This is a genomic window from Streptomyces sp. NPDC002055 (assembly GCF_040296705.1).
In the GTDB taxonomy this organism is placed as follows: Bacteria; Actinomycetota; Actinomycetes; order Streptomycetales; family Streptomycetaceae; genus Streptomyces.
Genome location: NZ_JBEOXS010000060.1, coordinates 1 through 42288 on the forward strand (window position 1 = coordinate 1; position 42288 = coordinate 42288).

Below are 42288 nucleotides of genomic sequence, written 5' to 3' on the forward strand. Positions count from 1 at the left end.
GGTCCGGCCCCGTGGCCGGACCGGTCGCCCGCCGGGCACCCGGTTCACCCGTGGTTTCCGCCCACGGTGTCGCGCGCGGCGCGCAGCGACTCCTTGAGGGAGCCCATGGTGGCGAGCACGGCCGTGGGCTCGTAGCCGCAGTGCGCCATGCAGTTCGCGCAGCGCGGGTCCCGGCCCCGGCCGTAGGCCTCCCAGTCGGTGTCCTCGATCAGCTCCCGGTAGGTGGGCACATAGCCGTCGGCCATCAGGTAGCAGGGGCGCTGCCAGCCGAAGAGCGAGTAGTTGGGGATCGCCCACGCGGTGCAGGGGAAGTCGGCCTTGCCCTCGAGGAAGTCCAGGAAGAGCGGGCTGTGGTTGAGCCGCCAGCGGCGCCGGTTGCCGCCGGCGAAGGACTTCTTGAACAGCTCGCGGGTCTGTTCCACCCCGAGGAAGTGCTCCTGGTCGGGGGCCTTCTCGTAGGCGTAGGCGGGCGAGATCATCATCTGGTCGACGCGCAGGTCGTCATTGAGGTAGTTGAGCACCTCCACCACGGTCTGCGGGGTGTCGGTGTTGAAGAAGGTCGAGTTGGTGGTGACCCGGAAGCCGCGGCGCTTGGCCTCCTTGATCGCGGCCACCGCCTCGTCGAACACACCCTCCTTGGCCACGGACTCGTCGTGCCGCTCGCGCAGGCCGTCGATGTGCACGGCGAAGGCGAAGTAGGAGGAGGGGGTGAACTTGTCGATCTTCTTGCGGAGCAGCATCGCGTTGGTGCAGAGGAAGACGTACTTCCGCTTGACCACCAGCTGGTCGACGATCTCGTCGATCTGCGGGTGCATCAGCGGTTCGCCGCCCGCGATGGAGACCATCGGGGCGCCGGACTCCAGCACGGCGCCGACCGCCTGCGCGACCGGCATGCGCTGGCGCAGCACCCCGGCCGGGTGCTGGATCTTCCCGCAGCCCTCGCACTTGAGATTGCAGGCGTACAGCGGTTCGAGCTCGACGATCAGGGGGAACTTCGCCCGCCGCCGTAGCTTCTGTTCCAGCAGGTACGTCCCGACCCGGATGGACTGGCGGAGCGGCATGGCCATCTAGCTCACCTCCAGGGGAGCAGCAGAGATCGGTGCCATTCGAAGAAAGCCGGAAGGACAGCGCGCAGTACGCGGAAGGCTGATATTCCACCGCGGAGCGTCCCCACACGGACGAGCTCATGCTCTGGAGCGTCCACGACCACCCGGACGGCCGCAACCGGACGCGGCCCGGCCTGCCCGTCCGCGGCGTCGCGGGGCACCCGGGTGGCGCTGCGCAGGGTCGCGGCCGACTCCATGTCCACCGCGATGGCCCCGGTGGCGCGCAGCGTGGCCCGCTCGGCGCCGCGCACCACGTGGTCCGAGCCGGTCAGCGGGCCGCGGTGGAGGCCGACGCCGGGCCGGTCCCGGAGCAGCCGGGTGAGCGCCCCGGCCAGCACCTCCGTGCCGGAGCAGGGGATGCTCCCCTCGGCGTCCCGGGTCTCGTCGGCGAGGACCAGGTCCCCCGGGTGCATGCCGGGGGCGAGGCCGGCGCAGAAGCCGGTGGCGATGACCGCCGCGCCCCGGTGCGCCGGGTCGTCACGCAGCGTACGCAGCACGGTGCGCTCCGCCGCGGCCGGGCCCATCCCGGTGCGCAGGACGGTCAGTGGTCCCGCCGCGCCGCTGCGGTCGCCGCTGCGCAGGGCGAAGCGCTCGATGCCCAGCGCGCAGGCGATGACCAGCGGTCCGGTGGCGGGGGCGGCCATCAGGGGGCCCGGTGGAGGTCGGCGCGCCGCGGGCCACCGGGTTCCGGCCCCGTTCCGCGGACGTCGCCGGTGCCGTGCAGGTAGCGGCCGAGGGCGGTCAGCGGGAAGACCTGCCGGTAGAGGTGGTAGTTGATCGAGAAGTCCCCGGGGAAGCCGGTGCCGGTGAAGTACGGCTCGTCCCAGGTGCCGTCCTCGCGCTGGGTCCGGGCCAGCCACTCCACTCCGCGGGTGACGGCCGTGCCGTCGCGCTCCCCGGCGGCGAGCAGGGCGAGCAGGGCCCAGCCGGTCTGCGAGGCCGTGGAGGCGCCGCGGCCGGCCCACTCGGGGTCGGTGTAGGAGCGCTGGTCCTCGCCCCAGCCGCCGTCCTCGTTCTGGACGCGCTCCAGCCAGCCGACGGCGCGGCGGAGGGCGGGGTGCGAGGCGGGGACGCCGGCGGCGATCAGTGCCGGGACGACGGATCCGGTGCCGTAGACGTAGTTGGTGCCCCAGCGGCCGAACCAGGCGCCGCCGGCCTCCTGTTCGGCGAGCAGCCAGTGGACGCCGCGCCGGGTGCGGGGGTCGGCCGCCCGGCCCTCCCCCACCAGCATCTCCACCATGTGCGCGGTGACGTCGGCGGACGGCGGGTCGGTGACCTCGCCGAAGTCGCAGAACGGCAGCCGGCCGGGCAGGGAGCCGGTGTTGTCGGCGTCGAAGGCGGCCCACGCGCCGTTCCGGGACTGCATCCCGGCGCTCCAGCGCACCCCGCGCCGGACCGCGTCCTCGACCCGGGCCGGGTCGGGGTGCCGGACCCGGCGGAGCGCGAGGACGACCTCGGCGGTGTCGTCGATGTCCGGGTAGACGTCGTTGTGGAACTCGAACGCCCAGCCACCGGGCGGGAGTCCGGGCCGCCGCACGGCCCAGTCGCCGGGCCGGAGCACCTGTTCGGCGAGCATCCAGTCGGCGGCCTTCACCAGCGCCGGGTCGTCGGCGGGCACCCCGGCGTCGGCCAGCGCGATGACGGCGAGGCAGGTGTCCCAGACCGGGGACTGGCAGGCCTCGATCATGCGGCTGCCGTCCTCCCGCCACACGGCGAAGCGGTCCAGCGACTCCAGTCCCGCGCGCAGCACCGGGTGGTCCAGGTCGTAGCCGAGGAGGTGCAGGGCGATGACGGAGTAGACGGCGGGCGGCTGGATGCCGCCCCAGCAGCCGTCGTTCTCCTGGCGCTCGACGATCCACCGGGCGCAGCTGCCCAGGGCGGCCCGGCGGAGCGGGCGGACGGCGACCCTGCGGTAGGCGTGCAGGGCCCGGTCCAGCCCCTGGAAGAGGGCGTCCCAGCCGGTGGCGGGGGCCCGGCGGCCGGACGCGGCGGTGCCGGCCGGGGCGTGCAGCTCGTCCAGGGGGAACGGGGCGGGGCGCACCGGCCGCTTCGCGGAGACCACGGTGAGCGGCACGATGGTCTGCCGCGCCCAGCAGCCGAAGGCGTAGATGTTGAGCGGGAACCAGCGGGGCAGAGCGATGAGCTCGGGCGGCAGTTCGGGCAGGTCCTCCCAGCGCCACCAGCCGAAGAGGGCGAGCCAGATGCGGGTGAAGACGCGGGTGGCGGCGATGCCGCCGCGGTCGCGGACCCAGGCGGACGCCGCGGCCATGTGCGGGGCGTCGGGCGCATCGCCCGCGAGCCGCAGCGCCACATAGGCCTCGACGGTGGCGGAGAGTTCGCCGGGGCCGCCGTGGAAGGTGGGCCAGGGGCCGTCGGCGCGCTGCTCGGAGCGGATGAAGCGGGCGGCGGCCTCGGTGGTGCGCGCGTCCCGGATCCCCAGGAACTGCCGGAGCATCAGATCCTCAGCGTCCATGGTGACGTTGGTCTGGAGGTCGCCCTTCCACCAGCCCTGCGGGTCCTGCCGGCCGAGCAGGTCCCGTACGGCCCGGCCGGCGGCCCGCTCGGCCGCCTCCCGGACCGCGGGGGCCCCGGGAACGGCCGCCGGGGCGGGGCCGGCGGGCACCGGCGCGGCGGCGGGCGCGGGCGCGGCCCCGAGGGTCGGGGATGCGGGTGCGGGCGCGGCCCCGGGGGCCGGGGCGGCGGGTACGGGCGGCCGGGTGGCCGAGGGCGCGCCGGGCGGTACGGTCCCGCTGCCGCCGTCGGTCGTCGCAGTCATGGCTTCCCCTTCGTGCAGTGAGTCCGGTGGGTTCTCTGCTGTGCTGGGGCCTGCCGTCGGCCGGCGCCCCGGCCCGCCTGTGAACAGGGCGGGGGGGGGCCGCCGGCCGGCGACTGCGCGCTATATGTGGTTGTGGTGGATCTCCGTCGGGCGGCGGCTCATCGCTGCCGGACGACCACGAAGTCCGCGAGGGCCACGAGCTGCTCGCGGACCCGCGGGGGCATGTCCACGCCGTCGAGCGCCCCGACGGCGGTGGCGTGCTGGCGGCGGGCCTCCTGCGAGGTCCACTCCCGGCCGCCGGCCTCCTCGATGAGGGCGGCGCGGTTGGCGAACGCCTGCTCGTCGAAGTTGTCGAGGTCGGTGCTCTTGGCGTCGGCGGCGAGGAGCTCGGCGAGCCGGTCGGACGCGTGACCGCCGGCCGCGAGCGCCGCCACCACCGGCAGGGACTTCTTCCGCTGCCGCAGGTCGCTCCAGGTCTGCTTGCCGGTGGCCTCCGGGTCGCCCCAGATGCCGAGCAGGTCGTCGATGGCCTGGAAGGCGAGCCCGAGGTGGTAGCCGTAGGCCTCCAGCGAGTCGGCCATCCGGTCGTCCGCACCGCCGAGGACCGCGCCGATGGAGACCGCGCAGGCCAGCAGGGCGCCCGTCTTGTTGCCCTCCATCTCCAGGCACTCCTCGACGGTGACCCGTTCGCGGTGCTCGTAGGAGATGTCCTGGGCCTGGCCGTCGATCAGCTTGCGGGTGGCGGTGGTGAGCCGCCGGGTGGCCCGCCCCGCGTCGACCGTGCCGAGCTCCAGCAGGATCTCGTTGGCCAGCGCGAACAGCGCGTCACCGACCAGGATCGCCTGGGCGGGTCCGTGGACCTTCCAGACGGTGTCCCGGTGCCGGCGCTGCTCGTCGCCGTCCATCAGGTCGTCGTGCAGCAGCGAGAAGTTGTGCACCAGTTCCACGGCGACGGCGCCGGGGATGCCCGTCTCGGGCGGGGCGCCGGCCGCCTCGGCGGACAGCAGGGCGAGGGCGGGGCGTACGGCCTTGCCGCCGTCCCCCGCCGCGGCCTGGCCCGCGGCGTCGATCCAGCCGAAGTGATAGGCGGCGACCGTGTCCATGGGCGGCGCCAGCCGGTCCACGGCGGCACGCAGCACCGGGGTGGCGAGCGTCCGTCCGCGCTCCAGCAGCGCGGTGACGCCCGCGGTGTCGATCGCCGGGTTGTCCGAAGACACGGTCTCTCCTCTGTGTCCTGTGGTCCCGGGGGTGTGTCCCGTGGTCCCGGGGGTTCGGGGCTCCGCCCCCGTTACGAACGCGGTCATGCCGCCTCCTGCTGCGGGTTCCCCCGCCGGAAGGCGGGGGGAGGGTCGAGATGCGGGCGGCCCTGTTCGGAGAGTGCTGCCCGCGCCGCGGTGATCCCGCTGCGGACGGCGCCCTCCATGGTCGCGGGCCAGCCTGTGTCGGTCCACGCACCGGCCAGGTAGAGGCCGGGTGCCCGGGTCCGGGCCGCGGGGCGGAGCCGTCCGACGCCCGGAGCGGGGGCGAACGTCGCTGTTCGCTCCCGGGTCACGAAGAAGTCTCTCACCTGCGCACTCCGGGCCGCGGGCAGGAGCCGCGCCAGCTCCGGCAGATAGCGCTCGCGCAAGGTCCCGGCCGGGGTGTCGATCTCGTCGTGCGCCGCGGACTGGGACAGCGCCAGGTACTGGCCGCCGCCGGTGAGCCCGGAGGCGTCCGTCCGGTCGAAGACCCACTGGACCGGGGTGCCGAGCGCGGCGAAGAACGGACGGCGCAGCACCGGACGGTCGTAGACGACATGCACGTTGAGGATCGGCGAGGTGCCGATCGCGCGGAGCCGGCCGGGGTCGTCGAGGGCGCCCTCGGGGAGCAGCGCGGCGGTCTCGTCCTGCGGGACGGCGAGCACCACCGCGTCGGCGCCCAGCCGCCGCTCCGGTTCGCCGCCGCGGCGCAGACCGAGCTGCCAGCCGCCGTCCGGGGCCGGGGTGACGGACCGGACGCGGCCCTGCAGCACGGTCCGCACGCCGGCCGCGTCGAGCGCGGCGCGGGCGAGGGTGTCGTGCAGCGTGCCGAGCGGCACCCGGGCCCAGCCGATGTCCGCGGCGCCCGGCCGGGAGAGCAGCCCGGTCCGGAAGACCATGGCGGCGAGCCCGAGGGAGACGTCCGCGGCGCGGGCGTTGAGCGTGGCGACCCCGACGAGGTCCCAGAGCGCCTCGACGGCGCGCTCCGACTGGCCGTGGCGGCGCAGCCAGCTCGCGAAGTCGGTGCCGTCCAGGGCCGGATCGGCCGGATCGAGCCCCTTGAGGGCGAGCGCGGCCCGGGCCACGCCGACCCGCTCGGCCGGCGAGAGGTGCGGGTAGCGGGCGAGGCCGCCGGCCAGGTGCAGCGGGACCGGCAGCGCGGTGCGGCGCAGCCGTCCCAGCCGGGGGGCGCCCCCGGTCCCGGCGTCCAGGACGGGCACGTCGAGGCGGTCCTGGAGCGGCGCGAGCCGGCTGCCCTCGACGCGGTCGAGGAACCAGCGGTAGGCGGCGCAGCAGCGCAGGTAGACGTGCTGGCCGTTGTCGACGGTGAGCTCCCCGGCCGCGCCCTCGCGGCGGAAGGAGAAGGCGAGTCCGCCGAGCCGCGGCCGGCCCTCGACCAGGGTCACCCGCAGGCCGGCGTCGGCGAGCCGGAGCGCCGCGGTGATGCCGGCGAGTCCGCCCCCGACGACGACGGCGGTGCGCGCGGCGGCGTCCGGCGTGCCCTGGCGGGGCAGCCCGGACGGCGTGCTGTCCGGTGTCATCTGCCCTCCTGTGCCGGTGCGGTGCCGTGGTGGTTTTCGGCCACCGCCCTCCACGACGCAGTACGCGGCCCGAGGGTTGCCCGGGGACGGAGGACGGCTGTCCGGGGTGCCGTCGGCGGGGTGCGGTCCGGAGCCATCAGGCGCGCCCCCGGACCGACTGCCGGGTGATGTGCCGCGCGTCCAGACCGGACAGGCCGCGGACCGCGACGTACGCCTTCTCGCGCCCCGGCAGCGACACCCGGCCGCGCAGCACGGCCTGCGGGTCGCGGGCGATGCGGTCCAGCAGCCGCCGGTAGATGCCCGCCATCGCCGCGACGCAGGCCCCGCTGCGCCGGTCGAGCAGCGGCAGCAGCCGGAACCCCTCGGCGAAGAGGGCGCGGGCCCGCTGCACCTCGAACTCGACGAGGCCGGTGAAGTCGGCGCCGGCCGGGGGCCGCTCCTGGTGGAACCCCGCGGAGCAGCCGAACTTGGCGAGGTCCTCGGCCGGGAGGTACGTCCGGCCGTTCCCGGCGTCCTCCCGGACGTCCCGCAGGATGTTGGTGAGCTGCAGGGCGAGGCCGAGCGTGTCCGCGTACTCGGCGGCGCGGTCCGCCTCGGGCGCGCCGCGGCCCGCCGTGCCGAACACCCCCAGGGACAGCCGGCCGATCGCCCCGGCCACGCACCGGCAGTAGACCCGCAGCTCCTCCCAGGTCTCGTACCGCTCGCCGCGCACGTCCATCAGGACGCCGTCGATGAGTTCGTCGAGCCCGCCGAGGGGGATGGGGAAGCGGGCGGCGGCATCGGCGAGGGCCACGGCGACGGGGTCGGTGTCGTCGGGCTCGATCCGGCCGTCCCGGACGCGGCCGAGCAGCGCGCGGGTGTCCTCCAGCCGCGCCTGCTTGACCTCGGGGGCCAGGCTGCCGTCGCCGATGTCGTCGACCCGGCGGGAGAAGGCGTAGAGCGCCGACATGGCCTGCCGCTTGTCGGCCGGCAGCAGCCTGATGCCGTAGGCGAAGTTACGGGCCTGCTGTCCGGTGACGGTCTCGCAGTAGCTGTACGCGGCGAGCACCGGGGCGGACGCGGGTACGGATCCGTTCACGGTTCCGGCTCACCCCTCTCTTCGCAGTGTCGCCCCCAGCTCGCGCACGAGGTCGAGCTTGGTGGGCCTGGGCGGGCCGGGGAGAACGTCGTACCGGGCCGCGGCAAGGGCCCGCAGCGCGGCGCGGCCACCGGCCAGGAATCCGGCGAGCAGCAGCCTGAGCCGGCCGCGGACGCTGCCGACGAGCGCGGTGCCCTCGTCCAGCAGCTCCCGGGCGCGCGCCGCCTCGAAGGCGATCAGTTCGCGCACCGCGGTGCTCGCGTGGGCGGCGCCGAGGTCGGCCTCGGTGACGCCGAAGCGCTTCATGGCGTCGGCGGGCAGGTAGATACGGTCGCGGCCGAGGTCCTCGGCGACGTCCTGGAGGTGTTCGACGATCTGCAGTCCGGTGCAGACGGCGTCCGAGCGGCGCACCCGCTCGGGGGTGGTGGAGCCGGTGACGGCGAGGACGAGCCGGCCGACGGGGTTCGCGGACAGCTCGCAGTAGCGGAGGAGGTCGTCGTGGGTGGCGTAGCGGCGGACCCGCTGGTCCTGCCGGTTCGCCTCCAGGAGGCCGCGGAACGGGTCGGGGGTGAGGCCGCAGCGGTCCACGGCCGGCCGGAGCGCGGCCAGCAGCGGGTGGCGCGGTGCGCCGCCGGGGGCGAAGACGCGGTTCAGGTCGGCTTCGAGGGCGTCGAGCAGGGCGATCCGGTCGTCGGCGCGGGCGCGGTCGAGGCCGAGCAGGACCGCGTCGGTGCCGCCGGGGGCGAGGTCGCCGTCGCCGATGTCGTCGACGAGCCGGGCGTAGCCGTAGACGGCCATCAGGTCGCTGCGCCAGGCGCGGGGCAGGAACCGGGGCGCCACGGGGAAGTTCTCCCGGCGCGCCTTGTCGAGGACCGCGCGGGTGTGCTCGGCCGTGCCCGCCGTCATCGCCGCCCGCCGGGCGCCGTGCCGTCGGGGAAGGAGGTGCCGTCGGGGAAGGACATGCCGTCGGTGAAGGACGTGCCGTCGGGCGAGGCCGAGCCGTCCGGGTGGGACGCCGGGAAACGGTGTGTGCCGGAGACCGGGGCGGTGGTGCCGCCCGTGCCGGCGGCGGTGGTGCCGCCGGTGCCGGATGCCAGGGGTGAACCCGGGCGGGGGACGGCGCACGTACCCCGGAGCCGGAGAGTACCCGTAGCCATAGCCGTCACATCTCCCGTTCTACACTGCTGACCCAGAACATCCTATTTCGGACACGCCGCCCGCTCGCCTGCGGCGATGCGCACCGCTCGACGACGACACCCCGGGCATTACGCCCGACTTGCCGCAATTGCGCACCGGCACAGCTTACGCCGTACAGCAGTCCGTCGAACGGAGGGGGTCACTCCGGTGCCGCCGCCGGACCGGTCCCGGCGGCGCGGGGCACGGTCCCGGACGGGGGCGGCCGGCCCCCGGACACGCGAAGGCCCCCACCGGTCGGTGCGCTCCGGCGGGGGCCTTCACCACGGGCAGAGCGTCGGACGGGCTACTTCCCCGTCTCCTTCTCGTAGGCCTTGATGACCTCGTCGGTCGGGCCGTCCATGACCAGCTCGCCCTTCTCCAGCCACAGGACGCGGTCGCAGGTGTCCCGGATCGACTTGTTGTTGTGGCTGACCAGGAAGACCGTGCCGGCCTCCTTGCGGAGCTCCCGGATGCGGGCCTCGGAGCGCTTCTGGAACTTCCGGTCGCCGGTGGCCAGCGCCTCGTCGATCATCAGCACGTCGTGGTCCTTGGCCGCGGCGATCGAGAACCGCAGCCGGGCCGCCATGCCGGAGGAGTACGTGCGCATCGGCAGGGTGATGAAGTCGCCCTTCTCGTTGATCCCGGAGAAGTCGACGATGCCCTGGTAGCGCTCGCGGATCTGTTCCCGGGTCATGCCCATGGCCAGGCCGCCGAGGATGACGTTCCGCTCACCGGTCAGGTCGTTCATCAGCGCCGCGTTCACGCCCAGCAGCGACGGCTGGCCGTCGGTGTAGACCTTGCCGCTCTCCGGCGGCAGCAGGCCCGCGACGGCCCGCAGCAGGGTCGACTTCCCGGAGCCGTTCGACCCGATCAGCCCGATCGCCTCACCCCGGTACGCGGTGAACGTCACCCCGCGCACCGCGTGCACCTTGCGGACACCCGGCGACTCGCCGCCCCGCTTCACGATGCGGCTCAGGGCAGCGGTGGCGCTGCCCTTGCCCGTCCGGGCGCCGTTGACGCGGTAGACGATGTGCAGCTCGTCCGCGATGACGGTGGGGATCCGTGCCCCCGTGTCCTGCTCAGCCACGGCCGTACCGCTCCTCCGCCTTCCAGAAGTACACAAAGCCGCCGACGGCGACGAGCACGGCCCAGCCGAGCGCGAGCGCCCAGACGTGCGGCGGCAGGTTCTCCCTGCCGTATCCGTCGATCATCGCGAAGCGGATGAGGTCCATGTAGACGGCCGCCGGGTTCCACTGCAGGACGTCGGCGATCCACGCCGGCTTGCCCTCCAGCACCAGCGGGATCGAGAACATGACGCCCGACGCGTACATCCAGGTCCGCATGACGAACGGCATCAGCTGGGCCAGGTCGGGGGTCTTGGCCCCCATCCGGGCCATGATCAGCGCGAGCCCCATGTTGAAGAGGAACTGCAGCGCCAGGGCCGGGACGATCAGCAGCCACGACAGGGCGGGGTAGCTGCCGAAGGAGACCGCCACGATGACGAGGACGATCATCGAGAACAGCAGCTGCTGGAGCTGCTGCAGGGCGAACGAGATCGGCAGCGAGGCGCGCGGGAAGTGCAGCGCGCGGACCAGTCCGAGGTTGCCCGAGATCGCGCGGACACCCGCCATCACGGAGCTCTGGGTGAAGGTGAAGACGAAGACACCGGTGACCAGGAACGGGATGTAGACCTTGATCTCCATGCCCCGGCCGGCCTCGAGGATCAGCCCGAAGATCAGGAAGTAGACGAGGGCGTTCAGCAGCGGGGTCGCCACCTGCCACAGCTGGCCGAGCTTCGCCTGGCTGTACTGAGCCGTGAGCTTCGCCTGCGAGAAGGCCAGGATGAAGTGCCGGCGCCCCCAGAGCTGGCCCACGTAGGCGCCGAGGCCCGGACGGGCACCGCTGACGGACAGCCCGTACTTGTCCGCCAGCTCCGCCGGGGACAGTCCCTCGTCAGGTGATGGCGGGGCGCTCACCGCGACCGCACCGTCATGCGTTGTCTCACTCACTAATGGAAACTTTCGTCTTCGAGATGCGCAGCCGGATCGGGCGTGGCACCGACGCCGGCGGCTGCCGGTCCCGGGGCACGCCCGATGCTCTCAGACCCGAGCTTGTCAGATCACGGGAGGTCGGCCCAGTCGGGTCAGACGCCACACCGTACGCCACCCCATGGGGCGGCGAGGTCCGCACGGAGTGGTCCAGCCCTCCTTGAAGCCGCCGAACCAGGCCCGCAGCGCGGGGCGGGAGGGCCGTCGCGCCAGGGTGAGCAGCAGCCAGACCCCGAGGTAGACGGGGACGAGCGGCGCGGGGAGGTTCCGGCGGGCCAGCCAGACCCGGTTGCGGGCGACCATCCGGTGGTAGACCGCGTGCCGGCTGGGGGCGGTGGTCGGGTGGAACAGCACCAGGTCGGAGCGGTAGTCGATCATCCAGCCCGCGTCGAGCGCCCGCCAGGCGAGGTCGGTCTCCTCATGGGCGTAGAAGAACTCGTCCGGCAGGCCGCCGACCTGCTGGAAGACGGTGGTGCGCACGGCGTTCGCGCCGCCCAGGAAGGTGGTGACCCGGGAGGAGCGCATCGGGTCCGAGGCGCGCAGCCGCGGGACGTGCCGGCGCTGGGTCTCGCCGGTGTCCGGGTCCGCGATCCGGAAGCTGATGATGCCCAGCTCCGGGTCGGCGGCGAACGCCTCGCGGCAGAGCTGAGCGGTGTCCACGCCCGGCAGCAGACCGTCGTCGTCCAGGAACAGCAGGATGTCGACGTCGCCGCCGCCGGGCCCGAACGCCTCGATGCCGACATTCCGGCCGGCCGGGATGCCCACGTTCTCCGGCAGCTCCACCGTCCGGACGCCGTCGGGGAGTTCGGGCAGCGGGGAGCCGTTGCCGACGACGACCACCTCGACCCGGTCGCCGTTCTGCTTGGCGACCGAGTCGAGCAGGGCGCGCAGCTCCTCGGGGCGGTTGCCCATGGTGAGGACGACCGCTCCGACCTTCGCGGTCTGCGGGGAGCTCTCCCCCGGGTTCCGGTGCATCGGGGCCGCCTTCACTTGAGCCTGCTCGAGGCCAGGATCGACACGAGGTGCAGCACGGTCTGCAGCACCGCGATCGCGGCGAGCAGCACCACGGCGATCCGGGTGTACAGCAGGTCGCCGTGGACGAAGTCCGCGATCCCCGCGACCAGGATCACCAGCGACGCCTCGACGCCGCCGACGAGCCGGTGGAACTTCAGCGCGGCCGCGGCCTTGCGGGCCAGGGCCAGGCCGGAGGAGCGCGGCACCGACGCCTCGTCCTTGACGGCCGGGAGGCCGCTGCGCGAACGGGCGACGTCGACCAGGTCCGTCTCCGCCTTGATCAGGATGGCGCCGAGCGCGGCGAGCGTGCCGAGGAACGCCCACAGCCACTCGGTGGACGAGCCGTCCCGGTGGAACAGGTCCGCGGCGCGCAGGCCGAAGCCGACCAGCAGCGCGGCCTCGCTCAGGTAGTGGCCCACCCGGTCGAGGTAGACCCCGGTGATCGAGGTCTGCTTGCGCCAGCGGGCCAGCTCTCCGTCCACGCAGTCGAGGAGCAGGTACACCTGGATCAGCAGTGCGCCGAGCACCGCCCCGGCCAGGCCGGGCACCAGCAGTGCCGCGCCCGCGGCCACACCGGCGACGATCATGAGGCCGGTGTACTGGTTGGGCGTGATCCGGGAGTTCACCAGGTGCCGGGTGCACCGCAGCGAGATCTCCCGCATGTAGATGCGCCCGGCCCAGTGCTCCCCGCTGCGCCGGTCCTTCAGCCCACCGGGGTGAACGACCGGACGGAGTTCAGCTAGTGACGGTTTTGGCATAGTCGGCGTATGCGTCCCTGATCTGGTCGGTGGACAGGTCCAGGTGCTCGAGGATCGTGTAGCGCCCGGGCCGGGTCTGCGGTGCGTACTCCACCACCTGGACGAACTCGTCCACGCTGAAGCCGATCTCCTCCGGCAGGACGGGCAGCCCGTGCCGGCGCAGGGCCTGCGCCATCAGACCGGACTCGTCCTGGGCACCCCGCAGGTGCATGGCGAACGCTGCGGCGAGGCCGCACTGCTCGCCGTGGCTGGCGGCGCGCTTGGGGAAGAGCAGGTCGAAGCCGTGGTTGATCTCGTGGCAGGCACCCGACGCCGGGCGGCTGTCGCCCGCCACGGACATCGAGATGCCGGTGAGCACCAGACCCTCGGCCAGCACCTGGAGGAAGCCGTCGTCGCCGACGCCGCCCGGGTGCCGGAGCACGGCCTCGCCCGCCTGGCGCGCCATGGCGGCGGCCAGCCCGTCGATCTGCTCGCCGGTCTCCCGGTGGGCGAGCTCCCAGTCCGCCACGGCGGAGATGTTCGAGAGCGCGTCACCGATGCCGGAGCGCACGAAGCGGACCGGGGCCTCGCGGATCACATCGAGGTCGATGACGACCGCGATCGGGTTGGGCACGCCGTACGAGCCGCGGCCCGCGTCGTTGTCCAGCGTCGCGACGGGCGAGCACAGGCCGTCGTGCGACAGGTTCGTCGCCACGGCGACCAGCGGCAGGCCGATGCGCGCGGCGGCGAACTTCGCACAGTCGATGATCTTGCCGCCGCCCAGGCCCACGACCGCGTCGTAGTGCCCGGACTTCATCTCATCGGCGAGCTTGATCGCGTCGTCGAGGGTGCCGCCGCCGACCTCGTACCAGGTCGCGCCGGGCAGCGCCGGGGTGAGCCGCTCGCGCAGCACCGCCCCGGAGCCGCCGCTGATGGCGATGGCCAGCTTCCCCGAGGAGGAGATGCGCTGGTCGGCGAGGACGCCCGCCAGATCGTCCAGTGCCCCGGCCCGAATGTCGACGACGAGCGGCGACGGGATGAGTCGGGTCAGTACTGGCACGCGATCTCACGGCCCTTCGCCAGGTCGTCATGGTTGTCGATCTCGACCCACTTGAGGTCGCCGATCGGCGCGATGTCGATCTTGAAGCCGCGGTTGACGAGCTCCTGGTAGCCGTCCTCGTAGTAGAGGTCGGGGTCCCGCTCGAAGGTGGTCTTCAGGGCGTCGCCGAGCTCCTCGGCGGCCTCGCCCTCGATGAGGGTGACACCGATGTACTCGCCGGTGGCCTCGGCGGGGTCCATCAGCTTGGTGATGCGCTGGACGCCCTTCTCCGGGTCCACGATGACCTTCATCTCCTCGTCGGCGAGCTGCTTCACCGTGTCGAGGGCGAGGATGATCTTCTGGCCCTTGCCGCGCTCGGCGAGCAGGGTCTTCTCGACGGAGACCGGGTGCACGGTGTCGCCGTTGGCGAGGATCACGCTGTGCTTGATCGCGTCACGGGCGCACCACAGGGAGTAGGCGTTGTTCCACTCCTCGGCCTTGTCGTTGTCGATCAGCGTGAGCTTGAGGCCGTACTTCTGCTCCAGGGCCTCCTTGCGCTCGTACACGGCCTCCTTGCGGTAGCCGACGACGATGGCGACCTCGGTCAGGCCCACCTCGGCGAAGTTGCCGAGAGTGAGGTCGAGGACGGTGGTGTCGCCGTCGACCGGCACCAGTGCCTTGGGCAGGGTGTCGGTGTAGGGGCGCAGACGCCGTCCGGCGCCGGCTGCCAGCACGAGGCCGATCATGCGGGTTCTCCTGATTCGTCGTGTACAGCGGGTGCCCCGGAGGACACCCAGAAACGGATGCTCTCGATGAGCACCGCCAGCGCCAGGGCCACAGCGAGGGCCGTCAGCGCGATGGTGAAACCTGAGTGGTGCAGCAGGACGGCGGCGATCGTAACCACCAGGACCCGCCCCTCGTGCCCGCCGATCGCCCGCACCAGCCAGTGCGGGGGCGCGCCGGTGCCGCCGCGGATGCGGTACACCGTGTCGTAGTGATGGTAGGCGACGGCGGCCACCAGCCCGAAAGCCGCAGGCAAGGCGCCCTGCTCCTCCGAACGGGCGGCAAGCAACAGAATGGCGGTGTATTCGGCGACCCGGAAGAGGGGCGGCACCAGCCAGTCGAGGGCGCCCTTGAGCGGCCGGGCCACGGCCCGGCCCGCGCAGAGCGCGTAGACCAGCGCGGCGAGCACGGTCGTCCAGTCGCCGAAGGGGCGGAAGGCCAGCGTGGCCAGCAGGGCGGCCGTACCGGCCGCGGCCCAGACGGGCGCGGCGAACGAACCCACGCGTGCCGCGCCGCCCCGCTTTCCGGCGACCGCCTCCGCGATCGGACCGGAGTCGGCGAGTTCGGCCAGTGCCTGCGCGGCGCGGTCGGTCCGCTCGGCCCGGCGGGTCAGGGAGCGCAGCACCCGGCCCGCGGTGGTGTAGCAGGCGGCTATCGAGCAGCCGATGAGCAGCGCGAGGAAGACGATGCGCGGGGTGGTCAGCGCGGTGAGGACGGCGATCATCGCCCAGCGCTCGCCGATCGGGAGGACGATCATCCGGCGGAGCCAGACCGTCCAGCCAACGCTGTCGAGCCGGCTGGAGAGGGCGGCGGTGGGGCTGGTGTTCGCGGAGGCGTCGTGGTTCGCCTCGTTGAAGGAGAAGTCCACGATGTGCCGGCAGGACTGGAGCACCATCGCGCCGAGCGCGAGTGCCCAGACGTCGTCGCCGCCGCGGGCCGCGCCGAGGGCCAGCCCGGCGTAGTACGCGTACTCCTTGGCGCGGTCGAACGTGGCGTCCAGCCAGGCGCCCATCGTGGAGTACTGCAGCGAGTAGCGGGCGAGCTGCCCGTCGGCGCAGTCGAGCACGAAGGAGGCGATGAGCAGCACACCCGCGGCGATGTAGCCGGGGCGGGTGCCGGTCGCCGCGCAGCCGGCCGCGATCAGCGCGGTGAGCAGCGAGGCGGTGGTGACCTGGTTGGGGGTGAGGCCGCGCCGGGCGCACCAGCGGGCCACGTACCGCGAGTACGGGCTGATGCAGTAGGTGGTGAAGAAGCCGTCGCGGGCCTTCACGGCGGTGCGCAGCCGCACCTGCTCGTCGTCGACCGCGTCCAGGGCGGCGCGGGTCTCGGCCAGCTCGGCGTCGTCGGCGGGCACCCGGGCGACGAGGACGCCCAGCTCGGGGCGGTGCACGGCGACGCCCGCGGCGTCCAGGGCGGCGGCGGTGCGCTCGGGCACGGCGCCGGGTCCCGGTCCGGCGGCCGGCTCCGCGGCGCCGGCGGTGTCCGGGCCCACGGTCGCGGGGGCGGCGGCCTCGGCGAGCGCGCGCAGCAGGGCCGCGCGGTCCTCCGGCTGCACGGTGACCGCGCCGGTCACCGCGGCGGCCGGGAAGCGGGGGTCGGTCAGCGCCATCCGCAGGGCGTGCCGGTGGGCGATCAGCCGGGAGTCCACCACGGCGACGCGCTCGGTGGCGGGCAGTGCGGCGGCCAGTGCCGCCAGGTCGTCACCGGCCGGGGCCGCGACCACGTCGAAGCCCAGCGATCGCAGATCGCCCTCGAGCTGCGACCCGGCGACCGGCGGACCGGTGAGGATGGCGGTCGACAGACGAATTCACTCCTTGACTGCTGGCGTGGCCGCCGCGGAGCACCGGGGTGTCCGGACAGGCGGGTCGTGACACGCCCCGGCTCCGGTACGGGCGGGCGGCACGTCGGCAGAGGCTATCGGATCCTCGGAAGCGATCGTTCATCGCCCATTTGCGCCCGGACAAGGTCACAGAAGGGTTGGCGACGACCGATGAAGATCCGTTCGGAGCATCATGGTCGATCACCGCGCCCCACGACAAACGGCACCGGCGTTACGCTGCCGCGCATGACATGGCTGATCACCGGTGGAGCCGGTTACATCGGAGCACACGTGGCGCGCGCCATGACGGAGGCCGGTGAGAACGTCGTCGTCCTGGACGATCTCTCCTCGGGTCTCCCTGAGCGCCTGCCGGAGAGCGTCCCCCTGGTCCGCGGCAGCGTGCTGGACCGCGCGCTGCTGGACCGGACCCTCGCCGGGCACCACGTCACCGGGGTGGTGCATCTCGCAGCCCGGAAGCAGGTCGGCGAGTCCGTCGAGCAGCCGCTGCGCTACTCCACGGAGAACGTGCACGGGCTGACGGTGCTGCTGGAGGCCGTGGTGGCGGCCGGGGTGAAGCGGTTCGCCTTCTCCTCCTCGGCCGCGGTCTACGGGATGCCGGATGTGGACCTCGTCACGGAGGACACCCCGTGCCTGCCGATCAATCCGTACGGCGAGACCAAGCTCACGGGTGAGTGGCTCGTCCGGGCCACCGGCCGGGCCCACGGCCTGGCCACCGTGTGTCTGCGCTACTTCAACGTGGCGGGCACGGCCCGTCCGGAGCTGTCGGACCTCGGCGTGTCCAACGTCATCCCGATGTTCTTCGACGCGCTGACCCGCGGCGATGCCCCGCTGATCTTCGGCGGCGACTACCCGACCCCCGACGGCACCTGCATCCGCGACTACATCCACGTCGCCGACCTCGCCGACGCCCATCTGGTGGCCGCCCGCCGGCTGGCCGCGCAGGAGGGGCCGGGCGATCTGACGGTCAACATCGGCACCGGCCACGGGGTGTCCGTCCGCGAGCTGGCCGACCTGGTGGCGGAGGTCACCGGCCGTACGGAACCGGCCCCGCGGGTGGTGGAGCGCCGCGCGGGCGACCCGGCCCAGGTGGTCGCCGCCGCCGACCTGATCGCCAAGGAGCTCGGCTGGAGCGCCCGGCACGACGTGCGGGACATGGTCGAGTCGGCCTGGGAGGGCTGGTGCCTGCGGCACCCGGAGGTCCGCACGCGCTGACGGTGCCGCGGGGCCGCTGGTGGCGGGGCGGGGGCGCCTGGCTGCTGCTGACGGGGGCGGGCCGCGCCCCACGCGCCGACGGGAGGCGCCCGGGACCCCGGCTGCCCGAGCCGCTCGCGACGGCCGGTGGTCCCGTCCGGCCGCTCCCGTCCACCGTCAGCCGCGCACTCGCTCCCGTCGGCCGGCTTCCCGCGCCGGCGGCGGCACCCCGCTTCCGGACCCCGGCAGAGGGTCCCGGACAGCCCCCGGAAGGACGTTCCCGCAGGTCCTGCGCCGATGACATAACAGCAGGTCAGAGGCAATGACAACGGTGTTCAGTGCCGTGTTGCCGGGCACGGTGCACCAGTAGTTCACTGTGATCACGGCGGGCATACGACCGGGCCACGCCGGCACCGCACACCACAGCGTCAGCGACCCTTGGAGGCAGCGGGTATGGGGGCAGGGCACGATCACGGACACACCCACGGGCCGCCGCCCGGCGCCACCGGCACCGCGGCCGCGGCATACCGCGGGCGGCTGCGCATCGCGCTGGGCCTGACCCTGACCGTGCTCCTGGCGGAGATCGCCGGCGCGGTCGTCACCGGCTCCCTGGCCCTGCTGGCCGACGCCGGGCACATGGCCACGGACGCCGTCGGGATCTCGATGGCGCTGCTCGCCATCCACTTCGCCAACCGCCCGCCGAGCGAACGCCGCACCTTCGGCTACGCCCGTGCCGAGGTGCTGGCGGCGGTGGCCAACTGCCTGCTGCTGTTCGGCGTGGGCGGCTACATCCTGTACGAGGCGGTCCGCCGGCTGATCACGCCCACCGAGGTCGAGGGCGGGCTGACCGTCGTCTTCGGTGTGGTGGGTCTGGTCGCGAACCTCATCTCGATGGCCGTCCTGCTGCACGGCCAGCGGGAGAGCCTCAACGTCCGGGGGGCGTTCCTGGAGGTGGTGGCGGACGCCCTGGGGTCGTTCGCGGTCATCGTCTCGGCGGCGGTCGTCGTGGCGACCGGCTGGCGCCAGGCCGACCCCATCGCCTCGCTGCTCATCGGCCTGATGATCGTCCCCCGCGCCTGGAAGCTGCTCCGCGAGGCGCTGGACGTGCTGCTGGAGGCGGCCCCGAAGGACGTGGACATGGCGGCGGTCCGGCGGCACATCCTGGACCTTCCCGGGGTGGAGGGGCTGCACGACCTGCACGCCTGGACGATCACCTCCGGCCTGCCGGTGCTCTCCGCGCATGTCGTGGTCAGCCAGGAGGCGCTCGACGCCGTCGGCCACGAGAAGCTGCTGCACGATCTCCGGAACTGCCTGGGGGAGCACTTCGACGTGGAGCACTGCACCTTCCAGCTGGAGCCCTCGGGGCACGCCGTGCACGAGGCCCGGCTCTGCCACTGAGCGGGGCCGCACCACTGAGCCGGGCCGCACACCGCTGCCCCGGGGCGCGCCAGTGAGCCGGGCGCGCCCCTGGGCCGACCGCGCCCTTGAGGCCGCCGCTGAGGCCGCCGCTGAGGCCGCCGCTGAGGCCGCCGCTGAGGCCGCCGCTGAGGCCGCCGCTGAGGCCGCCGCGCGCGACGCCCCGGCGGGGCGCGCGGCGGACTCCGGGCGACCGATCGCGCCGCGGATCGGGGAAACGCGAGGGCGGCGCTGGAGCCTTTCCCGGCCGGTGCGGCAGACTTGGAGGTTCGCAGCCCAACCGAAGGATGGCCATGCCGACCACACCAGCCTCCGCGGCCGACGTCTCGCCGAACGGCGCCGCAGAACCGATCATGCTCGAACTGGTCGACGAGAGCGGCACGACGATCGGCACAGCGGAGAAGCTCTCCGCCCATCTGCCGCCCGGCCGGCTGCACCGGGCCTTCTCGGTCTTCCTCTTCGACTCCTCCGGCCGGCTGCTGCTCCAGCAGCGGGCCGAGGGGAAGTACCACTCGCCCGGTGTCTGGTCCAACACCTGCTGCGGCCACCCGTACCCCGGGGAAGCGCCGTTCGCCGCCGCCGCCCGTCGCACAGCGGAGGAGCTGGGCGTCTCCCCGTCGCTGCTGTGCGAGGCCGGCACCGTCCGCTACAACCACCCGGACCCGGCGTCGGGGCTGGTGGAGCAGGAGTTCAACCACCTCTTCGTGGGGCTGGTCCAGGCGCCGCCGCAGCCGGACCCCGACGAGGTCGGCGGAACGGCCTTCGTGAGCGCGGAGGAGCTCGCGCGGCTGCACGCGGAGCGGCCGTTCTCCGCCTGGTTCATGACCGTGCTCGACGCCGCCCGTCCGGCGATCAGGGAGCTGACGGGGGCATCGGCCGGCTGGTGACGTCGTCAGGCCGGGGCGGCTCGTGAGGTCGTAAGGCGGGCGGCGCTGGTGAGGCCGTGAGGCCGGGGCGGCTGGTGAGGTGGGAAGGCGGCCGGTGAGCCCGTCGGTCACGACAGCGCGGGGCCCGGGCCCGCCAGCGGCAGCGCGGCCCACACCACCTTGCCGCCGCCCGCCGTGCGCTCCGCGTCGCAGACGCCGCCCGCCTCCGCGGTGATCACCTGGACGAGCAGCAGCCCCCGGCCGCCCGTTCCGCCCTGGTCGGCGTGGAGGGCCTTGGGGCGGTAGGGGTGGTTGTCCTCCACCGCCACCCGCACCCAGCCGGCGCCGACCGCGACCTCCACACCCACCTCCGGGGAGAGCAGCGCGGCGTGCCGGACGGAGTTGGTGACCAGCTCGGAGACGATCAGCAGCAGGCCCTCGACGATGTCGTCCAGGGCCGGAACGCGCTGGTCGTGCAGCAGATCGCGGACGGCGTGCCGGGCCTGCGGCACCGAGGAGTCCAGGGCGGGAACGGTGAAGCGCCAGATCCCCTCGTAGGGCGGCCGGCTCGGCGGGCCGTCCGTCACGGGGATCGCGGTGGGCTGTCCCGGGTCGTGCGGAACGCTCCCGCGGAACTCCATGTCCGGCACCCACTCTCGACCCAGGCGACGATTCCGCAGCTCCGCCCACCGCTCCGGCGGGACCGGCCCGCCGGGACAGCGGCCGGTTCCGCCTCACGGGTCAAGTGTTGGTAATCCCTTGGTCCGTACCGAAGTGCTGACAGGAAGTCGGCGGGTATCGACGGATATTGCGAGGCTGTGCGTGACGTTGCCGGATCACTGACTGTTCCTGCCCGTCCGCTTCCGTTCCGTCGCCCCTCCGGAATTCCGCTCGTCGGCCGACGGGCGCGACGAGGGGCCGGGCGGAAGCCGCGCCACCGGGCGCGACGGCGTACACCGGCGCCTGATCATCCGCTGAAACGGTCCGGATAGCATCCGGCGCATGGAGCCCGGACTGCAGCTGGACGTCGCCGACGGTGTCGCGACTCTCGTCATAGACCACCCCGCCAAGCGGAACGCCATGACCACGGCCATGTGGCAGGAGCTGCCCCGGCTGCTGGCGCGGCTCGCGGACGACGGGGACGTCCGCGCCCTGGTGCTGACCGGCGCCGGGGAGACCTTCTGCGCGGGCGCGGACATCGGCTCGCTGCGGCAGTCGGCGGGCGAGTCCCAGGGCCTCGCGGTGGCGGCCGAGGAGGCGCTCGCCGCCTTTCCCAAGCCGACCCTGGCGGCGATCCGGGGCTACTGCGTGGGCGGCGGCTGCCAGCTCGCCGCCGCCTGCGATCTGCGGTTCGCGGCCGAGGGCTCGTCCTTCGGCGTCACCCCGGCCAAGCTCGGCATCGTCTACCCGGCCTCCGCCACGCGCCGGCTGACCGCCCTGGTCGGCCCCGCCACCGCCAAGTACCTGCTGTTCTCGGCGGAGTTGATCGACGGCGAGCGGGCGCTGCGGACCGGGCTGGTGGACGAACTGCTGCCGGCGGACGCCCTGGACCGGCGGGTCGCGGAGTTCACCGCGGTCCTCACCTCCCGGTCGCTGCTGACCCAGGCCGCGGCGAAGGAGTTCGCGAACGGGCCCGCGGACGCCGGGCGGGTGGCCCACTGGGCGGAGCAGGCGCGCGGCAGCGGCGACGCCGCGGAGGGCGTCGCCGCCTTCCTGGAACGGCGTGCACCGCACTTCACCTGGGCGGGCTGAGGGCGGTCGGGCGGACCGCGGGCGGCAGGCCGGGCCGGGGCTCATCCGCCCGGGCCCGGGCCGGTCGAACCCCGCCGGGCCCAGGCGTACCCGCACGGCCCCCGGCCGCCGCAGCAGGCCCCTGCGTCGGCTCCCCGCGGTCACTCCCCCTGGAGAACGAAGCGGCTGCGGGCGCGCAGGGCCTCGACGACCTCCGGCGGCGCGGTGTCCGGCGAGCCGGCGGCGTAGGGCGGCTGCGGGTCGTACTCGTGCCCCAGCTGGATCGCCTGGGCCACCGTGTCCCCGGCGATCCGTCCGGCCAGCGCCAGCGCCATGTCGATCCCGGCGGAGACGCCCGCCGCGGTGGCGTACTTGCCGTCGAAGACGTACCGCTCCCGCACCGGTTCGGCGCCCAGCGCGGGCAGTTGGTCCAGCGCGAGCCAGTGCGAGGTGGCGCGGCGGCCGGTGAGCAGGCCCGCGGCGGCCAGGATCAGCGAGCCGGTGCACACCGATGCCGTCCAGGTGCTGCCCCGGTCCGCCGACCGCAGCCAGTCGTGCACCGGCCCGTCCTCCATCTGCGCGGTCTGCCCCGGGCCGCCCGGCACCACGATGACGTCCGGCGCGGGCAACTCGCCCAGCAGGGCGTCGGCGACGAGACCGAGGCTGCCCGATTCGTTGCGTACGGGCCCGGTGCGCTCGCCGACGAAGACGGGTTCGGCGCCGGGGAGGCGGCTCAGCACCTCGTACGGGCCGACGGCGTCGAGTGCGGTGAGCCGGTCGAAGAGCAGGATGGCGATCTGCATGGTCACTGTCCCTGTTCGGTAGGGGAATTGGGGCCGGTAGGGGCCCTGGAGCCGGCCGGAGGCTTGGGGCCGGTAGCGGTCTTGGGCCCGGTAGGGGGCTTGAGGCCGGCGACAGGAGTCCCGGGGCCGGCCGGGTTCATCGGCCGGAAGCGGCGCCGGTATTCGGCCGGTGCGGTGCCGAGGGTGCGGACGAAGGCGCGGCGCATCGCCTCCGGGGTGCCGTAGCCGCAGGCGCGGGAGATCCCTTCGATGCCGTCCACCGAGTCCTCCAGCAGCCGCCGGGCGGTCTCCAGCCGCACCCGGTCCACGTACCGGCCGGGCGTGCAGCCGACTTCGGCCTGGAAGGCGCGGGCGAAGTGCCGGGGCGAGAGCCCGGCCCGCTCCGCCAGCCGCTCCACGGACAGGTCGGCGCCCGGGTTCTCGGCGATCCACTGCTGGACGTCCCGGAGGGGGCGGCGCGAGGCGGTCTGAGCGGCGAGCTGGCTGCTGAACTGGCTCTGGTTGCCGGGGCGGCGCAGGAAGACCACCAGGTGGCGGGCGACGGTCAGCGCCGCGTCGCGCCCCAGGTCCTCCTCGACGAGGGCCAGCGCGAGGTCGATGCCCGAGGTGACGCCCGCCGAGGTGGCCACGTGGCCGTCGCGGACGTAGATCGGCTCCGGCTCGACGTCCACCGCGGGGAAGCGCCCGGCCAGTTGGTCGCACATCGTCCAGTGCGTCGTGGCGCGGTGCCCGTCCAGCAGGCCGGCCTCGGCGAGCAGAAAGGCGCCGGTGCAGACGGAGACCACCCGGCGGGCGTGCGGCGCCGTCCGCCGCAGCCAGGCGATGAGCCCGGGGCCGGGGCTGCGGGTGCCGTCTCCGCCGGGCACCACCAGGGTGTGCGGCGCCGCGGCCCCGGTGAGCGCGGTGTCCGGGGTGATCAGCAGGCCGCTGGAGGTCCGGACCGGGGCGCCGTCGAGGGAGGCGGTGCTCACCCGGTAGAAGTCCGGGTTCCGGGCGGCCTTCGAGGCGCCGGTGAACACCTCCAGCGGGCCCGTGACGTCGAGACTCTGCACGCCTTCGAAGAGAACGAGGAGCACGGTGTGGGGTGCCATGACTCCATCCTGCGACCGCCCGCGGGCGTCGGCAACGACGAATTTCCCACCTTTCCTGCCATGGGAACCGCCTCTTCCGGCGCCGGCTACCTGTGGGTAGCGTGCGGGCATGACGACGACTCTGCCCCCGCGCGCCGGCCGCCACTGTCACAACGCCCTCAACCCGCTGCACTCGGCCGTCTACTTCTCCCCCGAGCACAAGGGGGAGATGGCCGCCATCGGGCTGGACGACCCATCGGCCGTCTATTTCGCGTCCCGCGCCGCGGCGCTGGGGCCGGTGGGCGCGTCCGTGGTGACCGCGACCTTCTACAACTTCCGGCACGAGACCGTCGCCCGCCACCTGCCGCAGGTGTGGGAGACCGCCTCCCCGGAGCAGGTCCTCGCGGCCCGGCTGCGCGCCGTCGACACGATGCTGCGCCGGCTGCTGGGCGAGGACACCATCGCCTCGCCCGAGATGGCGGAGGCCGCGGAGCTGGCGCTGCGCGCCACCGAGGGCTGTGTCCGTCCCGCCCGGCCGCTCTACGCGGCCCACGCCGACCTGCCCGTGCCCGAGGAGCCGCACCTGGCGCTCTGGCACGCGGCCACCCTGCTGCGCGAGCACCGCGGCGACGGGCATGTGGCGCTGCTGGCGGCGGCCGGGCTGGACGCGCTGGAGGCGATCGTCAGCCACGCCGCGAGCGGCCACAGCATGTCGCCCTCCTGGCTGCTGCTCACCCGCGGCTGGTCGAAGGAGGACTGGACCGCCGCCGAGGAGCGGCTGCGGACGCGCGGACTGCTCGACGCCCAGGGCGGGTTGACCGAGACGGGCACCGGACTGCGCAAGCAACTGGAACGGGACACCGACCGGCTGGACCTGGCCCCGTACGAGCACCTCGGCGCGGCCGGCGTCGCCCGGCTCACCGAACTCGCGGGCGGCCTGACCACCGCCGCGCTCGCCGCAGGCGCCTTCCCGAAGGACCTCTTCGGCGAGGGCTGACCGGCCGCGGGGCGCGCCGGGGCCGCGGGGAACCGGAAGCGGAACCGGAAGCGAACCGGAAGCGGAACCGGAAGGGTGGCGGATGTTTGCGGGCGCCGTGCAGGGCAACGCGCCGGAGTAGGACACCGACCGTGACGATCCTTTCTGGAGGACCCCGTGTTCCGTGCCATCGCAGATGTACTCCGCGCCATCGGCAGCACCCTCGCCGCCGTGGTGACCCTGCCCTTCCGCGCCGTCGCCCGGCTCTTCGGCGGAGTGTCCGACTCCGCCCGGTCCCGCCGCGTCTGACGGGAGACTCCGCCGGCCGACGGAATGCAGGCCGGCAGAGAGGGCCGGCGCCGTCCGGCCGGAACGACCGATCCCGTCCGGCGCGGCGGGACCCGGGCGCGCACCCGGGTCCCGCCGCGTCCCGGAGGCCGCACACCGGCGCCACCTGCCACAATGCAGAGACCAGCGCAACGACAAGGCGGAACGGGATCGTGACGACGTCGATCGAGAGCAGGATCGCCGAGGAGCTCGGCGTACGGGAGCGGCAGGTGAAGGCAGCCGTCGAGCTGCTCGACGGCGGGTCGACCGTCCCCTTCATCGCGCGCTACCGCAAGGAAGCGACCGAGATGCTGGACGACGCGCAGTTGCGCTCGCTGGAGGAACGGCTGCGCTATCTGCGGGAGCTGGAGGAGCGCCGCACGGCGATCATCGAGTCGGTCCGCGGCCAGGGCAAGCTCGACGAGGCGCTGGAGGCGCAGATCCGGGGCGCGGACTCCAAGGCCCGCCTGGAGGACATCTACCTCCCCTACAAGCCCAAGCGCCGCACCAAGGCGCAGATCGCCCGGGAGGCGGGCCTCGAACCGCTGGCCGACGGCCTGCTGACGGATCCGTCCGTCGAACCGCAGGCGGCGGCAGCGGCGTTCGTGGACGCCGACAAGGGGGTTGCGGACGCCTCCGCGGCCCTGGACGGTGCCCGCGCCATCCTCACCGAGCGGTTCGGTGAGGACGCCGACCTCATCGGCGAGCTGCGGGAACGGATGTGGACCAAGGGGCGGGTGGCCGCCACGGTCCGCGAGGGCAAGGAGGAGGCGGGCGCCAAGTTCGCCGACTACTTCGACTTCGCCGAGCCGTTCACCCAGCTGCCCTCGCACCGGGTGCTGGCGATGTTCCGCGGTGAGAAGGAGGAGGTCCTCGACCTCGTCCTGGAGCCGGAGGAGCCCACCGAGCACACCGGCCCCACCGCTTACGAGCAGTCCATCGCGCACCGCTTCGGCATCGTGAACCGGGGCCGGCCGGCGGACGGCTGGCTCGCGGACACCGTCCGCTGGGCCTGGCGCACCCGCGTCCTGGTGCACCTCGGCATCGACCTGCGGCTGCGCCTGCGGCAGGCCGCGGAGGACGAGGCCGTCCGGGTGTTCGCGGCGAACCTGCGGGATCTGCTGCTGGCGGCGCCCGCGGGCACCCGCGCGACGATGGGCCTGGACCCGGGTTTCCGCACCGGGGTGAAGGTGGCCGTGGTCGACGCGACCGGCAAGGTCGCCGCCACCGACACCATCTACCCGCACGTGCCGCAGCAGAAGTGGGACGAGTCCCTCGCCAAGCTGGCGCGGCTCGCCCGGGAGCACTCGGTGGAGCTGGTCGCCATCGGCAACGGCACCGCCTCCCGCGAGACCGACAAGCTGGCGGCCGATCTCATCGCGCGGCAGCCGGAGTTGAAGCTCACCAAGGTGATGGTCTCGGAGGCCGGGGCGTCGGTGTACTCGGCGTCCGCGTTCGCCTCGCAGGAGCTGCCGGAGCTCGACGTGTCGCTGCGCGGCGCGGTGTCGATCGCCCGCCGGCTCCAGGACCCGCTGGCCGAACTGGTGAAGATCGACCCCAAGTCGATCGGCGTCGGCCAGTACCAGCACGACCTGTCCGAGGTGAAGCTCTCCCGCTCGCTGGACGCGGTGGTGGAGGACTGCGTGAACGGCGTCGGCGTCGACGTCAACACCGCGTCCGCGCCGCTGCTCGGCCGGGTCTCGGGCATCGGCGCGGGCCTGGCGGAGAACATCGTGGCCCACCGCGACGCCAACGGCCCGTTCCGCACCCGGAAGGCGCTCAAGGACGTGTCGCGGCTGGGCCCCAAGGCGTACGAGCAGTGCGCCGGCTTCCTCCGCATCCCCGGCGGGGACGACCCGCTTGACGCCTCCAGCGTGCACCCCGAGGCGTACCCGGTGGTGCGGCGGATGGTGTCCTCCGCGGGTGCGGACGTCACCACGCTGATCGGCAACACGGCGGTGCTGCGCGGGCTGCGGCCCCAGGAGTTCGTGGACGACTCCTTCGGTCTGCCCACCGTCACCGACATCCTGAAGGAGCTGGAGAAGCCGGGGCGCGACCCGCGGCCCGCCTTCAAGACCGCGTCCTTCAAGGACGGCGTGGAGAAGATCGGGGACCTCGCGGCCGGGATGATCCTGGAGGGCGTGGTCACCAATGTGGCGGCGTTCGGCGCGTTCGTGGACGTCGGCGTCCACCAGGACGGGCTGGTGCACGTCTCGGCGATGTCCACCTCGTTCGTGAACGACCCGCGGGACGTGGTCAAGCCCGGCGACATCGTGCGGGTGAAGGTCATGGACGTGGACATCCCGCGCAAGCGCATCTCGCTGACCCTGCGGCTGGACGACGAGGCCGCGTCCGGCGAGGGCGGCGGCAGCCGCTCGGGCGGTGCCCGGGGCGAACGCGGCCGCGGTGGCGGTGGCCAGGGCCAGGGCCGCGGTGGTCAGGGCCAGGGCGGCCAGGGTCAGGGCGGTCAGGGTCAGGGCCGGGGCGGCGAACGCGGCCGGGGCGGCCAGGGCCGGGGCGGTCAGGGCGGCCGGACTCCGCAGCAGCGTCAGGGGCGCGGCGGGAACGGCGGCCGCGACGCGGCCCCCGCCAACGGCGCCATGGCGGACGCGCTGCGGCGGGCGGGGCTGCTGGACCCGAAGAAGCGCTGAACGGGTGAGTGATGGGGACCGGCGGTGCTGTTCGGCCGCCGGTCCCCTCCAGCAGTCATTGCTGCGTCGGCTCCGACTCCTGACGGAACGCCGGAATCCGCGCTCGGTCCACCCTGCTATCGGGTCTTCCCCGAAGCCGAGTACGGCGGTGGACTCAGCGCCAGTCGTCGATCACGTAGGCGTCCGGGTGGCTGTATCCGGGTTCGTTGGGCCTGTGCATGGTCACGCCCTGCAGCTGGGTACGGAAACCGCGGTCGACCATGCGCCGGTAGGCATCCTGGCGGGCCAGGTTCACTCCGGCGTCCAGTTGCCCCAGTCCCTTCTCGGTGGCGAGCTGCTCGCACGCATTCAGCAGTCGTTCGAACCGGTCCGCAGCGTCCGGACCAGGGCGTACGGCGCCGAATTTGACGAAGCACACGTCCTCACCGGCCTCCGACCCCGCTCCGCAGTGGCAGACAGCCAGACCGTCGAGGCCGGAGTCGGCGCCTTCGAGGAGGATGGTGTCACCGAGCCCCTGCGCCTGTGTGGCCATGATCTCGCGCTCCAAGCTCAGGCCCTCGTACACGGCCCCCGTCAGTGCGCGACTGAGGCTCAGTGCGTCCGGCCGCTCAGCGGCGGCCAGCTCGCCGTACAGCACTCGGCCGGGGACTTCGGCACTGACGGCGACCTGTTTCTTCATGATGGCTGTAAGGAATCGGGGCCAGAAACCGTACCGGTGGTAGAGCTCGAGGTGCTTGGGACTGTGCGAGAAGGTGAACAGGCCGAGGTGGCGGTTCTCCCAGGTGTCGAAGCAGGCCATGACCGGTTCCATGAGATGCCTGCCGATGCCCTGGTCCCACAGATCCGGACGTACGGTCAGCGGGCCGAAGAACCCGACGCTGCCCCAGTCGGCGGCGAAGTTCGATCCGACGACCTCGCCCTCGACGGTCGCTGCGAAGGCCGCGTGTGGATCTGCCGCCCAGCGGGTGCGGACATAGTCGGCGGTCCCGAAGAACGTCTCCGGCTCAGGAGCCCCGAGGAAGGTCCCGAAGGCGACCCTGAAGATCTCGTCGGCCCGGTCCAGGTCCGGCTCGACCAGCGGGCGGACCGACACCGAGGCGGCGGCACTCGTTCGCTTCGCTGCGGGCATGATCGCTCTCCTTTCCGCCCCCGGTTCCATCGCACCACGGACGGGCACCGCGGGCGAAGCGACAGCTCCGGCGGTACCTCAAGGATCGATCGGCCGCCTTGCCCCGCCATGGTTGTCACCGCCGTCGACAAGTTCGCCCAGCGAACTGTTGGAGCCCGCCATGGCTACTTGACCTTGAATGCGTGATGTCGTCATGGTGGCCGGCGTCTGAGGCCGGTGCCAGGTGAGGCAGCCGTCGAGGACGCCGTGGCGGTACTGGAGCCGGCGGAGGCCCGCGTCGGACAGCAGCGACCAAGCCATCGGGGTCGGCGGCCCCCTTGCACATACCTCATGCAGTCGGAATGCCGCAGAGATCATGAGACGTCAGTCCTACGACACCACGCTTTTGGAGGTCAGTAGTTCATCGATCCGCCAACCGACGATCCCGGATGATCCGGCAAGGCCTTCGACGTCAATCTTGATCTGTTCCTGGGCATCCGTAATACGTTGACGGACTGGGACGTTGTCGCACGCCACGGTCTGCCGCACCGAGCGTTCCACCGTCACGGCGAGACGGACCTGCCCTGCTCCCGAGCAGACAACTGACAGCGTGTAGGCCTTGCCATTCGAGAGGGCCGAGTAGGTGTGGATGCCGTCGCTTGCACGCTCCAACCCCGACTCCACGAACAGGTCGCCGGGGTCATCCGCCTCCCCAATCCCCAGCGCCTCTTCTGCCTTTCTTTCCAGAGCCTTCGTCCGGTCACTCGTCTGAGACGGTGAAGCGCTCGGTTCGGGATCCATTGACGGCTTGCCCCTGTTCTCGGAGTCGCTACTGCATCCAACGATGAAAGCAGCGGACAGGATTGGGACGAGGAGGGTGGCACCACGGCGTGTGAGCCATAGGTCGTGAATCATGCCCGGGTTTCCCATTAGCGCCATCCGACCTCCTTGGTGGGAAGCTTCGCGGTGCCGGACCCCAGCTTCTTCTTGGCGCAGCGGTCGGCACTCGTTCCGTTCTTGGCTCATGTGATCACGTAACCCCAACGAATGGCTGTGACCAGCACCTTGACAACCGCCCCTGGGCGAGGTTGTCGGTGGCGCTGGAGCACGGAGACCGCAGTCGCGTACTCCTCCTCCGTGATGTCGCCGAGGAGCTCCGCGCACCCGGCTCATGTGTTTCCTTCGCCGTTGCCAGGCCCTCTCGGCCCTGTTCCGTGAGGGTCAGCCAGCCGTCCGTGCCTCTATCGAGCAGCCCCGGTGCACGAGGGCATCGGCGGCGTGGACCATCACCTGAGTGCCCATGCCGTAGGGCACGGCCCAGGCACGTTCTACTCGGCAAAGGAGGCCCGGAACGGGCTGCCTCCAGCAAGCCCGCTTTGGGCAAGCGTGGGTGACCACCGGCGACCCCCGAAGCTGTACGAGGAGGGGACACCCGAGCAGTCGGTGCGGCTCAGCGCGGCCAGGTCAAGAAGCTCGCCAAGGCGTGCGCGGAAACCGGCCGGGACCGGTGGTCCAGCAGTCGCATCGCTGGCAGCACGCGAAGTCGCGGTGGAATCACATGGGACCTACGGAGAGTCAGCTGCCACGTACTCTACGACGAGGGGGCTCGCCACTACACACCGAGAGGCAGCACGGGCACCCGGAAGAAGCCCAGTGACACGCGCGTACCCAGTCATCATCGCGGACATGTTGATGCTGTCGTCCTCATCGTCCAACACATCTAGCAGCTCCTGCACGCCCTGGCCGTGTAGGCGCACTGCTTCCCGGGATGGAGTCTGCTCCGGTTGCAGCGGGTCGCGGTGTTTGGTGAGCGCCTCCACAACCTGCCCGACCCTGGTGACGAATGCAGTTCCCAGGCTGAAGGCCGAGTCCTCCATTTCCAGCGCGGGACCGTCTACTGCCATTGGTGCCCAGCCCCTGAGATGACGGACCGACCCATGCATGAGCAAACGACAGCCGTCGTCCGGCATGGAGTCTGCTCTCCCTCGACCTGCAGGGTCTACGAACAGTACAAGATCTTGGTGAGCGCCACCGAGCGTCACGCAACGAAGTGGCGCTTCGAACTGCACCCACTGACCAGGGCGCAGGTCAGGTTTCGCGTACCAATCCGCGATAAGCTCAACGTGCTTGGATACATCGCGAAGGTGCCGTAATTGCCCTTGCTCCGCGTTTGCCGTCGGCGCGTCCATGTCGATGCCGCCCAACGGCGTGGTCACACGGAGAGCACCCGCTCGCGGGACACGCCGTGGCTCAGGCACGAACTGCCGCAGTTTACTTTCCGACAGATAGACGATCTCACGCACCTGCGCTCCCGTTCGGTCGGTCTGGTCACGTGCCACGCCATACTGCCACCCCATACTGACAGTGGCTGAAACAGCTCAATTCTGGATCAAAACAAGCCAGTTACCCGCCAGGCATCCAGGTGGAGTCGACAATGAGCAGGCACGCACCGCAGGTGGTGATGACACCGGGGGATGTCATGGACGACGGACTTGATCTGGACTTGGCCCTTCAGCGACTCAGTGAGCGGATCGAGGGCGTAGAGGAGGGGCAAGGGCGTCACGAGGAGAAGCTAGACGGCTTCAGGGACGGGCTGCATGACGTGGAAACGAACGTCGTGAGGCTCAGCAGCGAGGTTAGCGATGTGCGACAAGAGATCGCAGGACTGGAGAGCGCAGTCGTCAACACGCGTCAGACGCTCGACACCTTCATCGAACAGTACGGACGCGACAGAGAAGTCTCCAACGCTCAAGCTGAACTGTCGCGGCTGACTACCGAGTGGCATGCGAGCTTCGCACAACGCAAGCAGGCCCGCGCCCTGGCCCGCGGCCTAGTGCACACCCTCACCGCACAGGCCGTCTACAGAAACGTTGTGAACACAGCCACCGTTCGGGCATGCTCCGAGGAGCGGCTGCTCCTCGAACCGACGTACTGGCTTGCCCCTGCCACCATGGCAGTCGCAGCCAAGTTCCGCCATGAGGAGGAGCAGGGTGAGCGCGCTCGGGCGCACGCCTGCGCCTTGGACGCCGCAAAGGCCAACCTTTTCTTCTCGTTGACGTGTTCTCGCCTCGGAGATGAGACTGAAGCCGCTGCATGGATGGACCTCTACCTTCAGTCACTCGACCCCGATGAACTGGGCCAGGACTTTTTGGTCGTTCTGGACGCGATCGCCGGCAGAGAGTTGGGAGAGGAGGCGCTTGGATACACCCAGCAGGCCATGGCGCGATGGAACCGAGGCGATTCGCCCCTCTCAACCCACAGGCGCGGTGGCACCCAACTGGAGTCCCGACTGCTGAACCTCCGCGGTCGCCTTCCCGAGAATCGGTACGCAGCACTTCGCAAGACATGCGGAGACCAGTGGGAGGCGCTCCGCGGCGGCTGGGAACTATCGACCGTGCCTGACAGGGCCTTGACCCATTTGGAACGCATGTTCCCGGATGGGTTCGACGGAGCCGACGGAACCGACACGCCGGTCGGTATCGGCGGCCATGTGGAGAGTGCCCTCGAACGCCTCATCGACCAACTTGAGCCGGACGAAGCAGACATGCGCGAGAAGATGCGACGACTTGAGCGTGTCATCGAACATGGCGGAGACCTTGTGACAGCCGACAGGGCACGCGAATCATCAGTCGCCCCGGACGCCGCCCCGGTCGCACTCATGACGCTCCTCGATCAGGCTGTCTTCGAGCCGGACGAAGTGCGGCTCGGCCAGCCAGCTCGCCGCATGGCCCTGCAAGCCATCTGGCCGGATCTGGAGGAGGCTGCACAGCGCCTAGTCACCGCCTCCCGAGATCGCCTTCCGCATCACATCACGTTGAGCGTCGCAGACTGGGACTGCTCCGTTCCGACGGACCCGCGGTTGACGGTGCAGCCGCGCCGGCTTGTCAATGAACTCGCCACGCACATTGAGCGGCAGACTCAGGTCCGGTCGGACGCTGTAGTTCGCAGATGGCCACGCATGATCGCCGCCTTGGTGATCGGCACCTTCACCCTGGCGCTGGTGGTGCCGTTCGTCGACGGCGCGCCACGGTGGCTCTTCGCGCTGCTCACGATCGGCCTGTTCACTTGGGCGGGGTGGGAGTTCGGGAGCGTACCGTTCCGCAAGAGGCGCGTGCGTGATCAGGGAGACCGATTGCGCCACGAGGCTGTCGCGACGATGGACAAGGCACTCCGCCAGTGCGAGAACGTTCTCGAGGATTGGCACGATGCGGTGGAACAGTTGGACCTCCTCACTCGATGGGGAGAGAGCCATAAGCGGGGCTGATCGTCTGACGTGGGGATCCGGCCAGGGATCGGAAGGAACCAGATGGACACCTCCAAGCTGATCGGCGGCCATTTCAAGGTGAAGGACGGCCCGGTCAGCGGTGCTATGGGGGACGTCTGGCCGGCCGAGGACATCAGACTCGGCCGCACCGTGGCCCTCAAGTTCCTCGCAAGACGACGCCTCCGCCAGCAGGGTGCCGCTACGGCGTTCACTGATTGGACGGTGAAAAGGTTCGGGCGGGAGGGCGTTGCCATGGCGCGGGTCAGCCACGCCCACGTTGCTCAGATCTACGACACGGGTGAACACGAGGGTGAGCTCTACATCGTCATGGAGTACATCCAGGGCAGATCGCTCGCCAGCCTTTTGAAGGAAGGGCCCACTCTCACGCTGGAGCAAACCGTGCGATGGACACGGGAGATCTGCGAGGGCCTGGACGCCGCGCACTCACGCGAGGTGCTCCACCATGACATCAAGCCCGACAACATCATGATCACGAACGAGGGCGAGGTGAAGATCGTGGACTTCGGACTCGCGTCTTTCGCCGACGTCACCCAGTCCCAGACAGGTGTGGGCACCGCGCTGTACAAGGCGCCCGAGAGGTGGGGCGGCAGTTCGGGCAGCGTGCGCAGCGACCTGTACTCCGTAGGCTGCGTCCTGTACGAGATGCTGACGGGGCGCCCTCCCTTCGGCAGCCCTCAGGACGACCCAATGGCCGTGGGCAGAATGCACCAGGACAACTCGCCGGCGCCACCCAGCGCCCACCGCCCAGGCGTGCCCGATCAACTAGACCTCATCGTCCGAATTCTCCTGGCCAAGGATCCGGGAGATCGCCCGCGAAACGCCGAAGCGGTTGCCGTGGTGATGAGCGACATCCAGCATTCCCTAGGCGCTGAGGACGTAGCCGATGCGATGGGGCGGGCACACGCGCTTGACGCCATGGGGAGCAGCACTAGCCATTCGGAGCGTATTCAGGCATTGGATCGCCGCATATTCGAATTGCAGCTCCGGTTCGGGCCGTACGGCCAGCCCGTGATCGAAACGCGCATTGAGCATGCAGAACTTACCGGCCAGTCGGGTGACACACGAGGGGCGGCAGCCCTGTACAACCGCCTCGGCCGTGACTGTCAGGACCTCTTCGGACCGTATGACACGCGGGTACTCAACGCCTTCGAAGGTGTGGCCCGGTGGATCGCGAGATCGGGTGCCGAGTGACCAGCTCGGGTCTGAGGGCATGCCCAGCTCTGAGTTGCCACTCCCGGCAGAAGCGACCTGGGGCTTGATGCCGCGCTTGTGGAGGACAAGGGCGATGGGAAGGCCAGGGCGATCGGCCGCTAGTGGCGCGTGGTGGCGCCGTTCTGCGGGGTGCCTTCCAGCCGTCGTGATCGCAAAGCTAGGACCTCAAATGTAGTTGAGGCCAAGGTCCCATTCTGTTCCGTCAGGAGCCGCCTGTGCGGGACGGGGGGGGTCGGATGCGGTGGGCCCGGCGCCGGTCCGCGCCAACGGTGTATCAGACCTCGGTGACCTTGCCGTCCACGACGTCCAGCCGGCGCGTGGTGTGGACCGCGTCGAGCATCCTGCGGTCGTGCGTCACCAGCAGCAGCGTGCCCTCGTATCCGGCGAGGGCGGACTCCAGTTGCTCGATGGCGGGCAGGTCCAGATGGTTCGTGGGCTCGTCCAGGACCAGCAGATTGACCCCGCGCCCCTGGAGCAGCGCCAGGCCGGCGCGGGTGCGCTCACCCGGGGAGAGCGTCGACGCCGGGCGGAGCACATGGGCGGCCTTGAGCCCGAACTTGGCCAGCAGGGTGCGGACGTCGGCGGGCTCCATGTCCGGCACCGCCGCGCCGAACGCCTCCAGCAGCGGGGTGTCCCCGAGGAACAGCGCCCGTGCCTGGTCCACTTCGCCCACCACGACGCCCGGTCCGAGGGCGGCCCGGCCCGTGTCCAGGGGCAGCCGGCCGAGGAGGGCGGCGAGGAGGGTGGACTTGCCCGAGCCGTTGGCTCCCGTGATCGCCACCCGGTCCGCCCAGTCGATCTGCAGGTCGACCGGCCCGAGCGCGAACGGACCGCGGTGTGCCACCGCCCCGTCCAGGGTGGCCACCACCGCGCCCGCCCGGGGCGCGGCGGCGATCTCCATCCGCAGCTCCCACTCCTTGCGCGGCTCCTCGACGACATCGAGCCGTTCGATCATGCGCTGGGTCTGGCGGGCCTTCGCGGCCTGCTTCTCACTCGCCTCGGAGCGGAACTTCCGGCCGATCTTGTCGTTGTCCCCGGCCTTGCGCCGGGCGTTCTTGACGCCCTTGTCCATCCAGCCGCGCTGCATCCGGGCGCGGGCCTCCAGCGAGGCGCGGTTGCCGGCGTACTCCTCGAACTCCTGGCGGGCGTGCTGCCGGGCGATCTCACGCTCCTCCAGATAGGCCCCGTAACCGCCGCCGTAGAGGTTCACCTGCTGCTGGGCCAGGTCGAGTTCGAGCACGCCGGTCACGGTGCGGGTGAGGAACTCTCGGTCGTGGCTGACGACGACGGTGCCCGCCCGGAGGCCGGTGACGAAGGCCTCCAGCCGTTCCAGGCCGTCGAGGTCCAGGTCGTTGGTGGGCTCGTCCAGCAGGAAGACGTCGTACCGGCTGAGCAGCAGCGACGCGAGACCCGCACGGGCGGCCTGGCCGCCGGAGAGGGAGGTCATCGGCTGGTCCGGGCCGATGGTGAGGTTCAGCTGCTCCATGACCTCCTCGGTGCGCTCCTCCAGATCGGCCCCGCCGAGGCCGAGCCAGCGGTCCAGGCCCTCGGCGTACGCGTCGTCGGCGCCGGGCGCGCCGTCCATCAGGGCCTGGGTCGCGGTGTCGAGGGCGCGCTGCGCGGCGGCGACCCCGGTGCGCCGGGCGAGGAAGTCCCGTACGGTCTCGCCGGGCCGGCGCTCGGGCTCCTGGGGCAGGTGGCCGACTGCGGCGGTCGGCGGGCTGAGCCGCAGGCTGCCGTGCTCGGGGGTGTCGAGCCCGGCGAGCAGGCGCAGCAGGGTCGACTTGCCGGCGCCGTTGACCCCGACGAGGCCGATCACATCACCGGGGGCGACGACCAGATCGAGGCCGGTGAACAGGGAGCGCTCCCCGTGGCCGGCGGCGAGGTCCTTGGCGACAAGCGTGGCAGTCATCAGGCGTCGATCCTACGGTGCGGTTCCTGCGGGGCGGTCACGGTGGGGCGGGGTGGTCACGGTGCGGTGGCGGGGCGGTCACGGTGCGGTGGGGCGGGGTGGTCACGGTGCGGTGGCGGGGCGGTCACGGTGCGGTGCGGCGGTGCGGTGCGGTGGAGCGGGGCGGTCACGGTGCGGTGGGGCGGGGCGCCGGCCCGGCGTCCCAGCCGGGCGGTACGGGGGTACGGGCCTGGCGGGGGCCCTCGACCAGGCTCTCCACCGGTGCGGTGAGGACGCCGCCGGCGGCGTGGGCGACCACGAAGGACCGGGCCCGCAGCACCCCGCGGCCCGGGGCGATCACCTGTCGGCCCGGTTCCAGGATCCCGTCGAAGGCGTCGTGGTCCCGGTTCCGGCCCAGCGCGCCGAGCCGGTGGACGACCAGCCGGACCCGGCAGGCCGTGGCCACGTCGAGCGTGATCTCCCGCTCGTCGGCGGACAGCCCCGTCACGCTCCGCGGGGCCGCCGGGTCCGGGTCGAGGGCCCGGGTCAGCTGCGCGACGAGCAGAGGGAGAACCGGCGCGAGCGGCTCGACGAGGACGGCGGCGGAACCGGCGGCCTCGAAGGCCCGGCGGACGGCGGCGCGCTCGGCCACGTCCACGGTGTCGCCGAAGAGCACGGCGCCGTAGCGGAGCAGTTCGGCGGGGTGCGCCCGGACCGCCTCGCGGCTGATCTCGGCGCCGATGCCGATACCGCGCAGCGCGGCGGCGAGCCGGGCGAGGAGGGCGGCGCGGTGACCGATGAGGAGCACCCGAGGGCCGGGTTCGGGTTCGTTCCGGGCGAGTAATCGTTCGAGTTCATACCGGTATTGATCGCCGTTGAAGCGGAACGGCCCGATGTCCGGGTACCCGTGGCGTACGAAGTCGGGGACCTCGTCGCACTGCCAGGCGAAGTCCCGCCAGACGACGTCCGGGCCCTGCCGCTCGACGACGGCGGTCACCGCGCCGCAGTCGAGGGCAGCGCACTCGGCGCAGCCGTAGAGGACGTACCGCCCGCCGGCCAGCGGCGGCACGGACTCCAGCAGCAGCCGCCGGACCTGCGCGGTGAACCGGGCGGGCACCCTACCCCGGACGAGCGGGGTGACGGTGTCACCGGCGGTGAGCCGGAGCAGCAGGGGCCGGCCGTCGACCGTGAAGTCCAGGAATTCCCGGTGGCGTCGGCGGCCACCGCCCGGCAGCAGGCCACCGGCGCGCATCGCCGGTTTCAGACCGAAGGTCGCATAGGACATGTCATGAGTATCGCTATGTCGTCCGGCTTTGGAGCACAGCAGCCCATATATGCACACAGTTCGGTGAAGGAATGTTGTATTCCCGTTGCCGGGGAGGCCGGCGAGCTCGGCACCGCTTCGGAGCCTCAGCTCACCGGCCCAGCCCTCGCCCATCGGCGCGGCCCGCGGTGTCGGGCGCACTCGCTCTCGCTCCGGCCGAGCACCACCAGCCCTTGATTCGATATACTTCTATGTTGACGTTCTTCGATTCAGGACGCAAGCTTGAATCGAAAGACGCCAATACAGCGAGATCAGGGAGAACGTCATGTCACGCGTTCAGCTCGCCCTCAACGTCGCCGACCTCGACGCGTCGGTGGAGTTCTACTCCAAGCTCTTCGGAGTCGAGCCGGCCAAGCGCCGCCCCGGGTACGCCAACTTCGCCATCACCGAACCTCCGCTGAAGCTCGTGCTGATCGAAGGAGAGGCAGGCCAGGAGACCCGCCTGGACCACCTCGGCGTCGAGGTCACCTCCACCGACCAGGTCACCGCAGCCACCGGCCGTCTCCAGCAGGCGGGCCTCGCGACCTTCGAGGAGAACGACACCTCCTGCTGCTACGCCCTCCAGGACAAGGTCTGGGTCCACGGGCCCGGCCAGGAGCCCTGGGAGGTCTACGTGGTCAAGGCCGACGCCGACCAGCTGGGCAAGGCCCCTACCCTGGGCGGCGACGCCTGCTGCGGCAGCGAAACCCAGGCGACCGAGCCCGCCTGGGCCGCCGCAGGCTGCACCTGCGGCGGCTGATACTCGAGCCCGGGCGATGACCACTCCGCGCGCCGCCCTCTTCAGCCGCGCACGGCGCGCGGACTGCCGTCGCGCACGATGCACATCACCCCCGTCGCAGAAGGGACCGTTCGCTGTACCGTGCTGATGTCGAGTCAGAACGGAGCTCCCCATGCCCGAGCACACCGACACGTCCATCGGCACTCGTCTCCGCGACATCCGCAAGCGCCGCGGAATGACGCAGAGCGAATTGGCCGCGGCTTCCTCGCTGTCCGTCTCCCTGATCCGGAAACTCGAACAGGGCGAGAAGGAGAGCATCCGGCTGGAGAGCGCGCATGCACTCGCCCGTGCCCTGGCCGTACCCACCACGCGCCTGCTCGTCGCCGAGCAGCCCCCTTGGTCGCCACCCGTCCCCTCCACGACCTGGCAGGCCGTCGTCGACGCCCTGGCCACCACGCCCGCACAGCCTGCGGAACTGCCCACGTCAGCGGGGGTGCAGGGTGCGCTCGCCGGCGGACGCGCGCTCTTCGCGCGGGAGGAGTACGACGATCTCGGCGCGATGCTCCCTGCGCTGATCCGGGACGCCCACGCCCTTGACGAGAATCCCGCCGGCCGCCGCCTGCGCTACCAGACCATGCAGCTCTGCGTCTCCTTCCTCGGGCAGGTCCGGCAGTACGAGGCCGCGGCGGATGCCGCCCAGCGGGCTCTCGACACCGCACCCGACGGACTGGCCGGCGGCGCGGCCGTCGTCGCCCAGTGCCAGCAGATGCTCCGGCGCGGGAAGTTGTCCGAGGTGGCGGAGTTGGCCGATCAGTGGGCTGACGATCTGGAGCCGCGGATCTCGCGTGCCACGCCGGAGGAACTCGCCGTCTGGGGTGGGCTCCAACTGCGCGTCGGTGCGGCGGCGGTGCGCGACAACAGGGCGTCCGAGGCCGCCGACGCGCTGAGCCTCGCCCGCATCGCCGCGATCAGGCTGGGACGTGAGGTGATCACCGGGCCCGATCACCTGCGCCACTTCGGCCCGGCCACGGTGACACAGCAGCGCGCCGAGCACGCCGCGATCCAGCAGCGGCCCGACAAGGTGTTGCAGTTGCACGGGGCCGTTCGCGCGTGGCGTCCGGCACGGGGCGGCGGATCGTCCGGGCGGTTCCGCCACCTGCTCGACGTGGCAAGCGCGCACCTCAGCCTCCGCGACGAGACACGGTGCACGGAGATCCTGCTCGGCATTCAGGGCGACGCTCCGCAGTGGCTCCGGGCTCAGCGGTATGCGCAGGACATCGTGGGCCGGGTGGTCGCTCAGCGGCGCACGCTGACTCCGGAGATGCAGTCACTTGCCGATGCGGTGGGGCTACCACTCTGACTTCGTGTCAGTTCGCGATACAGCGGGGCGAAACTGCCATGGAGACACACACCACCCAGCCCTTACGGTCACTGCATGAACACAGACAGTGCAGGAGGGCGGAGTGGCGAGGGCACGCTCTCACCTTCGGCTTCCATCGACGGGGTCGCCGTCCAGGACGCCGTCGACCGCGCCTTACGCACCAGCACGGGCCGTATCGACACCGACGAACTGGCCGACCTGGAAGCGCTGTTGCGCGGCCACATCGCTTCCCTTCTCCCCGCCGCCGAAGCCGTCACCGACCGGCTCTGGCGCGGGAGTCTCGCGTGGTACACCCGGCGGGCCCGTCTCGACGGCATCCGGCGGCAGGCCGAACAGGGACTCGGTGACGGCCCGCTCGCCGCGCACATCCAGGTGACCGCCCTCGCCCACGACTGCCAGTGGCTCCTGGCCGAGCACCGGGAGAGCCGATGACAGCACTCCAGTGGTGCACCTGGTGCACCGGATACACCCCGCAGCCCACCCTCATCGCCGTCATCGAGACCGGCAGCGGACCCGGCGCGATCCAGTACGCCTGTCCGGACTGCATGCGCATCTACCGGCTCCGGCCCTTCGACCCCGCCATGAGCGGCTGCCCCGTGTACCAGCGGCACCGCGCCTGAGACAGGGCCCGGCGGCACTCCCGCCGACAGCCCGCACATCCCCGCCCGGTGACCCAACTCCGTGGACGGATCGCGAGCCCGGGTGGGTCCCAGTGAAGAACACCATCCGAGCAAAGGAGAGACCGCAATGCCGCACATCATCACCGCCACCACCACCGACGGCGGGGAGGGCGACAAGCTCCCCGGGCAGCCGTACCCCGGACCGCACCCGCCGCCCACGCCCGACGGCGGCCCCGGCGTGCCCAACCCGCCCAAGAGCGCATGACCACGAGCACGGTTCAGGAGCGCCCCGGCCGCAAGGAGCTGGGGCGCATCCTTCAGAACACCGGGGTGATGGCGCCCGATTGGGCTCCGACGTTCGCTGCCGTGGACCGGGCGGCGTTCCTGCCGGACCTCATGTGGCCGTTCGGCACCGAGCAACAGGCCGCCGTCCCCGTCGACAAGGCGCAGGAGCCGGATGCCTGGTACGCGGCGGCCGACCGCGACGCGCCCATCGTGACCCAGTGGGACGACGGCGAACACGCCGGCACCGAGCCGGGACAGGTGTCGACGAGTTCCTCCTCCATGCCGTCCGTCGTCTACGGGCTGCTCCGGGATCTGGACGTGGACGAGGGCATGATGGTCCTCGATGTCGGTACCGGTACAGGCGAGACGGCCGGTGCGCTGACGCACCGTTGCGGCGGCCGGACGGTGACCACGGTCGAGGTGGACCCCGCCGTGTCACGGCTGGCGGGCGAACGGCTGGGCGCGGCCGGGCTGTATCCGAGGATCGTGGTGGGCGACGGGTTCGCGGGGCACGCGGACAGCGCACCGTATGACCGCGTTCTGGCCACGGTCGGGCTCCGGAGGATCCCCGGGGCATGGGTGGAACAGACGCATCCGGGCGGCATCGTCGTGGCGCCGTGGGGAACGCACTTCACCCACGCGGACGCCGTGGCCCGCTTGGTGGTGCAGGGGGAGACGGCCAGTGGCCGCTTCACCCGCCCGGTGGAGTTCATGAGGCTCCGCGCGCAACGGCTACGCCTGCCGGGGCACAGCGCGTATGTCCCGGCCGATGCGCAGGAGTCCGCCGACCGGTCCGGTACGGACGTCACGGCGGCGGAGTTCGTCACCGGCCCGTACACCGCGCTCCCGTTCGTGCTCGGGCTCCGGGTGCGGGACTGCGTGCAGGTCGTGGCCGCGGCGGACGACGGGGCGCAGCCGGTGTGGTTCTACGGGCTGACGGACCGGTCGTGGGCCTGCACGGTGTTCCGGGACGGCGGCGCGGCGCGGGTCTGGCAGGCGGGGCCGCGCCGGCTGTGGGACGAGGTGGAGGCGGCCTACCGGTGGTGGGCCGCCCGGGGTGAGCCGGACCACACCCGGTTCGGCCTCACGGTCGCGCCGGAGGGCCACCGGGCCTGGCTGGACGCCCCGGACGACTCCTGGGTGGTGTGAGGAACGGCGCCGGCCCGGCTGTCCACCGTTGTTCAGCGGCGGAGGGCCGGGCCGTCAATCGTCCCGTTCGGCGAGCACCTGGCTTCGACCGGCGGATGAATCCTCCGGATACCGTCAGACCCGTTCCAGCGGCCGGTGCGGCCGGGCGGGGAGTTCGATCTCGATGGTGTCGCCGGGGCGCACCGTGCCGTCGGTCGTCACGACGCTCATGATTCCGGCCTTGCGTACGACGTTCCCCGCCTCGTCGCGGCCCACGACCTGCTTCAGCAGGCCCTCCTGGAAGATGTCGATCTGCAGGCAGGGATTGCGCAGGCCGGTGACCTCCACCACCGCCTCGTCGCCGATGCGCAGCAGGGTGCCGACGGGCAGTCCGAGCAGGTCGATGCCGCGGGTGGTGATGTTCTCGCCGAGGTCGCCGGGCGCCACCGTGAAGCCGGCCGTCCGGAGCTCGGTGAAGAGCTCCTCGTGGATGAGGTGGACCTGCCGCAGGTTCGGCCTTGTGGGGTCCTGGGCGACGCGCGAGCGGTGCTTGACCGTCACGCCCGCGTGCACGTCCCCCTCCACGCCGAGCCCGGCCAGCAGCCGGATGCTGTTCCGGTTCGGCTTGGTGAACGAGTAGGCGCTGTTGCTGCTGACCGCGGTGACCGATCCGCTCATCCCCGGTTCCCCTCCTGAGTGGCGACGCCCCACCGATGCCCCACCGATGCCCCACCGGTGAGCACACGTGAGTCACTGATGATCCGCTGCTGAGCCTACGCCCGCCCCGCCGCGCCGGTCCCCCGCGTTGGTCCACGGCCGCTACGGGCCGCTCGCGCCGCCGGGGTGATGGTCACCTACGTGTGTGTGAGCGAGTTCCGGGAGACCTGGGAGGCGCTGGCCGTCGCGCTGGGCGTGATGGTGCTGGTCTC

At 72.0% G+C, this 42288-nt stretch carries 39 protein-coding genes and 1 pseudogene; 15 read left to right on the forward strand and 25 right to left on the reverse strand.

All coding sequences use genetic code 11. The features are described 5' to 3' along the window. Nucleotides 1-44: 44 nt before the first annotated feature. The 15 genes from hpnH to ABT112_RS28255 form a co-directional block, all read right to left on the reverse strand. Nucleotides 45-1067: an adenosyl-hopene transferase HpnH gene (gene hpnH, locus ABT112_RS28185; protein ID WP_351514265.1), complete on the reverse strand. Its 1023-nt coding sequence runs from the start codon at nucleotides 1065-1067 to the stop codon at nucleotides 45-47. 5 nt (nucleotides 1068-1072) lie between these two features. Continuing rightward, nucleotides 1073-1753 carry a phosphorylase family protein gene (locus tag ABT112_RS28190; protein ID WP_351514337.1) on the reverse strand — a complete coding sequence of 227 codons (681 nt, stop codon included), beginning with the start codon at nucleotides 1751-1753 and terminating at the stop codon, nucleotides 1073-1075. Beyond that, nucleotides 1750-3882 carry a squalene--hopene cyclase gene (gene shc, locus ABT112_RS28195; protein WP_351514267.1) on the reverse strand — a complete coding sequence of 711 codons (2133 nt, stop codon included), beginning with the start codon at nucleotides 3880-3882 and terminating at the stop codon, nucleotides 1750-1752. The genes ABT112_RS28190 and shc overlap by 4 nt, the downstream gene beginning before the upstream one ends. A gap of 158 nt (nucleotides 3883-4040) precedes the next feature. Further along, complete coding sequence (locus ABT112_RS28200; RefSeq protein WP_351514269.1) at nucleotides 4041-5099, reverse strand: polyprenyl synthetase family protein; 1059 nt, start codon at nucleotides 5097-5099, stop codon at nucleotides 4041-4043. Between the two features lie 83 nt (nucleotides 5100-5182). After that, nucleotides 5183-6661 carry a hydroxysqualene dehydroxylase HpnE gene (gene hpnE / locus ABT112_RS28205; RefSeq protein ID WP_351514271.1) on the reverse strand — a complete coding sequence of 493 codons (1479 nt, stop codon included), beginning with the start codon at nucleotides 6659-6661 and terminating at the stop codon, nucleotides 5183-5185. A gap of 136 nt (nucleotides 6662-6797) precedes the next feature. Then, entirely contained in the window at nucleotides 6798-7739 is a 942-nt protein-coding gene (hpnD, locus tag ABT112_RS28210) for a presqualene diphosphate synthase HpnD (RefSeq protein WP_351514273.1), read from the reverse strand. Nucleotides 7740-7748: 9 nt separating this feature from the next. Then, nucleotides 7749-8645 (reverse strand): squalene synthase HpnC, encoded by an 897-nt coding sequence (hpnC, locus tag ABT112_RS28215; RefSeq protein WP_351514275.1) that lies wholly within the window; start codon nucleotides 8643-8645, stop codon nucleotides 7749-7751. Beyond that, complete coding sequence (locus ABT112_RS28220) at nucleotides 8642-8896, reverse strand: hypothetical protein (RefSeq protein ID WP_351514277.1); 255 nt, start codon at nucleotides 8894-8896, stop codon at nucleotides 8642-8644. Before ABT112_RS28220 ends, hpnC begins: the two co-directional genes overlap by 4 nt. A 323-nt stretch (nucleotides 8897-9219) precedes the next feature. Then, entirely contained in the window at nucleotides 9220-10002 is a 783-nt protein-coding gene (locus ABT112_RS28225; RefSeq protein WP_351514278.1) for an ABC transporter ATP-binding protein, read from the reverse strand. Further along, nucleotides 9995-10924, reverse strand: a complete 930-nt coding sequence (locus ABT112_RS28230) for an ABC transporter permease (protein ID WP_351514280.1) — start codon at nucleotides 10922-10924, stop codon at nucleotides 9995-9997. The genes ABT112_RS28225 and ABT112_RS28230 overlap by 8 nt, the downstream gene beginning before the upstream one ends. A gap of 105 nt (nucleotides 10925-11029) precedes the next feature. Further along, complete coding sequence (locus ABT112_RS28235; RefSeq protein WP_351514282.1) at nucleotides 11030-11938, reverse strand: glycosyltransferase family 2 protein; 909 nt, start codon at nucleotides 11936-11938, stop codon at nucleotides 11030-11032. Between the two features lie 11 nt (nucleotides 11939-11949). Next, nucleotides 11950-12735, reverse strand: a complete 786-nt coding sequence (locus ABT112_RS28240) for a CDP-alcohol phosphatidyltransferase family protein (protein ID WP_351514284.1) — start codon at nucleotides 12733-12735, stop codon at nucleotides 11950-11952. Next, entirely contained in the window at nucleotides 12713-13774 is a 1062-nt protein-coding gene (locus ABT112_RS28245; RefSeq protein WP_351514286.1) for an iron-containing alcohol dehydrogenase family protein, read from the reverse strand. The genes ABT112_RS28240 and ABT112_RS28245 overlap by 23 nt, the downstream gene beginning before the upstream one ends. Beyond that, nucleotides 13762-14499, reverse strand: a complete 738-nt coding sequence (locus ABT112_RS28250; protein WP_351514288.1) for a phosphocholine cytidylyltransferase family protein — start codon at nucleotides 14497-14499, stop codon at nucleotides 13762-13764. The genes ABT112_RS28245 and ABT112_RS28250 overlap by 13 nt, the downstream gene beginning before the upstream one ends. Continuing rightward, complete coding sequence (locus tag ABT112_RS28255) at nucleotides 14496-16337, reverse strand: DUF5941 domain-containing protein (RefSeq protein ID WP_351514339.1); 1842 nt, start codon at nucleotides 16335-16337, stop codon at nucleotides 14496-14498. Before ABT112_RS28255 ends, ABT112_RS28250 begins: the two co-directional genes overlap by 4 nt. Before the next feature lie 264 nt (nucleotides 16338-16601). Here ABT112_RS28255 and galE point away from each other — a divergent pair, with 264 nt between their 5' ends. From galE to idi, 3 genes are all read left to right on the forward strand, one after another. Continuing rightward, the gene (gene galE, locus ABT112_RS28260) at nucleotides 16602-17588 is read left to right on the forward strand and encodes a UDP-glucose 4-epimerase GalE (RefSeq protein ID WP_351514289.1); all 987 of its coding nucleotides are present in this window, start codon (nucleotides 16602-16604) and stop codon (nucleotides 17586-17588) included. A gap of 432 nt (nucleotides 17589-18020) precedes the next feature. Beyond that, a complete protein-coding gene (locus ABT112_RS28265; RefSeq protein WP_351514291.1) occupies nucleotides 18021-18965 on the forward strand; it encodes a cation diffusion facilitator family transporter in 945 nt (314 codons plus the stop codon). A gap of 311 nt (nucleotides 18966-19276) precedes the next feature. After that, nucleotides 19277-19870: an isopentenyl-diphosphate Delta-isomerase gene (idi, locus tag ABT112_RS28270; RefSeq protein WP_351514293.1), complete on the forward strand. Its 594-nt coding sequence runs from the start codon at nucleotides 19277-19279 to the stop codon at nucleotides 19868-19870. Between the two features lie 107 nt (nucleotides 19871-19977). On the opposite strand, the gene ABT112_RS28275 is transcribed toward idi, so the two are convergent. Further along, nucleotides 19978-20490 carry an ATP-binding protein gene (locus tag ABT112_RS28275; protein ID WP_351514295.1) on the reverse strand — a complete coding sequence of 171 codons (513 nt, stop codon included), beginning with the start codon at nucleotides 20488-20490 and terminating at the stop codon, nucleotides 19978-19980. Between the two features lie 361 nt (nucleotides 20491-20851). On the opposite strand from ABT112_RS28275, the gene ABT112_RS28280 reads away from it, so the two are divergent. Continuing rightward, a complete protein-coding gene (locus tag ABT112_RS28280; protein ID WP_351514297.1) occupies nucleotides 20852-21601 on the forward strand; it encodes an enoyl-CoA hydratase/isomerase family protein in 750 nt (249 codons plus the stop codon). Between the two features lie 140 nt (nucleotides 21602-21741). Here the strand turns inward: ABT112_RS28280 and ABT112_RS28285 are convergent, their stop codons facing one another. Continuing rightward, the gene (locus ABT112_RS28285) at nucleotides 21742-22383 is read right to left on the reverse strand and encodes a DJ-1/PfpI family protein (protein WP_351514299.1); all 642 of its coding nucleotides are present in this window, start codon (nucleotides 22381-22383) and stop codon (nucleotides 21742-21744) included. A gap of 140 nt (nucleotides 22384-22523) precedes the next feature. Beyond that, nucleotides 22524-23474, reverse strand: a pseudogene (locus ABT112_RS28290) (GlxA family transcriptional regulator); the annotation flags it as partial. Between the two features lie 109 nt (nucleotides 23475-23583). On the opposite strand from ABT112_RS28290, the gene ABT112_RS28295 reads away from it, so the two are divergent. The 3 genes from ABT112_RS28295 (at nucleotide 23584) to ABT112_RS28305 (ending at nucleotide 27407) form a co-directional block, all read left to right on the forward strand. After that, nucleotides 23584-24450 (forward strand): SCO6745 family protein, encoded by an 867-nt coding sequence (locus tag ABT112_RS28295; protein WP_351514303.1) that lies wholly within the window; start codon nucleotides 23584-23586, stop codon nucleotides 24448-24450. A gap of 156 nt (nucleotides 24451-24606) precedes the next feature. Further along, entirely contained in the window at nucleotides 24607-24738 is a 132-nt protein-coding gene (locus ABT112_RS28300; RefSeq protein WP_351514305.1) for an LPFR motif small protein, read from the forward strand. A gap of 191 nt (nucleotides 24739-24929) precedes the next feature. Next, nucleotides 24930-27407 (forward strand): Tex family protein, encoded by a 2478-nt coding sequence (locus ABT112_RS28305; protein WP_351514306.1) that lies wholly within the window; start codon nucleotides 24930-24932, stop codon nucleotides 27405-27407. Between the two features lie 154 nt (nucleotides 27408-27561). On the opposite strand, the gene ABT112_RS28310 is transcribed toward ABT112_RS28305, so the two are convergent. The 4 genes from ABT112_RS28310 to ABT112_RS28325 all read right to left on the reverse strand — a co-directional run bounded on the left by ABT112_RS28310 (nucleotide 27562) and on the right by ABT112_RS28325 (nucleotide 30872). Further along, entirely contained in the window at nucleotides 27562-28536 is a 975-nt protein-coding gene (locus tag ABT112_RS28310) for a GNAT family N-acetyltransferase (protein ID WP_351514308.1), read from the reverse strand. 78 nt (nucleotides 28537-28614) lie between these two features. Continuing rightward, nucleotides 28615-28836, reverse strand: a complete 222-nt coding sequence (locus tag ABT112_RS28315; protein ID WP_351514310.1) for a hypothetical protein — start codon at nucleotides 28834-28836, stop codon at nucleotides 28615-28617. A gap of 69 nt (nucleotides 28837-28905) precedes the next feature. Further along, complete coding sequence (locus ABT112_RS28320) at nucleotides 28906-29316, reverse strand: DUF6023 family protein (protein WP_351514312.1); 411 nt, start codon at nucleotides 29314-29316, stop codon at nucleotides 28906-28908. A 764-nt stretch (nucleotides 29317-30080) separates the two neighbouring features. After that, nucleotides 30081-30872, reverse strand: coding sequence for an SAVMC3_10250 family protein (locus ABT112_RS28325; RefSeq protein ID WP_351514314.1), 792 nt, complete (start codon nucleotides 30870-30872; stop codon nucleotides 30081-30083). Between the two features lie 77 nt (nucleotides 30873-30949). On the opposite strand from ABT112_RS28325, the gene ABT112_RS28330 reads away from it, so the two are divergent. Further along, nucleotides 30950-32779 (forward strand): hypothetical protein, encoded by a 1830-nt coding sequence (locus tag ABT112_RS28330; protein ID WP_351514316.1) that lies wholly within the window; start codon nucleotides 30950-30952, stop codon nucleotides 32777-32779. Between the two features lie 42 nt (nucleotides 32780-32821). Further along, nucleotides 32822-33991 carry a serine/threonine-protein kinase gene (locus tag ABT112_RS28335; protein WP_351514318.1) on the forward strand — a complete coding sequence of 390 codons (1170 nt, stop codon included), beginning with the start codon at nucleotides 32822-32824 and terminating at the stop codon, nucleotides 33989-33991. A gap of 295 nt (nucleotides 33992-34286) precedes the next feature. On the opposite strand, the gene ABT112_RS28340 is transcribed toward ABT112_RS28335, so the two are convergent. Together ABT112_RS28340 and ABT112_RS28345 are read right to left on the reverse strand one after the other, a co-directional pair. Continuing rightward, a complete protein-coding gene (locus ABT112_RS28340) occupies nucleotides 34287-35924 on the reverse strand; it encodes an ABC-F family ATP-binding cassette domain-containing protein (RefSeq protein ID WP_351514320.1) in 1638 nt (545 codons plus the stop codon). Nucleotides 35925-36090: 166 nt separating this feature from the next. After that, nucleotides 36091-37188, reverse strand: a complete 1098-nt coding sequence (locus ABT112_RS28345; protein ID WP_351514322.1) for an oxidoreductase — start codon at nucleotides 37186-37188, stop codon at nucleotides 36091-36093. A 304-nt stretch (nucleotides 37189-37492) separates the two neighbouring features. Here ABT112_RS28345 and ABT112_RS28350 point away from each other — a divergent pair, with 304 nt between their 5' ends. The 6 genes from ABT112_RS28350 to ABT112_RS28375 all read left to right on the forward strand — a co-directional run bounded on the left by ABT112_RS28350 (nucleotide 37493) and on the right by ABT112_RS28375 (nucleotide 41380). Next, nucleotides 37493-37966 (forward strand): ArsI/CadI family heavy metal resistance metalloenzyme, encoded by a 474-nt coding sequence (locus ABT112_RS28350; RefSeq protein WP_351514324.1) that lies wholly within the window; start codon nucleotides 37493-37495, stop codon nucleotides 37964-37966. A 151-nt stretch (nucleotides 37967-38117) separates the two neighbouring features. Continuing rightward, on the forward strand, nucleotides 38118-39305 hold the full coding sequence (locus tag ABT112_RS28355; RefSeq protein WP_351514326.1) for a helix-turn-helix domain-containing protein: 1188 nt from the start codon (nucleotides 38118-38120) through the stop codon (nucleotides 39303-39305). A gap of 75 nt (nucleotides 39306-39380) precedes the next feature. Continuing rightward, entirely contained in the window at nucleotides 39381-39758 is a 378-nt protein-coding gene (locus ABT112_RS28360) for a DUF6415 family natural product biosynthesis protein (RefSeq protein WP_351514328.1), read from the forward strand. Beyond that, on the forward strand, nucleotides 39755-39946 hold the full coding sequence (locus tag ABT112_RS28365; protein ID WP_351514330.1) for a hypothetical protein: 192 nt from the start codon (nucleotides 39755-39757) through the stop codon (nucleotides 39944-39946). The genes ABT112_RS28360 and ABT112_RS28365 overlap by 4 nt, the downstream gene beginning before the upstream one ends. Before the next feature lie 127 nt (nucleotides 39947-40073). Next, nucleotides 40074-40211, forward strand: coding sequence for a hypothetical protein (locus ABT112_RS28370; protein ID WP_351514332.1), 138 nt, complete (start codon nucleotides 40074-40076; stop codon nucleotides 40209-40211). Next, nucleotides 40208-41380 carry a methyltransferase domain-containing protein gene (locus ABT112_RS28375; protein WP_351514334.1) on the forward strand — a complete coding sequence of 391 codons (1173 nt, stop codon included), beginning with the start codon at nucleotides 40208-40210 and terminating at the stop codon, nucleotides 41378-41380. Before ABT112_RS28370 ends, ABT112_RS28375 begins: the two co-directional genes overlap by 4 nt. Before the next feature lie 114 nt (nucleotides 41381-41494). On the opposite strand, the gene ABT112_RS28380 is transcribed toward ABT112_RS28375, so the two are convergent. Then, nucleotides 41495-42037, reverse strand: coding sequence for an MOSC domain-containing protein (locus ABT112_RS28380; RefSeq protein ID WP_351514335.1), 543 nt, complete (start codon nucleotides 42035-42037; stop codon nucleotides 41495-41497). Nucleotides 42038-42288: the final 251 nt, after the last annotated feature.

Coding starts and splice junctions, on each gene's coding strand:
- hpnH (WP_351514265.1), bottom strand. CDS start 1,067: ATGGCCATGCCGCTCCGCCAGTCCATCCGGGTCGGGACGTACCTGCTG.
- shc (WP_351514267.1), bottom strand. CDS start 3,882: ATGACTGCGACGACCGACGGCGGCAGCGGGACCGTACCGCCCGGCGCG.
- hpnE (WP_351514271.1), bottom strand. CDS start 6,661: ATGACACCGGACAGCACGCCGTCCGGGCTGCCCCGCCAGGGCACGCCG.
- hpnC (WP_351514275.1), bottom strand. CDS start 8,645: ATGACGGCGGGCACGGCCGAGCACACCCGCGCGGTCCTCGACAAGGCG.
- ABT112_RS28220 (WP_351514277.1), bottom strand. CDS start 8,896: ATGGCTACGGGTACTCTCCGGCTCCGGGGTACGTGCGCCGTCCCCCGC.
- ABT112_RS28235 (WP_351514282.1), bottom strand. CDS start 11,938: ATGCACCGGAACCCGGGGGAGAGCTCCCCGCAGACCGCGAAGGTCGGA.
- ABT112_RS28240 (WP_351514284.1), bottom strand. CDS start 12,735: ATGCCAAAACCGTCACTAGCTGAACTCCGTCCGGTCGTTCACCCCGGT.
- ABT112_RS28250 (WP_351514288.1), bottom strand. CDS start 14,499: ATGATCGGCCTCGTGCTGGCAGCCGGCGCCGGACGGCGTCTGCGCCCC.
- galE (WP_351514289.1), top strand. CDS start 16,602: ATGACATGGCTGATCACCGGTGGAGCCGGTTACATCGGAGCACACGTG.
- ABT112_RS28265 (WP_351514291.1), top strand. CDS start 18,021: ATGGGGGCAGGGCACGATCACGGACACACCCACGGGCCGCCGCCCGGC.
- idi (WP_351514293.1), top strand. CDS start 19,277: ATGCCGACCACACCAGCCTCCGCGGCCGACGTCTCGCCGAACGGCGCC.
- ABT112_RS28275 (WP_351514295.1), bottom strand. CDS start 20,490: ATGGAGTTCCGCGGGAGCGTTCCGCACGACCCGGGACAGCCCACCGCG.
- ABT112_RS28280 (WP_351514297.1), top strand. CDS start 20,852: ATGGAGCCCGGACTGCAGCTGGACGTCGCCGACGGTGTCGCGACTCTC.
- ABT112_RS28285 (WP_351514299.1), bottom strand. CDS start 22,383: ATGCAGATCGCCATCCTGCTCTTCGACCGGCTCACCGCACTCGACGCC.
- ABT112_RS28295 (WP_351514303.1), top strand. CDS start 23,584: ATGACGACGACTCTGCCCCCGCGCGCCGGCCGCCACTGTCACAACGCC.
- ABT112_RS28310 (WP_351514308.1), bottom strand. CDS start 28,536: ATGCCCGCAGCGAAGCGAACGAGTGCCGCCGCCTCGGTGTCGGTCCGC.
- ABT112_RS28315 (WP_351514310.1), bottom strand. CDS start 28,836: ATGGCTTGGTCGCTGCTGTCCGACGCGGGCCTCCGCCGGCTCCAGTAC.
- ABT112_RS28320 (WP_351514312.1), bottom strand. CDS start 29,316: ATGGATCCCGAACCGAGCGCTTCACCGTCTCAGACGAGTGACCGGACG.
- ABT112_RS28325 (WP_351514314.1), bottom strand. CDS start 30,872: ATGGGGTGGCAGTATGGCGTGGCACGTGACCAGACCGACCGAACGGGA.
- ABT112_RS28330 (WP_351514316.1), top strand. CDS start 30,950: ATGAGCAGGCACGCACCGCAGGTGGTGATGACACCGGGGGATGTCATG.
- ABT112_RS28335 (WP_351514318.1), top strand. CDS start 32,822: ATGGACACCTCCAAGCTGATCGGCGGCCATTTCAAGGTGAAGGACGGC.
- ABT112_RS28340 (WP_351514320.1), bottom strand. CDS start 35,924: ATGACTGCCACGCTTGTCGCCAAGGACCTCGCCGCCGGCCACGGGGAG.
- ABT112_RS28345 (WP_351514322.1), bottom strand. CDS start 37,188: ATGTCCTATGCGACCTTCGGTCTGAAACCGGCGATGCGCGCCGGTGGC.
- ABT112_RS28350 (WP_351514324.1), top strand. CDS start 37,493: ATGTCACGCGTTCAGCTCGCCCTCAACGTCGCCGACCTCGACGCGTCG.
- ABT112_RS28355 (WP_351514326.1), top strand. CDS start 38,118: ATGCCCGAGCACACCGACACGTCCATCGGCACTCGTCTCCGCGACATC.
- ABT112_RS28360 (WP_351514328.1), top strand. CDS start 39,381: ATGAACACAGACAGTGCAGGAGGGCGGAGTGGCGAGGGCACGCTCTCA.
- ABT112_RS28365 (WP_351514330.1), top strand. CDS start 39,755: ATGACAGCACTCCAGTGGTGCACCTGGTGCACCGGATACACCCCGCAG.
- ABT112_RS28370 (WP_351514332.1), top strand. CDS start 40,074: ATGCCGCACATCATCACCGCCACCACCACCGACGGCGGGGAGGGCGAC.
- ABT112_RS28375 (WP_351514334.1), top strand. CDS start 40,208: ATGACCACGAGCACGGTTCAGGAGCGCCCCGGCCGCAAGGAGCTGGGG.
- ABT112_RS28380 (WP_351514335.1), bottom strand. CDS start 42,037: ATGAGCGGATCGGTCACCGCGGTCAGCAGCAACAGCGCCTACTCGTTC.